The organism is Methanolacinia paynteri (assembly GCF_000784355.1).
Taxonomy (GTDB): Archaea; Halobacteriota; Methanomicrobia; order Methanomicrobiales; family Methanomicrobiaceae; genus Methanolacinia; species Methanolacinia paynteri.
In genome coordinates this window covers 38,496-94,548 of record NZ_KN360925.1, presented here as the reverse complement: position 1 = coordinate 94,548, position 56,053 = coordinate 38,496, and the positions used below count along the sequence as shown (strand labels likewise).

The window sequence follows — 56,053 nt, the reverse complement described above, 5'->3', positions numbered from 1 at the left end:
CAATCGAATTTATGTCGATGATGCGTTTCTTCGAATCGAGAACGATTATCCCCTCCGAAAGGCTCGAAAAAATCGTCTGTTTCGGGAGAGGAACGATATCGAAGAAGCTGTATTTGAAGAGCCCGATCATTATGCAGAGCCCGCTTATTGGGAAAATTATTGCGGTCAGGTCAAGGTACGGGTAGAGCGAAACCCCCACCTGGTAGAGGATTTCAACAAAAAGCGATGCGTATAGTGCACCTACAAGGACAGCCGACTGGATCTTCTGGATACCCTGCGAAGAGAGGTAGATATGAAAACTGATTACAGCGGACAGGAAGTACAGTATCCCGCAGTAGATCCATAACAGGCTATAAACCGGTCCTGCCTCAAAACCCCTGACGATAATATAGTCTGCAGCGACCATGTACTCGATATTAAAAAACAGGCTGTGATAATCGTCTGTCAGCAGGAGTATCAGGGAAGCAAGCGGTACGATCAGCAGCAGCCCGATGTATTTAAAGTTCAGGAACCTGTAGTATCCCCCGTATTCAAGTATAAAGTAAAGCAGCACCACCGGAATGAAGGGAATTGCGAAGTATTGCAGCCTCAGGAATAACTTCATGTATTCGAAGTTGGTTGAGGATATCTCGAACATATAGAAGAATTCCCATATGAAGACAAGGAGCATAAGAAGGGAAAAAGCTGTGGCTCCCCTCGTACGCCTCCTCCGGAATGAGTATAATGCGATAAAACCCGATAACGCCGTAGCCAAAATGACCGGAATCAGGTACGGGTGGTACTGGAACATCCGAAATTAGTTTATGACTTATGCGGATAATTTGCTTTTGGTGAAAAGAGGTTCATTCTTTCCCTTTATTCCTGATCACCATATATGAGGCGAACGTTCCGACAGCACACAGTATGACGAATATCGTGAATGCCGAATTTATCGATAAAAGGAGCGATTCTGAATCTACAACCGATATAGGGGTGTTTCCTATAGTGAGCGAGAATGCGAGCATCGAGATGCCCATAGATGTCATCATTCCGCACATCCTTGTAGTCCCGAGCACTCCTGAAGCGACACCGTAGAGTTTCAGGGGAACACTGTTCATCACCGCATGGGTGTTGGGCGATGCAAACAGGGCAAAACCGAATCCAAGTAAAGCGAGATCCACGACTATAACCAGGATACTCGTCTCCGGGGAAAGGACGGTGAAGAGCATCAGCCCGGCCGTAATCAGTGCCATGCCGCCTGTTGCAAGTACTGACGGGTTTATCCTGTCGGAGAGTTTTCCTGTCGCGGGAGAAAATATCGCCTGCATCACCGGCTGGGCGATCAGGAAGAGACCCGCCTCTTCCGGGCCGAAACCTCTTATCAGCTGGAGATAGTAGCTTAAAAGGTAGCTGATGGCAAATGTCGAACTGTAGTTGATGAAGGCTGCAAAGTTTGCAAGTGCAAACACCCTGTTTTCGGTAAACAGACTGATCCTTATGACGGGATGCGGCGTACTCTTCTCCCGGAAGAAGAAAGCCGCCGCGAATACCGCACCGAGGGCGAAGAGGATGTAACCTGTAGTATCGGGGAGCTCCTGGAAACCGAGCATTATGAAGAGGATCATCGCCCCGTAGAGAACCGATCCCGGAAGATCGAATGCAGTCTGATCGTCTTTCGTCTCTTTGATCCTGAGGTATTTCATTCCCAGCAGTATGATCAGTATGCCGACCGCCGCATTCAGGTAGAATATGCTCCTCCAGCCGAATGCTTCGGTAAGGGCTCCGCCTATAACAGGTCCGACCGAAAGCCCGGTATACGTGAAGGCTACGTTGATCCCCAGAGCACCTCCTCTCTCCGCCGGGGGAAATATGCCGGAGATAATGGCAATCGATGTCCCGAAGATCATAGCCCCGCCGCATCCCTGTATTACCCTGAACACGATGAGCATGTCAATCGAGGATGTCATCGTCGAAAGGAGCGATCCGGCGGTGTAGATCGCGATGCCGGTGAGAAAGATCCGGGTCTTTCCCTTCATATCGGCGAGACGCCCCATCGGGACGATGAGGATGGAGGCTGCGAGCAGGTAGGATGTGGCGACCCAGGAGAGGAGTATTGCGTCGCTGAAGAATTCCATCCCGATCTCGGGAATCGCCACATTTATGGAAGAGCCCATGAACGGTGTCAGAAAGGAGCCGAGCGATGTTATGAAGAGGATTATCCAAAGCTGCCTCTTGTCTTTCATCTCTTCCATCACCGTATTATTTGCCCCCGGCTGGTATTAAATCACTGAACGTTACGAAAAAACCGGCATCTTTTTTTCGTTTTGACCTTGATGATCTATTATGGAAAAACGGGCGATTTTTTTTGGATTTCTGATAGTGCTGCTGGTTGCGGCTTTTTCCGCCGGGTGCACTTTGGGCGGGGAAGCGAACGGCACTGCCCATGGTAATACTGCACCGCCTGAAACAACCAGAGATAAAGGAGTTATGCCCGGTGAACCGGTCCGGCTCTCCGGCAATATTACAGTCGGTGAACTGATGTCTTTTGTATCAGGTGCGGCTGGTTATGCAAAGTCCGCAGGGATGACCGGTGCATTGAGGGAGTTCGGAGATCCGGACGGGGAGTTCTCATCCGGCGATGTGTACATCTATGCCTACGGTTTCAACGGAACTCTCCTTGCCCACCCATATCAGCCGGATCTTGTCGGGACCGACAGGTCGAACTGGACCGATGCACGTGGATTCCCGTTCTACAAGGCGTCCGCGTACACGGCTGAAAACGGTGGCGGATTCGTTGCATATCTCTACCCTAAGCCCGATGACGGAGTAATCAACGAATCGGCAAAAGGAGACTATGCCCCCAAGATCGGCTGTGTCATGCCGGTCGATGACGAATGGTGGATAGGTTCGGGACTTTATCTCTCGGATCTGGTCGACTTGGATACGTGTACCACCCCGGCGACAACCAGGGAGATGATCTCCCTTGTCGAATCAGGTGTTGCATATGCACTTGAAAACGGCAATGAAGCGGCCTTCGAGGCAATCTCAGATAAAAACGGTGCATTTGTCGATGAATCCGGGCATTATCTCTATGCCTACGACTACAACGGAACTCTTCTTGCACATCCCTACCTGACAGACAGGATCGGGCAGGACCTCATAGATCACGAGGGTGCATTCGGGGAGAAGGACATCCGGATGCTTGTCGGGGCTGCACAGGAAGGCGGCGGGTACGTTGTCTTCTCCTGGCCGAATCCGGACAATGGGGACAAACCCGAGATAAAGATCGGCTATGTGCTTCCCGTCGATGACGAGTGGTGGCTCGGCTCCGGCGTCTACCTGAGCGAGATTACCGGGGACGACGAGGCCATCCCCGAATAAATCTTTTTCAATTCGAAAATCCCGCAAACTTCAAAACTCTTAATATCCCGGAACCAGAAAAAGAATAATCACAAGTGGACTCGTGGTCTAGCTGGTTATGACGTCGCCTTCACACGGCGGAGGTCTCGAGTTCGAATCTCGACGAGTCCATCTATTTTGAAAAAGAAAGAAATATTTATTGATATTTTCCGAACCATTCCTTCCTCTGGGCTTCGTATTCATCAGGACTTGTGTCCTGCTCCGGGTCGTTGAACCATGTCTTCGTTCTGGCCCTTGAGTCCGGCCTGATAAGAAGTCCGAGCGCCTTTTTCTCTTCCCCGCTTCCGGGTTTAATCACCCTGCCGTGGTATTCTGCATATTCCGGGGTGTCCTTTTCATCCAGCACCGAGATAAAAACCCAGCCGTCGTGATCCGAATACTTCTCCATCCTTTCTGCAAGGTTTTTCATCTTCGTATCGTACATCCCCGAGTCAAGAGGCCTCTGCTTCTCGAACTCTTCGAGCTGATCTCCGGTGAGAAGAACCTTCTTCTTGTCGGATGCCCTTGTCCTGACGAAGATATCCGCACTACAGGACGGGCACTGTATCCTTCTTACCGGAAAGCTGTCGAGGTCCTTTCCGCACGATGGGCAGACGGCCTCTTCAATTCCCACCGGGGTGTAGTTCCTGTAGCCTGCATCGGATATGAGCCCGTTAATCAGTTCAGCATAATTCGCGGCTTTTGCGGATTTCGATACCTTCTGTGAAGGGAGTTTTTCGGCCCGGGCTTTTTCCGCCGCTTTTCCCGGTGTTTCTCCGGCTGCGGAAGTTTTCTCCTTTTCTTCAGTCTTCGGGGCAAAAATATCTTTTAACGTCTGAAATATTTTCATACGGATTTCTAATATATTCTTAACAGGCCATAATTGTTTTCTCCAAATCTTTGGTTCCTGCACCCTGTCTTCATTAAAACCGATCCCACTGCGAAGATGTTAAATCTTCAGGGAGGGATTATCCGTGTACAAACAAATTTGACATCGTGGTGGTGTTTATGATTGAAAAAATATTATGTTATGGGGTTTTCGTTATATTTCTTCTATCTGCAATTTCATGCGGTTGCCTGGGAGAGTCCCCTCCCGGGCCTGCGGCCCCTGCAGAAGATTCCGGGCTCAGGATAATCACTGAAGATTTCCCGCCATACAATTATATCGACGAGGAAGGGAATATCACCGGGCAGTCAACGGATGTTGTGAACGGAATCCTTGAAAAGCTGAACATGAAGGCCGATATCGAACTTATGCCCTGGGGGGACGGCTATAATATCGTGCTCAATGAACCCGCAACGGCGCTCTATTCAACCGGCAGGACCACTGAAAGGGAACCGCTTTTCAAATGGGCCGGGCCCATCGCCTCCTACGAGACCGTGCTGTATGCAAAAGCCGGCTCTGGGATCGAAATCGACAGCCTCGAGGCTGCAAAAAAGGCGGGAAGCATTGTTGTCGTCAGGGACGATTCGCGCCAGCAGTTCCTGACGGAAAACGGATTTGAAAACCTCATCCTCTGTGAAGATGATACCGAATGCATCAGGAAACTTATGGACGGCGAAGCGGTTCTTTGGTTTGGCAGCAGTGCAAATGCAGAGGAGATCGCATTTAACGCCGGTTATGATCCAGCTGCATTGTCAGCCGTATATCCGGTAAGAACCGTCGGGCTGTACATCGCATTCAATCCTGCGGTGCCTGATGAGACCGTGTCGGAATGGCAAACGTGAGTTCGTCGGCCGGAACGCAGGGCCTTGCTTAGGGATCGAACATGCCCAGGACGGCCCTCGGGTTTTCGCTCTGCTGTTGATAATTCCGGTGGAACAGGAGCAATATTATAAGGGGATATTCCATAAATTCAAAAAGGGAAAGAGAAGAGGAGGACGAAGATCTACTATTTTACCGGAACGGGAAACTCCCTTGCAGCGGCGAGGCGGATCGGTGAATCGCTTGGCGAATGTGAGCATATACCGATAGCATCGATTAAAGAGGCGGAAGGAAAGATAGAACCCGGTGTCGAACGTGTCGGGATAGTATGCCCGGTATACGATGCCGGAGTCCCGCTGATGATCAGGGACTTTGCCGGAAGGATCGATTTAAGCAGTGCGGAGTACTGTTTCGCCGTCGTTACGATGGCCGGAATGGGGGCGTCCGCTCTTCATGTCCTTGATAAAACCCTCAGGGACAACTGCGGAAGGGGGCTTGATTCCGGATTTGCCGTAAGGATGCCCGGAAACTTCCCTCCGCTCTCCAAACCGCCGCAGGGAGAGAAGAGAGACAAAATCCTCAGGGAGGCGGATGTCAAACTGGATGAGATCGCCGGAAAGATCGGGGAGGGAAGGAAAGATTACCCTGCATTCGCACCAGTATCTTCTCTCCTGAAGATCCTGACCTACGGAAAATTCATTAAAGGAGTCCGGAGCTACGACAGCGAATTTATCGTCAAAGACAACTGCATCTCATGCCATGTATGCAGCGACGTCTGCCCGACTGGAAACATAAAACTTACAGGAGGATGGCCGAAATGGAATCATAACTGCGAGTTGTGCTTTGCATGCCTCCATTTCTGCCCGGTTGAGGCAATCCAGTGGGGAAAGCGGACCGAAGGACGCGGGAGATACAGGCACCCGGATATAAGGATTCTTGATATGAAGGTCCAGAAGGGAGATAACGAACGAGCAGGCAGTGAATTAATTCAGGATACAACATAATTTCAAAAAAAACTGAAATATCTATATAGCCGCACTGTCAATTAACATGTTAAGTTAACATAAACGGAGTGGTAAATATGAAAAAGGTACTGGCCATTTTATTAATTATTGCGTTATTATTTGCGTTTCCTGTCTCTGCTGCAAAGAATAACGACGATACGGGCAGCGGGGGAAACACCGGAGTCCAGGCTTCGGCCGCCTACAATAAAACAGCGGCAGCCGGAAATGGTAATTCACCAGGAACTGCCACGTCGACAGGTAGCCAGGGGGGTTTGGCAACTGCGCAGGAGAATATGAATCAATCGACAGGCCAGGGGATTGGAGTTTCCGAAAACCTGACCGCTCTCCGGAACCAGGAAGAGATCAAGGCACAGATAAGGCTGATAGAGAATGAATCTGCAAACTTTTCCGGTTCTGAGACTAACAACATGCTGAAGAACCGGAACACAGTCCGTACTGCCGTTCAGGCGCTTATTGCGGCAGGAAACCTCTCCGGCGTAACAGGTGAGCAGATCTCCGCTATCGCACAGGAGTTCAACAACTCTCTCACTCTCCAGTACAGTGCGGAAGAGAGGATACAGGACAGAAATGCAGTTTCAAGATTCTTCTTCGGCGGCGACAGCGATGCGGCCGGGGAGATCCGGGATCAAATCGAGGCTAACCGGGAGAGGATTGAAAACCTGAACACCCTTATGAACGATTGCAACTGCGACGACGAACTAAGAACCATGATCCAGGCGCAGATACAGGTACTGGAAGAGGAGCAGAACAGGCTGCAGGAGCTTTCACAGGCGGAGCTTAACGACAAGGGCCTCCTCGGCGGACTTTTCGGATAAGTCGGCTTTATTCTTTTTTAAAAAAGGATTGAAAATCCCGCCTGTGACACGGTCAGGCGCTTTCCGCAACTGAATAGATCCACCCGGTAAGAGGTGATTTCCTGAATACAGCATTCCAGTTTTTGCCTTGGGACTCGTATTCGACCGATCCCTCGCCGGTAAAGAGCATATATTCCACTGCACGGCCGAATGAAGTGTTTCCGTCGTTAATCATTACTTCCTGTGAAATCAGCCCGGTATCCGAATTCAGCGCGAATTTTCCTTCTTTGTCGACTGCATTGAACACAGTGCCCGGGAGTTCGTCCTTCAGGGCTTCGGTAATTCCCTCGAGATAAACTGAGGCGCCAAGCACGCCCGTGACATCGTCTCCGTCCTTCACTGGCACAGCCACAATTGCCGTACTTTTGCCGGTTGAATAGCTTACAACTACCGTTCCGACAGATTCCTGTCCCGAAAGGATGATCGGGAAGTACGAACGGTTCATCAGGTTCGCACTTGCAAGGCCGTCGACGACAGTATAATAGGTCCCGTTGGTATAGGAATACCACATTCTTGCATCCGGTTCATTGTCTTCGATCCCGGCAAGGACCGGTCTTATCTCCTGCCAATCCCCCGATGCCGCCTCAGATGTGACGGCTGCAGCTTCAAGCCCCCTCTGTACAGAGGCCATTCTTCCGTCGCAGTAGGACATCAGTGCAAAAAGGGCGGTTTCAGGGCCGTATTCGACCGCATATCCTGGTTCGGTCAGACCGTATCTTGCGAGTATGGTGTCATATGTTCCGTCGGCCTTCATGGAGTCGAGAGCATCTTGCAGTTCCGGTGAAGATGTTTGAGAAGATGATATCGTATATGGAAGAGAGTTTCCTGACAACTCCCGCCTGGGATAAGGTGAAGAGAAAAATTGCAAGGGAAATGAAGACAAAATCCTGATACTCACGATTTTCCTTCTTCTTCATCCTCTTTCTTTTTATCTCCTGTAAGGTATTTAATCACGCATCCGCCGCTTAAAAGCAGCAGGACTACATATATGAAAAGCCCGACTATCCCTAAGGAGAACGGCAGGGTGACGTTGCTGAATGAGAACATCGAGACATCGCCGTATGGCCCGCATGTCACGCGGGAATCGATGTATATCACGGGCATCACCGGGACCGAAGGTATGACATATTCTCCTTCAAACGAGACGGTTCCCGAATAGTCGCTGTCCTGCTTCGACTCCATCATTTCCTTGCCTGACACGACCCACCCGGATTTCTCACCGAGATCTGTCATGTCGATAACGGCTGCAACCTTTCCGTCATAATTCCGGTAGAATCTTCCTTCGGTTCTTACACGGGCGATATCTCCCGCGATGCACGAGACCGAACTGTCAGTCCATGCGTCCGTAAAGTCGACATAAGGTGTCTCGGCATTGTAATAGGCCGGAAATTCAGGGTAAATCCTGTACATCCTGTAGCCTGCGGTGAGATTATCTCTTCCCGGCAGAACTGTCGAATTTTCAGCCATAAGTTCGGGAGTGAGATCGTATTCGGTCGTATTCCCGTAGTAAAATACGATCTCGTGGACGTAATCTCCGCAGTCGATGAAGATTGCTTTGCAGGCGCCGAAGTTCATCCTGCCGGCAGTCCCCGTGGTGTTTCTGATATTGTCGAACATGTAATCGGTGGCATATTCGGCCTGCGCTTCGGAAAGATCACCGTAAATGTTCTTTTCCAGCGGCCAGAAAGGCCACTGCAGGTTGTTTTTCCCGTATATGTCGGAGAAATGGATCTCTTCCGGGCTGTCACTGCCGGTGGCAGTAAATGCGATAACGACTGCCGCAAGCAGGCATATTATAAGAAAAGCAAAAATGACCGCTGCAGCTCCAAGGAGAATCTTATCTTCAGTCTTCATCTTTCCCCCGTTCATAGTAGAAGTAACCGCCTGATCTAAAATTAATCTTTCAGGTCGTCCTTCGGATCACTCCATCATCTCTTCGGCGATGATGATATCGCTGCCCACTTCAAAGACCTTCGATGCCGTAACGACCTTAGTTCCGTATCTCTCCCTTGCAACTTCGAGCTTTGCCTCTATTTTGTGCAGGCCGGGCATCCTCCCGGCAAGGCTTATGTCGAACGTTCCGGTCTCAGAGATGTATTCCACCCTCTCCCCGTCTATCATGACTGTGCACACATGCCCTTTTGCGGGCCCGCCCGTATCGATCGAGATCTTCGCCTTTGCGTCTTCGTCGTCCGGATCGATCGAGGGGGGAACCTCAATCTCAAGGACAGGGTTTATGATGTGACGCCTGAAATCGTAGCCGATCAGGGCAATCAGAGCAATCAGGATGAAAACCGGGGAGATGTAGATTATAATATTGTTCACCCCCGGGGCCATGTCGTTCTGGTTGTCGATCCCGTCGTCGTCCACATCGCCGGCAAGCCGGAATGCGATCTGCGCCCATGAAAGAGCTCCTTCATCATCGCCGTCGTTGTAGGCTTCCTTCGCCTTCTCTATGGCGGTTTGTGCTCCGGCCGGGCCGTACTCGCTGTTCTCCGCTATCACCGCTTCGGCCTCCGCTATCGCCTCGGCGATCATCGGCACAAGTTCGAAGACGTAGTCTCCTCCCTCGTAACTGACATTGATCGATGTAGTCAGGTCGGCATAACCGAATTTCGTGATCACAAGCTCGTGCTTCCCCTGCCCGGCCTGAAATTCGAGCGGCGTGGTGCCCAAGTCTTCTCCGTCATATACAACCGAGGCGCCTTCGGGAACCGTATTGATGGTAACCGGCGCTTTGGCCGCCGTGAGTTCGGCAGAGACATCCGAGATCTTTCCGGCTTCGACCACAACCACACCGTCCCAGTCCTCATAGCCGGTCTTTTTCACGGTAATGCTGTATGTGCCGGGTTCGACCTCCTCGAGGGTAAGCATTGACCTTCCCATGTATTCGCCGTTCATATAGACATCGGCATTTGACGGTACAGACTCTACTACCACCGTACCTGTGGTGGGCATCGGTTCGAATACGTGAGTAAGCGACTGCGACATTCCCTCCTGGATATAGACAATTCTCCTGTAGTCCTGGTACCCGTCGAGGACGAGGGTGATTTCATGCTGTCCCGTGGGAAGATTGTTTAGGACCTTGTCGGAATAACCCTTGAATTCATCGTCAAAATAGATCTCAGCACCATCAGGTTCGGTATTTATGGAGTATGCCTCACCGACTGATGCGTCAAGGTTATAGGATATGTAGGTGGTCTCTCCCTCTTTTATATCGAATATCTTTTCCCATGGTTCATAGCCTGTCATCTCGAGCCTGACGTAATATATGCCGGGATAAAGAGCATTCACCGTAAGTGGTGTATTCCCTATGAATTCGTCGTTGAGGTAGACATCCGCCCCCGAAGGATTCGAACTGACATCAAGCGATCCTTTCGTCGTATCTTCGGCCGAGACGCAGGAGACCATGAGTACTGCTGCAAGCACTATTGCAGCAGAAAATATGAACAGGGTTCTATTCCGCCCGGCACTCATGAACAAACTTCCCGGAGTAATCACCAGTCACACGGAGGGCGGATAATCATGCCCCGCCGGTCGTATTCGTATCCGTAATATTCTCTTCCGGTCCGGTTTTTGCAGTAAATATCCTGTAGATCCCAGATTCGGGTATGACGACCATCGCACCGGCCTCCGAGTATTCCGATGTCCCGGTCACGTAATCCCATGAATAGCCGGAAGTATTGAACTCCATGAGGTAGTAGGATAAGAGCGGGTCATAAATCCCGGTAAGTTCGATCAATACTGTCTGTGGGGAGTCGGTCGTTATATTGTAGGTACCGCTTACACCCCTAAGCCCTTCGGGGATATTGCCGGGGCTCGCGTTCAGCCTTTCGATGGTGATATTTCCCTCCGGCTGGGCGATCGTCTCCGACGGCGTGATATATGGAGTTGACGTTGGGGTTGCGGAAGTCTGGACCGGGAAGCCGGGCAGGAACCCTGTGAGTCCCGCGGGTTTTACGATTACGAAGATCGCTGCTGCGGCAAGAATGAAGATTACGAACACTGCAGCGATTATCTTTATTCTCTTCTTCTTCCTCGTCTCCATCAGCTGCTCGTAATCGTCCATCAGTTTCATGCGGTCGTATTCCGAGACCTCCCATTTACCGTAGTCGTCCTCGGACGGGGTCCGCCCGTTCCTCTTTCCGGTGGAAGGCTCCCCCTGCACCGATAAGGCTCCTGTGACTCCGTCTTTGTCGCAGGGGAACTTCTCGATTTCCTCGGAATCGATAAAAGATTCCAGGTACGAACTCCTTCCTGCTGCCCTGGCATTCTTCTTCAGGTCCGAGAGGAGCCTTTCTGCGATCTGTCTTCTGCTCCTTCTTTCGGCCGCCCAGTGCGCCATTCCCGGCTTCTGCGGGAGGACACCCGCGGTACGGTAGATGTCCGTCCACTTCGTATCCTCTATCGTCTCGGTATCCAGCCGGATATCCGCCTTTGCCGCCGTCTTTTCGGTGACAAGAATGTCCGCTCCCCTGAAACTTCTCTTCGAGACGACGATTGTGAATCCTGCGTAGAGGAACGGGAAGAGCTTCTCCGCTATCGCTACAACAAAGTCGACCGATTTCGAGAGGTCGTCGGATACGCACACGACCTCTTTGCAGAGAAGAGTCTTCCCGAGTGCGTACTCGACCACGCCGGTCCCGGAGAGGCCGGAGACGAATCTGCCCCGGCGCTCTCCTATGAATGCGGTATCGGAGGCGAGATCGCGTATCCCGTAGTCGATCGAAGAGAGCCTTTCGGCAACCCTTTCGAAGAATTCGTGTATGTAAGAGAGGTCGATCCTCGGCGGAAGCGACCCGTACCAGGATGTTTTTTCGATATAAATGAAGGTGTCCGGTCGTCTTCCCTTCTTCTGGACGTTGACAGCGGTTCCGAGCCAGACAAATGTTCCTGATGTTTTTATAAAAAGCGACGCCGTGCTCTCGTCCAGCCTCTCCGCGAGTCCCGTAATCGACTCGTCCTGGAGGTTTCCTGCGAGCCTCTGGCCGTCTGTTGTAAATAGTCCGTAATTTTCTTCCATTATTCTTCGTCCTTTTAGTCCGGTCTAAAGGCCGAATTTTATTATCTCGGTAAACCTCCACGGCGCAAGGCCCTTCGGGGCGATCTCGTCCTCGAAGCCCTCTTCGGTCGGGAAAGGCTCGGCTGTCGCGTCCACCGAGACCGCGACGAAGTACATCGAGATATCGTTCATCATATTGACGAGATTTCTGAATACCGTATTTGCGGAGAGTATCGAGAATATCTTCTTCTCGATCTCGCTGGCGTTCCTCGAGTGGTCGTCTATGCCCGAGAGCTTCTCCGCACCCATCGAGAGTATCTGGTTCCTTATCTCCTTGTTTTTCCAGAAGAGGAGGTCGGTCTTGGTAACAGCGAGGGCGTACTTCTTGTTGGGGTTGAAGAATCTCATATTCCGCCGGTTTTCAAGATCGATAAGTGTCTTCATGTAACCGCCGAACTCCCTTGCAAGCTGGGCCTGGCCCTTCCTGCTTCCGGTTATCTTTTCGCCGTCGATGAGGAAGATCACCTTGCCTGCTCTCAGGAAGTTCCCGTACATCGTGATCAGTATGACGCTCTTCGTGAACTCCGGGTCGACGAGCATGTCCCTGAAGTTCAATTTTATGTACTTCACGAAGTCTATCGTCCCGGCACGCCTCCTGATATCGTTGGGGTGCATCCCGAGTGCAGGTGCGATCTGGTTTATGGCCCTGGTGTAGTTCACCTCGTTCAGCTCGTCGTAATATTCTCCCGCATAGTCGACGACCGTCCATTTTACAGGAATTATGCCGAACTTCTTTCCGGTGAGCTGGTACATCACCATCTGGTACCTGTATGTCCTCGACAATATCTGGCCGTCGAGCACGTTTGCATAGAGGTTCGATATCCTTAGGTCCTCACCGTCGTCATTGGGATCGCCCGTGAGGACGACACCCTCGTTCGAGTGACCTTTGTCGAAGTGTTCGGAGATGTAGCCCCAGAGGCCGAGCACGAAGTAGGTCTTTCCAGAGGACCTCGGCCCGAATATGAATATCTCCGAGGCACGGACCCCTATCGTGATCCTGATGGCGAGCCAGTATAAGACCAGCGATATGACGATGCCCGTTCCGAATACGAATACGTTCTGCAGAATCAGGTACTCAGATACCGATGCATCGGCGGAGAAGGATGAGGCATAGAGTTCGTACGCCAGGAACCCGATGATTATCGCGAAGAATATCGTGAACAGGAGTTTTGCGATCTTCGCAAGGCTGTCATACCTGTTCGAGAGAACCGACCTGATCACGGCAACTGCGCCCACTCCCGCTCCTGACCCGAAAGCGAGCAGGAGAAGCGTTACATTCGCCCAGGGGCTGACATTGACATAGAATACGGGGATTGCAGCAAATATTCCGCAGTATATGATCCCGTTGATCCTTGAGTCCTCGTTGAAGATCATCCCTATCGCGATTGCAAAGAACAGGCCGCAGAGAAACTCCATGAATACCGTCAGTGACGCGGGGGTCGGGTGGTTCTTGAAGTATGGCGCGATACTGACAAATATGTATGCAACTATTATCGCAAGGGGAAGGCCGGCGAGAAGATAGATCTTTCGCCTTTTGTTGTTGATTATCATTCCCCGGCAGCCTCTTTGATATCCTTCACCTCGTAAAGATCAAGAACCCTCTCCTTTGCCTCGTCCCTAGACTTCTTGTTGCCGTCTTCAAGGCCTGCGATCTCTGCCGCATCGGCGAGCAGGAGGGTGCGTTTGCGTGTCACATACTTCCCCTGCTGGAGGTAGAGGGCGTGATGCAGGATGTTGTTCTTAGATCTCTCGTATTTCTCCCAATACCCGCCGCCGGTCGTAAGGGGCGAGATATTGTCGAGGAAGCTTGCCGCGGCAAAGAACGTGAGCGAGACCTCCCAGGGCTTCGTGTAGTTGTGCGAGTTGACCTTGGCTGAGTCCACACCCTTGAGGTCGAGGGCCTTTACAAGATACCGCCTGAAGTCTCCCGCATTGTTGTCGGTCATCTGCGACAGCCACCTGGAGGGCGACGATGCGACGAGTGCTGATTTCTCGAAGCTCCATCTCTCCGTTCCTCCGGGTCCGTGGCCGACGGAGAGGTTGTTCACGCCGAGCTTGTGCGCATCTATGAGATCCTTGTACTTCCACCTGACGATATTGTAGAGCTTCTCGATCTCCTTCTTCCCGTCGTTGTCGTAGTCGAGCGAAGAGAGGTCCGAGTCGTCGTTTAGCAGGGACAGTATGGCGGGATTGATCTCCCCGAACCATGTCCTGTACATGCCTTCGATGGTCTTCGAGCCGCCGCGTCTTCTCTCCTCGATATCCCTGAGGCCGGAGTCGTAGCTGTCGAGTGCGGCTTTGAGCTTCTTCCTTGCCTCAAACGAAGAAGAGATGAGCTCGTCGAGCCTGGTGAAGAACTCGATCTCCTGCTGCATCTCTTTTTTGGACTGGATAAGGTCGTCGATCTCGCCGTTGATACTGTCGATTCTCGATTCGTATCCTTCGCGGCTGTTGATGATCCCTGTAAGCCGTTCCCTGAGGCCAGAGAGTATCCGTCCGCTGTCTCCGCCTGAAAACGAGGATATAAGCGCCTTTTTCTCCTCGGATTCGAGATTGAACTGGGAGACGAGCGGCTCGATTACGGCCTCGCGGAGGGAGACCATCTTCGAGTCGAACTCTCCCGTGATGAACCTGTCCTGGACATATATCTCGAAGGGTTCGCGGATGAAGATCCTTCCGGGATGCATCCTCGCGATCTTGTTGATGCGTTCCTCCTTTGTGGCCTTTTCGCTCCTGAACATCTCGAAGTTGAGCTTCTTCCCGAGGAGCGTGTCCCCGAATCCCTGCTTTTTGGCTACTCTCATCATATAATCGTTGAAGTAGTAGAGCGAGACGGATTCGGCGAGGTCGTTCAGGTATGCAAGATCGGTTCCGGTAATCTTTTCCAGCCTGTCGATATCGGTCTGCATCTCGCCGAGCGGGAGAGAGCCCATCCAGGCATCGCGCCTGATCGGCTTCAGCTTCTTCTTGCCAGAGGTTTCATTGATCCTCTCGATGAGGAGCGACATCAGCCATGCGAATTTATCGATATACTCTCTTTCAAGATCCTCAAGCGACCTGCCGCTTTCGTCTCCCCCGTGGCCCAGCGCGATATAATCGTCGACAGGTTTTGCGAGGGCGTTGATCTCTGATTTGACAAGGCCGACATCCCTGTCCCTGAGCTTTACGATCTCGTCGAGCTCGGATCTCTTCTTCGAAACTTTGGTATCTGCCTCGCTCACTTCCGCCCTGAGCTTTCCGGTCTCGGAGGAGATATCCCCTGAAATCTTTCCGAAGTTCTCTTCGCCCCTGATCAGGTTTACAAGGGCGAGACGGGCCGAGTTGTCCCTGACCGCGAGCGTCTTATTCTGGAGTTCGGCCATCTGCCCGAGGAGGTTGAGATTCTTTTTGACAAGTTCGTAGAGTTCCTGGTCCTTCGCGTTCTCGTGCGGTTTACTCTCGTTTTCAAGGGACTTTTTGAGCCTTGTGACATATTCGGCGAGCTTGTCGAATTCGTTAATCCTGTCGAGCTCCTTCAGCTCTACCGGCATGTTGTTGCTTATTGCGGATTCGATGATATTCTGCGTCTGGAAGTTGAGAAGAGACGTGATCTCGTTCTCCCAGACATTCCTGATCTTCTCGATCTCCTTCTTGAATTTGGTTACGTCGGAATGCGTAATCTCTGTGTCCGTCTTTGAGAACTCGGCCGGGTAGAGGTTCTCGTTCGTGGCGAAGAAGGTCGAGATCTCTTTTAAGAGGCGTGTTCTTTCGTTCGAGATCTCCGAGTAGGACGCGATCACATCCTCGAATCCTTTTTTCAGGGTCCGTAGGTTCTCGACAGGATACTCGATCACATGCGAGTCCGCGAATATGAATCCCGAATAGTCTCTCTTTGCATCGACTATCGCCGAAATATCGGCCGTCGGGAGGTAAAATGCGTTGATGAACATGTACGGGAAGGACGAATCGAACTCGACTACCTCCCTCTTCCGGTCTCCGCCGTCTACGTAGCCGGTCGGGCTTAAGGAAGAGAGGACGATGTAGTTGAAGAGCTTGTCGTCCTTCATGTTCAGGTATTCTATCTCTGAGAGTGCGATTGCAGCGTTGAGCTGTTCCTTCTCCCCTTCTCCTGCCGCAGGAAGGACGCAGAAGAGCCAAATCTTTGCCTCTTGTCCGCGTTTCTCCTTGATGTAGCGGGCGAGATCGATGAACATCCCCGAGCCGGTTCCTCCGCCGAGTCCGACGATGATCGCCACCGGCCCGTGTCCCTGGAATGACGGGAACTGCTCGCCGCCCTGCGTTATGGCTTTGTAGAATACGGCCTTGGAGATCGCACGGCGCCTGTGCACTCCCCCGCCGAAGTCATCGACGATGTTCGGGTCTACCTTCTTCAACTCCTGGTAGTCGAAGCCGTAATCCGGATCGTTCATCCACCAGACGTCCACGAGCGGCGGCTCCCTCCGGTTCTTTACCTGCTCGATTATATCCTTTGAAGTCAGGGACGAGACGCGGTCGACATTCGCGAGATCGGGGATGTGATAGTGGAATGCCTTGACGCTTCCGCCTGTGAGGTTTTCGGTCTTTTGGATCTCGGAGAGTTTCTTCTCGACACCCGCGACCCTCCGGAGGTCTTCTTTCCTCTGGTTGGTATCGGTGTCGAGTGTGTAGAGGGTAAGTCTCTTGGCGTCGGAAAGGTAGTGCTTCAGGAACCAGTCGTGCTCGTAGATCTGCGAGATCAGCTTTTTTCCGCATCCGCCTACCGCGACGACTGTGAGTTCGTCGGGCATCTGGAAGGGTCTTCCCTCGATTATGCCGTCATTTGGCAATCTCATCTCCCCCTGTAGTCATCCTCGAAGTCCTGCATGTTTCTTGCCCTGATCTGGCCGAAGATGACACCCACGACTAGCCCTATGATCATGAGGACTATCGCGGCGATGGCGGTCATCGTAAGAGAGACCGTCGACTCCTTCGGCGCTTCCCAGTAATCGAGCAGGTCTCCTGCCTCGTCAGTCAGGCCCTTTGAGTAGAGATCGTCGATGATTGCCCTCATGTCGGTGTCGGAGACGGCATTCAGCCTTTCCTTGAACACGTCCTCTCCGGGTATGGTTATCGAAAAGGTCTCGGTTGCAGCCGTCCCGAGAAGATCGTTGTTTTCATCCAGCGCACGCACGTGATAATAGATGTAGCCGGTGCTCTGCTCCACCCTCTTTGTAATGACAACGCCGTCGACAGTCTCGACCGAGGTCAGCGAAGGCACCCTGCCGGAGCATGTGACCGTTATGCCCTGGTCGGGATACTCGAGGATTTTGAGCGTGATCTTCTGGTCGTTCAGTGAATCTTCTCCGCCTTCGATCTCGACATAGGTCGTATCGGGCACGGTCCAGAGCGTAGAGTCTGAAACTGGAATAAGATCGGTGCTGATCTCAAGATATTCCGCTTGTACCGGTAGTCCTGTAATAACTATGGTATATGTTATTGTAGCGGCTTCATCCTGTGAGTCGGGGAGGGTTCCGTCGGTTACCTCGATATTCATGGCTGCACAGGGTGTGCATACCGCCAGGAATAACAACCCCAGGGCCGCCAGGGTCATGCATAACAATGCACTCTTCCTTTGTAGCATAGAGAGATGATTAATTTTAAACAAATAAATAATTTTCAGCAGATACGGGAAAATTTCATAATTGAACCTTCCGCCCGTTGTTTATCGCGATTATCAGCATCATTATCACAAGTGCTGCAGCCATGCCTGTTGCAAATGTGTAAAAAAAAGCCTCTGGTGTCGGGGTCTGCCATGATACGCCGTCTACTACTGTTTTTACCGAGAATGTCGCGAGGAAGATGCCGGTTATTATCGGCCCGATCATGCCGCCGATGTTCGTGTATGAATTCAGGAGCCCGGTTGCACCCGCGGTCCTGTCCGGCGGAACGGTGCCGATCATCAGAATGAGATAGGCCGTTGAGATCATTCCCATGCCCGCACAGAATATGGTGTAGACCGCCGCGAGCGTTATTACGGACAGAGGCAGCAGGAAATATACGAGCGGTGCGATTATTATCAGTACCCCGCCCAAGTAAAATACCGGTTTATGGCCTTTCCTTCGCACCCAGACGCCCGCTGATGTACTCATGATCATGTCTGCGATGGAGCCGGGAACCATTATACAGCCGACGAAAAGTTCGCCGAGCATAAGGCCTGCTGGGGACTGGATTATGAACGGGAATACCTGAACGTAGAGGAAGGTAGTCATGTTCAAAAGCAGCGCCATCGCCGCGATTATGGCAACCTTCCTTTTTTTAAGCATTCTGAGGTCTATCGAAGGGAATGCAGATCTCTTTTCGCAGTATACGAACAATACGCCCACTATCACTGAAAGTGCCACCGAAACAGCGACCGGCAAGGACTCAAACTCTCCTCCGTAGCAGAGAGTTACGGCCGTCATAAGGAAGAAAATCGCGACCAGCAGGAGGAAAGCGCCTGCCCAGTCCGATTTTCTCCCGGGGGTTCCGGGCGACGAGGGGATTTTGAGATTTACCAGTACAAGATGCAGGATGACAACCGGGATCAGGATATAGTAGGTCCATCTCCACCCGAGGATACCGGTCACGATCGACCCGAAGAAAATACCTAGGAGTGTCCCCGCCCCGTAGCATCCGGCGAGAATTCCGATCCCTGTAGAGACTCTTTCGGGAGGGAAATGCTCGGATACTATTGCAAATGCGATTGGGGATGCGGCTATGCCTATGCCCTGCATCGCCCTGAAGAGGAGAAGCGACCAGATATCCCACGAGAACCCGGAGAGCAAAACTCCGGCGACATAGAAGGCAAGGCCTATGGAGAGAACCTTCTTTCTTCCGAGGTTGTCGCCGAGTGTCCCGAGGAACGGGCATAAACTCGCTCCAAGGAGAAGAACTACCGGAAGGATCCATGCCCCTATTATTCCCTGGGTCGAGAACTCAAGTTCTATTCCCGGAAGTGCGGCAACAAGCATCGACTCCGATATCATCGGCAGGAGAATGCAGGCCGAAAGGAGAATGATTGTGGTGCCGTGGCTGAATTTGTCCCGGGAACCCGATGTTCTTTCAGCGTGAAATATGCCGTGCTTCAATATCCTCTACTATAGGCTCTGAAAAGATTTAATCCTGAACCGTGTGTTCCGGGATAAAAAAAAGTTGGGTTTATTTTACTACAACCGTTGCCGACCAGGTCGTGTCATCGGTCGATGTCTCTTCCCATGAACGCTTGTATATGCCTTCTATGTTGAATATGCCGGTGTTCTCTGCCTTGTATGTGAATACATGGACTCCACCGGCACCGACGAGACCCTCGCTGTTTGCATCGGGCACATACTCGTCAGAGACATATGTCAGCCCCGGTGCTGTGAGCTCCCATGTGTACCCGGTTGTCGGGTTTTCCGTAAGTTCGATCATGATCTCGCAGTCCTTTGAAACATCAACGGTCTTTCCGTTGTCATCATCATACAGCATTGTTGTACATGTTCCGGTGCATCCTGCAAAGAGAAGGCATGCCGCCAGAAGAAGCACTGCTGCGAACGAATATGCCATTTTCATTCTCAATTCCTCCTGTACAGCTCCTATGTAGGTCCTTTTTTGATATATATTCTTTTATGACTTCGAATTTACCGGAAGCCAATGCCTGATCGGTTAGTTTTATTATCTGCGCCTTTTCCAGAACGGTTTTTTGAGGAGATCGATTTCTTCTTCGGTATAGTCGATCCATTCAAGTGTCTTTTTGTTGAATTCGTCCTGTCCTGCAGAAAGGTCGTCGATTTTTTTGTCAAAATAGTCTACCCATTCCCCTGTGGCATCAGTGTTTTCGGTTATTTCTGCAATAATCCTGAGATATTCCTTCCTCTCCTCGTTACGTTCGGCCCGTTCCGCAAGGAGCTGTTTTTCAAGCTGCTCCACCCTGTTTGTCAGCCTGTTAAGTTTCAGTTCTATGAAGGCTGTTTCATCCTCTTTTCCCCGGGACGGTCTTGAGGCTGGTGTTTTGCCCGAAGGGGTATTGTTTCCGGCAGGAGCGCTCTGTTTTTTCCTGATCTTCTCTCCTGTCTTTTCCTTTGTACTTTTTGCAGCGGCTTTGCCTCCGAGCTCCCTGATTATATCCGCCGTCGTCTTCCCTGCGGCCTCCATCGAGGAGATCTTTTCGACTATTCCCGCGGCTTTCTGTTCATAGAGTTTTACCCGCCCAAAAACCCTTGACGGGATAACCACTTTGTACTCTTCGGCTATCCTCTTCATCTCGCCGGCAGAAACTCCGGCTATCTCTGCAATATCAGGGGCTTTAAGTGGTTTGTCCGTCATCTCTACTCCGCATCCCGTTCACAGGATAACCTTCCTTTCAAAAGCTGTTAAAATTTTTCAATTTCAGTTGCACCTGAAAAGGGCCCCCTGCATTCGGAATGTAGATATTCGATCAGGACCCAAAAAACTTTCAATGTCATTTACATCCCGCGATATGCCCGGCATCGGAACCAAATACGAACTTGATACTGAAAAGGGTGACCGGGTATCGATTATCTACATGGAGGGTGAAGGTGTCCAGCTTTACGTGAGGTCCGGCAACGGAGACTATTGTTCGGCCGATCTTACACCTCCAGAAGCAAGAAGGATCGGCAACGTGCTCACTGGTGCAATTCTCGAGACCGATGAGGAGGAGATCTGCATGGTGTTCTCCTCGTTTGCCGATTTGAAAGTAAAGATGCACACGTTTAAGCTTGGCGACAGGACATCGGGAAAGACTATAGGGGACCTGAATATCCGCAGCAGCACCGGGGTAACGGTAGTTGCCGTGAGCCGGAAGGGCCAGAGCATCTTCAACCCGTCACCCTCGTTCCGTTTTGAAACGAACGATTCGGTTCTTGTGATCGGAAATGCCGAACAGATGAAGCGTTTTGAGGAGGAATTCGTTCGTTAATGTTTGAAGGAATTGCATTAGCCCTCCTCGTCTGCCTTATCCTTGCATGGGTATCGAAGAAGGTGAGATTCCCTCCCATCCCCGCGTACATGTTCGCAGGTCTGCTGCTCGGGGCGGGAGGTCTCGGAATAGTCGGGGAGAGCGATGTCTCCGACTTCCTGGCCGAGGCCGGGCTGCTGTTCCTCCTATTTACGATGGGCCTTGAGCTGAAGCCCGGGGAGATATACGGCCAGGGCCGTTCATTTCTTCTTTCGGGAACGGTCGATCTCGCGATAAACATCCTCACTGGGTATGCGGTAGCAATCGTCGTGGGATTTGATGTAATGGATGCGGTCGTCATCGCCTGCGCCTTTTACATAAGCAGTTCGGCTATGGCCGTCGCCTCACTCATTGAGAACAGGAAGCTTGCGGCTCCGGAATCGGAGACGATCCTCTGGATAATGGTCTTTGAGGATATTATGCTTCTTCTGATCATTGTGGCATTGTCTTCGGGAAGCAAATCCCCGGCAGCCGTAATAGCAACCGCTGCGGTGCTGATAGCCGGATTTTTTGCCCTTTGCTACTTATTCAGGAAGACTGTCAGGGCATTTCTTGAGAGGTACGAGGATCTCGGGCTGCTGTTCACATTCTCCATTGTGCTGGCTGCAGGCGGAGTAGCCATTGCCCTCGATATCCCTTCAACCCTGGTTGCAATAGCCCTCGGCTCAGCGATGTCGGTTACAAAGCCCGAGATACTCGAAAAGCATGCAAGACCTTTCAGGGATATATTCCTTGTAATATTCTTCGTCTTCTTCGGAATCTCCGTTGACCTGTCATCCGGATTTCCGGTGGTCTCCGTGATCCTCCTTTCGCTTGCGGCGGTCACGACAAAGCTGATTTCATCGCTTGTCATTGGAAAGGCGACGCACGGAAACTACCTCTCCGGAATAGAGATCTGGTCGGAGACTACGGCAAGGGGAGAATTTTCTCTTGCCATTGCGACATACGGATCACCCCTGGTTCTGGGAACAATAGCTGTTATGGTTCTTATTACATCGACCATAGGGGGCCTGACGGGTAAATATTCAGATAAAATAAAAAGATATGTGAGAAAAAAGAGCGTTAAAGGCCGTCTACCTGGCTGAAGCCAGAAGATCCTGGAGGAGCTGGCTGATATCCAGCCAGATTATCAGCCTTTTCTGTCTTCCCTTCTCCGTATCCATGTTCTCGGTGTCCTTGTCCTCGATTTTGATTATTCCCTTTACATAGGCCTCGCTCGAGAGGCCGCCGCTGACCTTTTCAATATTCTTCTCAGGGATCTGGAGGACCGAATGAACCGCATCGACGATGATTCCGACGATCGATCCTTCGGCGGCTTCAGGAACAAGAACGATTATCTTATGCTCCTCTATATCCTCAGCACTTTTTTCAGGCAGGCCCAGGATATTGTTGAGATTGATGATGTTTGTAATCTCACCGCGGAGATTGATTATCCCTGCGATGTACGGTGGCGCCCTAGGTACCGGGGTTATCGGTATCATCTCAACGATCTCTCTTGTAAGGCCGATATCGAGTGCATAACGCTCGTTGTTGATCTCGAACTCAACGATATCAATGACTGTCATTGATCTCTCTCCTGTGGAATATTATCAGACCTTTAACTGACTTATTGTTTCCTTTATTTGTTTTGCAAGACCTGTAACCTCGTCCACAGCGCTGGCAATCTCCTGCACGGAGGCGCTTGTCTCCTCGGAGAGTGCTGCAAGCTCGTCGATCTCGTTCTGGACATCCCCGGCAAGCACCGTGCTCTTGTCGGTCTGGCCGACGATCTTGTTGGCGATATTGGCCTGGTCCTCGATTGCCCGTGCAATCTCGCCCATATCCATTGTAACACGCTCGGCGCCTTCTACGATATTGTTTAAAGCCCGGATTGTTGCGTTTACGCTCTCTGCACCTGACGTGACCTCGGTATTGGCCGATTTTATCGATTCGACCGTTCCGAGGCTTGCCTTCTGGATCTTCTCTATAACGCTGTCGATCTGGGCAGTCGCCTCTCTTGCATCGCTTGCAAGATTTTTGACCTCTCCGGCGACGACCGCAAAGCCTCTCCCGTGTTCGCCTGCTCTTGCAGCCTCTATTGCGGCATTGAGTGCGAGCATATTGATCTGGTTCGTGATCTCTGTGATAAGCCTGACGACATTATTGATCTCCTTTAGCTGGTTGTTGAGGCCTTCGATCTCGTCGACGCTTTTATTCGTGATGCCCATTACGACTTCCATCTTGGATGTCGCGTTGCGCCCGAGCTCCTCTGCTTCCCTGCCCATCTCGGAGACCCTGCCCGACTGGTCCAAAACCTCCTGCGATGTGCTTGCAATCTCTTCGTTGGATGCTGACATGTCCGAGATCTCCTTGTTGATCTCCTCCATTGCGCGCAACAGGTTGCGTGTGAGCTCGGCGGCTTTCTGTCCATTTATTGCAACCTGTTCGGACGCCTTTGCGACCTCTCCGGTACTGTGGTTCGCGTCGCTCATATACGACTCGACCTCTATCATCGCCTTAATCGCATCTCCGAAGATGGTTCTGCTCTCGTTTATCGCTTTGTTGTAATTGTCTTTGAGCTGTTTGAGCAGGTCGTTCTCCCTGTGTTTCACGGTAACGGTGAAATCACCGTCGCTCATCGCCTTCAGGCCCTTTTCTATATCGTTTGTGCTCAGTTCGAGGGATTCAGCCTTTTCTTTCTGTTCTTCCATCAGCCTGAGAACTTCGGCTTCCTTCTCCCTGATCGCGGTTATATCGTTATATACTATCAGGAGGTTTGAAATATCTCCGTCTGCGTTGAATATCGGAATTCCGTACTGCTCCAGGGTCTTTACTCCTGTGGGGAATTCTACTCTGACCTCCCCGAAACATCTCCTTCTTGTCTCGAAGACATTCTTTATCCCTTCGCCCTTCTGCTCCAGGACCTTAAAATCCCTGAGCGACATTTTTATGAGTCTGCTTATTGGTATGCCTGAGAGATCGGAATATGCCGGGTTTACAACTCTGATATTCATCTCTTTGTCGCAGAGAAGGATAGGCATCGGGTTCTGCTGGACGATCGTCTCGGAACGCTCCTGGAGAGCTTCGATCTTTTTCAGGTCCTTTGCGATCTCTCTCTCTTCTTCGCGTTCCCTTGTGATGTCGAGGAACACGAACATTCCGATGTTTACGTTATTGCTCTCATCGACGAGCGGAACCCCCTTCTGCACGACGTATTTGACAGTACCCGATCTCAGGGTCATCTCAAGTTCGCATTCTGTCTTCTTCCTCATGGAGAACAGTTCGCCTGCTCCTTCCCCCCTCAATGTTTTCGCTTTATACAGATTTTTATCGCCTGAAAGAGCCTCAGGAAGTGTAACTCCGAGAAGGTCTGCATACGATTTGTTCACATCCACGATATTGAAACTGCTGTCTACGATGACAATTGGGATGGGATTTTGCGCGATCATCATCTGGACGCTGTCGGTCGTATTTTTACAGTCCACAAGAAATTCTATGGCCGTGTTGATCGTATCGGAAAGCTCTTTTAATTCGGGATCTTTGCAGGCATCCGAATCGATCCGGACCGAATGGTCGCCTTCGATTGCAAGTTTCAATACTTTAATGATATCTTTTAGCTCCATAAGCCACCTCAGGGAAAATTGATGAAAATTAATTTTGACTAGATACTATTGGATCTATTTTTTCTATATATTTATAAATGCTGAATGATCTTTTTTTTGCCTGTTGTTAACGCATTTCAAATAACCCGGGGAGTTCTAATCATTTAATTAAAGTCATATTTTGATTAGAAAAGCCTGTAAATTAAATAATCGCCATGAGTACTTTCTTTCTGGTCGTAATCTGCGAGTATGTTTGCCCTGTTCCCGAGTGATAACATCTTCTCGGCGAGGATCTCGATGCCGCATGTCTTCTCGAACAGGGTTTCGAGACCGGCGTTAATCTTCCTGATATCGTCATGCGAGAGCTTTTCGAGGGCGTCTGCGGGGTAGCACCCTATATCGAAATAGTTGAAGACGGATTCAAGTGCTATTACCCAGAGCCTGTTCATTATCGCCCTCCTGGCGGCAACATTGGCTTCGATCTCCGTAAGCACCAGGTATGCCCTGTTAGGGCCGTAGTAGAACGCCCTGAATGAATATAATGTCCCCTTTGATGGCGTGATCTTGTCCGGGTTCACCCTGAGGTAGTCTGCAAGGGCCTTGATCTTCTTTTCCATCTCCCGGTTTGAAGCCATATATCCGTTCAGTACTCCCTGTAATTATTGCCGTTATTGGGGAGGGATCAAGTTCTGTACTGATTCCGTGCCGCAAACAACAGTATACTGGTTAAATATAAGATGCAGGGCATTATAAAAATTGATTTGATTTGCCGGGAATTCCTGGGCGTGTGTGCCGGCTTAGATATCGGCTGCAACAAGCGATTCGTAAACTATTCGCCTATAGTGTTCGGTTGACGTATTATAGAACTCCGAAGCCTTCATGGAGTCGTCCGTGCTGCCGAACCTCTCCAGCCGGTCAAGCGTCTGTTCGGCCGCATCGTCGATCCACGTGAGATAGGTGTCCTTATCGATCCGGGTAATTGTTTCTACCCTGACTGTGACAAAGATCGATCCGTCCGGAGTCTCCCTGATTCCCGGTTTTCCTACGACTGCAGCGAAGTCGCCCTGGTTGATCTTCGCCATCTGCTGCATGGCTTCCTGCTGGTAGCTGCCGGCGTTCAGGAAGAAAAGCCCTGCCGGGTCGCGGAGTCTTGCGGTATAAAACGTGTTCTGGTCGCCCCGCTTCTCCTTCTGGGTTACTTCCCCGCAGATGAATATCCTGTTGCATCTCTCTCCCGTTGGGAGAAGAATGAAGCTCGGGCTTTTTTCATCCTCTCCGTCCCTGAACTGTAGTCTTGATTCCCTCAGTTCGGTTGAGAATACCCTGATCGCAGGTTCGCGGACAAAACTTCCTGCAGGTCTTGAAAATCCTCCTTTGCTCATTACTGCTCACCTCCTTCAGGCAGTACCGAAGCCCTGTTGATCAGATCCGCATGGCGGGTTGAGTCGTACTTCACAAGGGAGCAGCTCTTAACAAGCAGAGTTCCGTCTATATCGCTCCCTTTGCACTCGACATACCTGCCTAAAAGAGCTTCCTGCATCTTCATTATTACATCGTCGAATCCGAGCGGGTTGTTCTCGGCCGTCTCGATAGCCGCTTCAAGGGAGATCCCGGTGAGTTTCTCGGCTTCCTGCCTCTGGACAAGGACATTGGTTGCCTTCTGTCCGTTGTCGACGACACCGGTTATCCTGAGATCATAGCGGAAGTCGTTCTGGATCTCGTGCACCGGGCAGTAATTCTGCCTGGATAAGGCCCTGTTGCACCCTTCAACCTTGCAGCGCTTGATAAGGCCCGTACCCCCCCCCATATGCACGAAAGCACCCGAGATCTTCGTATCGCCGGAAGCAACCTCGATATCGGCTCCTTCGTCTTCCAGGATCATAGCCCCCGTCAGGTTCATGGAGAGCCTTCCCTGGAATTCGTCGACACCGGCATAATAGATATTGTAGACCTTTCCTGCTTCGAGGCGGACATTGGTATCGTCTTTCCAGGTTACGAATCTTACAGTGCCCGATTCGTCGCCGAGCAGTCCCGACTGGAACATCCTCTCGTGACGCGGCTCCCAGTCCTGCATCACCTTTGCTCTTATAGTCGATACACCGGGTTTCAGCGCTGAGATCGGAACAGGCGAAGGCATGAATGTCTTCTCCATCTCGATGGGTGTAATCGTCGTTCCGGAGTGGATCTTCATGCTGGGTGCACCCCTGTACTCGTCCACAGTTGCCGATTCGAACCTGTACCACTTGCGCTCTTCAAGCAGCGGTGCATTGGATTTGGCCCAGACGATAAACCTGATAGCTCCTGATTCATCGGAGAGGATTCCGCTCTGTGCGATTACCTCGGACTGTGGAGAGGAGAGTGAGACTATCTTTCCTTCGACGGTCACCCAGTCGCCGGGCGAAACACCAGCGATCGGTACAGCCTGCTGCTGGGCGGAAGGTGACTGCTGCGAGGGGCCGTTAAGTCCGTATTCACGCAGGAGTTCGCTCGTCACCATCTTTTCGGCCTCTTCAGGTGCTATGCCGAAGTCGGCGGTCAGGAGTTTCAGCTTCGATTCGATCTTGTCGTTCTCAAGGAGAACGCCTTTTTCCTTGAATATAAGGGAGATTCTTTCTGTAATCTGCGGATCTATGTCCATAATAAAACATCTCCAGTTAATAATCGGTACTTTGGTGATATTTAATCTCCGGCTCTGCACTGCGAAAGTGTGAGACGTGCATATGCCGGTTGTGCAATATTAGTATTTATTAAAAACAATGAGCGGCATAAAATAGGTAATGGCACTAACAGCAGATAGTCCTTTAACCGAACTTTTGCAGGAAAATCCGAAAGCTGCAGAAATTCTGATGCGTTTTGGAATGGGGTGCGTCGGATGCGCACTTGCCAGCGGCGAAACGATCCGCCAAGCAGCAGAAGGACACGGTATTCCACTGCCCGAACTTCTCGAGGCACTTGGAATCGAAGAGTAGTCGGATAAAAATCAACAGTTATTCGGGATGAATCCGGGATCTTCTTATTCCCTGATTTTCAGCCCGTAATCTTTTGCAGTATCTTTTAAATCTTCCAGGCCTGCCTCCGGGTTTTTCTTCAGGTATTTTGCAACCTTCGGATGATGGATCAGCAGGCATCTGGTGCATGCCCATACCTTTTTTCCCGAGGCAGAATCGATCCAGTCACCCAATTGTTCATCGTGGCACGGGTAAAACGGGCAGTAGCAGAAATCGCAGGCCTGCCCCTTAAAATGACACGGGTAGTATTCGCATGAGTCCGGAGACCATTCCATCCAGTGGGCACCGCCGATCGTGCTGTATATGAAAAAAGACGGCTTCTTCCTGACGACCTTCGATTCATTCCTGAGAATTGCCTCCTTCACACCCATCCTGACGCACTCATACGCTTTCATTCCGGGTTCTGTAAATGTGCCGCAGTACATCCCCGCCGATTCGGCTGCGTCCCTGTCGTATGCGACGATTACGGCATCGGTCGTTGTCCCGGTGAATTTGTAGCCCATGTCGAAAAGAGCGGCTGTTTTTGCCTCGGTGACCGTCTTTACCATCTCGAGCATAGCACTGTCGGGCATGCTCTTTGCGGAGTGTATTATGATATTTATCGTCCCCGGGCCCTGGGGATTGGGGTTGGTTACTCCGGCGGTGATGAACGCCGTAATATATCCGCATGAAAATATGCAGAGATCCTTCATATTTACAGCAGTCAGGAGCCCGAAAAATCCGTCATTTTCGTAGCCTTTCCCTGTTATAATATCGTGTATATATCCTGCCGGATCTTCGCATTCGAAGTCTTTGGGAACGCTGCTGTTTGTTATCGTATTGATATCGGAAATGCCGCCTGCAACTCCGGTGCTTGCCGCCCTGAAATTACCACGGATAAAAAGAGTATTTTTTGTATAAAAGAATCTCATGCAACCGTATAGCGTGATCTGTCCTTGAGTTCCTGCTGTTTGCCCTGGTTCCACCCTGCAACGTCGGCGAGATAGCCGGTTACGCGGGAGACCTGCGAGACGTCGTGGGAACCGCACTCAGGGCAGATCGGCTGGCCGCAGAGAGGGCAGTACTCGATCTTTTCAATAATATCGTGCGAACAGCCACAGTGATCGAGAGGGCACATGATCTCGAGGTGCGTCTCCCCGCAGTTGGGGCATGGACTCTCCTCGACAACCATATGGCATGTGTGGCATTTGTACCTGCGTTCTTCTTCGGGGATATCTTCAAGGGTCTTGTATTTCTTTGCAAGTTCAAGCTGTTCTTCAGTCCATATCATGTATTAAGAATTTGATGGATAGTTAATAACTTTTTTGGATGCGGTTCGAAAATTAAGCCTGGTATAGAGTCCGGATTATCGGAAATGTTTATTAATGTCAATGATTCCTGTGTATACATTCGCGCCGGCCCCCTGCATGCCATTCACAAAATTTCGGGACTGTCCTGCAAACGAATAAATATCCTGCGGGGCAAGGAACTTTTGTCAGGAATATGGAAGGAGACGTTTTTTCAGGGAAAAATTCCGTTGTGCTGGAGATTGACGGGAAGAAGATCGCGATCGAAGGCCTGGACAGCTTATTTTATTCGATCTACAGGGGCGGAGTCTCAAGCGATGAACTCCTGCTGGAAAGAGTGAAAGAAGAGCTTGAAAAGACCGGCAGTGTTCCTGCAGACCTGCTTGACGATGCGGCAGCCCGCCTGATTACAATCTACAGGGAAAACATGGAGCGGGCCGGGGGCATAAATTTCGGTTAAAATAAAATTGTTCCCGTTTTCGCCTCAGGCGACTCATAGGGCTCGTCATCTGCTATTCGCATCGGAACGGGTCATCTCATCATCGGCGTACGAAGGAATACTCTTCTGCGGCCTTTGCCGGGTCTTCGGCATTGTATATCGAGCGGCCGACGATCATTCCGTCGATAAGCGGCGCAATCTCTTTTGCATCTCCTCCCTGTGCTCCAACGCCGGGTGAGAGGATCTTTTTGCTGCCGATTATCTCCCTGAGAGCCTTTACCCTCTCGGGCCGTGTTGCAGGGGCTATGATCCCGTCTGCACCGCACTCCACCCCCATCCTTGCGATCCTGGCTGCATTCTCTCCCGAGAGGAATTCAAGAGCACCGGGGTGGCTCATCTCCGACACCACGTAGCAGCTGCCGCCATAGTCGTGCGCCGTCTCCACGCAGGCCTCTACGGAATCGCTTCCGGTAAATCCCTGTGCAATAATGGCCGAGAACCCTGCCTGGAATGCATGCTCTGTGATGAGTTTATTCGTGTTCGGGATATCGGCGACCTTGAAGTCCGCGATAAGCGGCAGGCCGAGTCCTGCAATCTCATGAACAATTTTCATTCCCGCACCGAGTACAAGGGGGTAGCCGATCTTGATGGCATCAAGATAAGGTGCCGTCTTATCTGCAATATATACCGCCTCCTCTCTTGTCAGCACGTCAAGTGCAAGTATAAGCTCCGTCATCTTCGCATCTCCAGTCTTTCAAGTGTCGCCGCAACGATCAGCGGCAGGTTGATCGTCGCATCGCCGTAAACCGTCTGTGCTGTAGCCTCACCGGTGAGTTTTCCCCAGGATTTCGCCTCGTCGAGGGTTGCACCTGAAAGGCCGCCGAGGTCCGGCCTGTCACCGGTAAGCTGTACTGCATAGTCGAAACCGTTAGGAGTCATAAGCATCGACTGGAAGATATAATTTTTCGGGACTCCCCCGCCAACCAGCATCGCCCCGCTCTTTTTTGCGCCGAAGCATATATCCATGAGCGACGGCATATCGGCGAAAGCGTCTATCGTGACCTTATTCATCTGTGAAAAGAGCCAGTACTGCAGTCCTATCATCGAATCCTGTATTGCGGGACAGTACACCGGGACCTCTTTCTTTGCGGCCGCAGCAAGAATTCCCGAGTCAAGGTTTCTGCCTATTGTCCTGGTGAGATCGGCTATGCCGTATTTTTTGTCTGTTTCAAGGCCCGAGAATACTCCCTGCAGGAACTCCTCGAATTTGATGAACGCGTCGTTCGGGAGGAATATATCATATATCCTGTTGATCTCCTCGTCGCGAAGCTCCACGTCGTTGCAGATCTCAGTCCCGTGGTAGTGCCTGCACCCGATCGCCTCTATAACGTCGTGCGTCAGGTTTGCCCCCGTCGAAACGAGAACATCGATGTGCCCCTGAAGTATCAGGTCCTCGACTATGCCTCCCATTCCTCCCGGCACCATGGCACCTGCAAGACCGAAGAATTTCACGACCTCCGGGTCGGAGAGCATCTTTTCATAGATATTTACCGCATGCCAGAGAGATCCGGCGTTATAAGCCCGCGATTTACCAAACTGCTCAACAAGTTCCCCGGCGGTCATACCCGCCTTTACCCTTGCCTGGATGACAGGCGTTTTGCACAGGTCATTATCTTTCATTGCCCTAAAACAAGCCTCACTTAGGTTTCAGTATAATATCTATGTTTTTGTAGAGGATAAGTTTGGGGTTCGGGGATATACGGGTTGAATATAAATAGAAATGAATGCACTGTATCTATTTGCCGCGGGGGGAAATCTGTCCCTGTTGCGGAGGGACGAAACAGGATGGATCTGCACCATATTTTAAGAGAGCTAAAGACTTTCGGACTGAGAAAAACTCTCTTTCTGCTCCTGCTTGTTCTCGTTCCTGTGGCTCTTTATCTCTTTCAGTCTGCGGTTTTCGGGGGGAATTTTACCGGTGATTTCATTTTGCGGAATTTCGTTCTGCAATATTCTGACCCGACCGCCCTGTCGATGTTCTTTGCAAATTATACCCACAATCCAACCGTTCCCGATCATCTCTATGTAAATATCGTGTCTTTTCTCGTATTCGGTTTTCTTGTCTGGTTCCTCTATTATCACATCATCCCTGTGCCGGGTTCCTTCATGCCGGAAAATTTTCTTGCGATTAACCTTGCCCTGATCTTTTTTGTGTTCCCTTTCGCCATATCCGGAGTTGCACTATTTTTCTACAGGCTCGGCAGCCTCCCGGCATATGTTATGTTCGGTGTCGGTTTTTCAGGAATTGTTTGGGCCTTTACCGGTCTCCTGCTTTTCCTGCTGTTCTTCATACTGATGATCGAGCTTTTCGCTGCCAACGATTTGTCGGGCCCCGGCGGCCTGCAGGAGCTCAGGATGAAGATAGCGGTAGTCCTTTTTTCCGTTTCTGTCGGAATGATGTCCCTGTTCTTTTTGATCCTGACAGACGTGGGCACGGAGAGCAACCCTTTTGCCCATTTTGCAGGTTTCGCCCTCGGTTTTGTTATACCCGGTCTTGTCGCTCTTTTCCTTGATTCGGAGAAGCCATTGCAAAGGTCATCCTATGTTGTTGTTATATCTGCAGTGCTCGTTCTGGCCTCTGTTGCATGGTTTTTCCTGTGATGGCAAGAACTATATACCGCAAAACCGATTCTGATTTCGTATGACCATAAACTCCGAAAGCCGCACTCCGATGGAACGTCTTGAGAAGGAAAGAGAGAGGAGGCAGAAGGAGAATTTTGAGATACTTATCGCCCAGCTGGATCACCGGCATATCACCTACAGGGTTAAGGCGGCCGAATCTCTCGGGAATACCGGAGACGGACGTGCGGTTCCGCATCTTATCGGATCGATGAATCCCGACGGGGAGCCTGAATACCTGTATGTGGCGATGCTTTCCCTTGGAAAACTCGGCAGTGCCGAGTCGGTACCTGTTCTTATACCATACCTCGAAAGTGATGACAAGTGGGTTCGTCTCGGGGCCGTGAAGGCTCTTGGAATGCTCAGGGACGACAGTGCCACCCTGCCCATGCTTCGCCTTTTAAATGATAAAAAATGGGATGTCAGAGCATCGGCCGCTGAATCTTTCTCCCTGATGGGATGCACTGAAGCAATAGAATTTATCGTTCCCATGCTCTCTGACGAGGATTATCGTGTGCGGGAATCTGCCAGAAAGGCCTTAAATATTCTTGAAAGGCTTGAGAAAGTTTGAAAAATTAAAGAAGAGGTCAGAGAGGGCAGACAGCCTTCCCGTAGACCTCGTTGATGACCTGTGCAAGCCCGCCGTAGACCGCGGACAGCCCGCAGATGATTCCTTCATATCCGGCGATAGTGCCTATAAGAGCACTCCCGGTGAACTCTGCTGCCGATAGAAGGAAAAACAGCAACGCAAGCGATCCGAAAACGAACTGGAGCGTCCTGTTGATCCTGAGTGTCGCTATGAACATTACGGCCGTGAAAAGACCCCACATGAAGAGGTACCATCCCATTGCAGCTCCTTCGGGGGCAGAAGCGAGGCCGAGAGCCGGAATTATAAGGAGTGCGGCAAAGCTCATCCAGAACAGGCCGTAAGATGTGAAGGCCGTTGTGCCGAATGTGTTCTTCTTCTTCCACTCCATTATTCCTGCGATGATCTGGGCGAGCCCGCCGTAGAATATTCCCATTGCGAGGATCATGCTTCCGAGAGCGAAGTAACCCGCGTTGTGCAGATTCAGGAGCACAGTGGTCATTCCGAACCCCAAAAGCCCCAGGGGGCCGGGGTTGGCCGTACCGTCCATTATAAAGATGTTGTTCCTGTCTTTTTCGTCTATCATTACCACCATCCGGGTTTTGATTAATTATAATGATTAATCGTTATAATTAACTTTCGGTGCACTGCTGAAGAGCCCTTAATGCTTCAGACACCGGATTTAGTTGTTAGGGGCTTGTAATCATATGGATGGGGCCATACCCGGGGCCTTCTCCATGCAGTTATTTTTATGTAAAAAGAGCGCACCGGATTAAAATTGCCTGAAATGAAAAATCGCCGTTTTGCCTGGTTTTCCAAAATTGTTCTCCTGAAAAGCGATATATTGTTGATGCCTGACCGATCAGTGCAACGAATTCCAGGGGTTTGTAAATTTTTATTTATCTTTGAAATCCTGGTCCTGTTATGTAAACCGGGCCCGGGGTGATGTCCTGTCTCTTTACATGTGTACCTGTGTCTCCTGTATTAATTATAATTGGTTAACAAGAAAGTATTTACACCTAAAAACAGAAGCTTTGATCTATGACAAAGAATCAACGTGCGGATGTAAAAAATCCCAACAATCCCTCAAACAAAGCGGCAGCCGACAACAAGTCGAATCAAATGAATCTTAATAACAAGGCACCAAAGCAGGCCAGAAAGTAAGGGTCTGAAAAACCCCTGCTTTTTATCCCTCACAGACTCTCAATTTTATATTTCAATAATTTGTTTTAAATCCGAAACAGGAATCTTTTGCCTTGCCATCAGTTCTTTATGCTTTTCCGGGAGATTTGCATGCACTTTTTACCCTGGGGGCAGAAGTAGTGCAAAGGATGTAATACGGGAATATTGACCAGAACAGTGAGAACTTGACAATGGGCCTGATGCGATTCGAACGCATGACCGCCCGGTTATGAGCCGGGCGCTCCACCACTAAGCTACAGGCCCCTTAAAGTGGAAAGGAGCTAAATTTTCTCTATAATGTAACGTAGGATTGCCCTTATCATTGTTTCAGCTGCAATGGGGGGCACTTATGCAGTCTGCAAAAACGGTTTGATAAAGACAACCCTGCACTAATACGTATCCCTGATAGTGATATATAATTTTGTGTTGTTGTCAACTTTCGGCTACTGATCTCGGTGCTCTTCAGCGTCATTTTTGGCTTTTTCCTCTGCCGGGTGCGCATACCTGTCCAGATCCGGATTTCCTGCAAGAAGCTGACTTAAATCAAGCTTACTCATCTTTCTCAGGTAGAAATTTCCGAGGGCCGCTACGATAATCGCGCCGAACATGACGAAGATCATATCAAGCATCGTGTCCGTATTGCCGTGCTGCATCGGGTTGCCGTACAGGAAGAAAGTATCCATCGTAAATTCGATTATTTCCCAGATCGCGCCGAAGGCCATGGTTAGCATGAATATCATAAAGATGATAAGGGGCCTGTTGAAGTTGTTCTCCGTATACCTGTCGATGAGCAGAACTGCCGTGAATCCGAGGAGGCCTACCGTAATTCCGGATATCGTGTGGGCAAATTTGTCATAGTACGGGTAGAAGAGCATATACCATGAGTAATATTCACCCGCGAGGTGGATGTAGAGCGAGAGGACAATCAGGAATGTAAGCCACCAGGGTATTACCAGGCAGAATTCCTTTTCGACTATATAAGGCACTATTGTCAGGAAGAATGCAAAAACTCCCCCGATTGCAAAGAAATAATCTCCTGTGTAAAAACTGGCGACGATTATCAGGACTATTAATATCTGAAGTATGAGGGTGATTATCTTCCCTGGCTTAATCTTCATCCTTTTATCTCTCCGGCATATAATGCATTTATACCTTTATTTAACTGAAATTACTATGTAATTGTTTCTGCCTGTTTCCGGGGTGATGCCGGGAAATTATTTTTCCGCCGCAGGCGTAATCTAAGTTATGAAGGAGCTTTCTGCGATAAAATACGAGGTCAGAAAGTCAAGGTTCTTCGCTCATCTTTACCTGATTGAATCGGAGGAAGACGTAGCGGCGATTAACAGAATTCAAAGGGAATTGTATAAAAAAGCCGCTCATCACTGTTATGCCGCCCGTTATTCGTCAGGAAATTCCGTGAGCACCGCTTTCGGAAACGACGGGGAGGTTGGCCGTCCCGGGAGAGTCCTTCTTGATATTCTCGTTCAAAAGAATCTCGACAGCCATTGCCTGGCTGTATCGAGAGTATTCGGGGGGATAAAACTCGGGCCGGCAGGTGTGTCGCGTGCCTTTCGTGATGCCGGCAATGCTGCCGTGGAGCATTATCTGGAGTCCGGAAGCGTCAGCGGCGACTCTTCCTGAAAACTGCGTTTATTTCGGCTCTTGCATGATCCGTTCCCCTGACCCTCATATTCCATCGTATTGTTTTTACTGATATTTCGTCAAGCCCCGGAAAGAGCCGTCTGACCTCCTCTTCCGTAAAATAGTGTGTCAGTATACCGTTGCCCCTGAGGAACGAGTTCTGTTCGGTTTCAACTCCGTTTCCGGCCCTCATGTCTTCGACCGAGAACCCGGTGAAATAAAGGAGTCCTCCGTCCTTCAGTACCCGTGTGCATTCGCCTGCTGATTTCTTCCTGCCCGTTTCATCAAGATGTCCGGTCACGTGCCTGTAAAAGGCAGTATCGAAGGCAGAGTCCCTGAAGGGAAGGTCTGTGCAGTCGGCAGTCAGAAGGTCCGCCCTCCTCCCTGTATTGCAGCATGAGATATCTTTTTTGCATGTATCAACTGCTTTTTCTGAAAAATCGAACGCACAAATTTTGATGTTGTCTTTAAGAAGCTCTTTCAGAAATTTTCCGTTTCCGCATCCGGCTTCCAGCACTACAGATCCTTCCGGAATAACGGGTCGATCGGGGACCGTTCCCGCCCAGGGCTGCCGGTGCTTTCTGTAATGTTTCTCCCACCCGCTGAAAGATCCTGTCACGTAAAAAAGGTGGGGCCTGATCTTATATCTTGTATCCGGGAAAGAGAAAAATCAAGAGATTGTTCAGACCGCAACCCAGGGTGTGATGGTCGACTGGATCGTCGGGCTGTTGCAGGAATGAATTCCGCTCTCCGGGGCATGCATAGCGGATATCTTCGTGTAACGAATGTATCCTCCGAGCATGTTCTCCACCCCGCCTTTCGCGATCATGTACCTGTGTCCGGGAAAGATCTCAAGGATAAGACCTTTCTTTGAGAAGGAGAGGGATACGGATCCTGCTGTCTCACCAAGATGTTTTCCGAAATGCTGGGATATGTGCCTGACCTGGCATCTCCTGCCGTAGAGGAGGAGCTTTGAGAGCTCGCTGGCTTCTACTGCATATCTGCCGCTGTCGATCGATATCTCGATTATCCTGCACTTTCTTCCCGAAGGATCATATGCAGGTGCGTTTGAGACCTGCATATATCCTGATTTCTGCATCATGGCTTCTCTCCTTTTTATGTCTGAAGATACCCCTGTTGCCTATATAACGGGAGCCCGTGCGGAGAGTGAAAGTGAAAATACCTTTTCTTCTAAAGATCAATAACCTGAAATGAATGGCTGGATCCGTTTTTACAGCGTAAACAAACTGAATTATATTATATAGTACCCTGTCTTAACTATCATCATGAGCGGCTGCGGCGATGTAAAAATGAATATGAGAACCATGACCGATGAGATAAGCCGCCGCATCGAGGAGATATCTGACGATGAGATCAGTTCTTTTACATCCGCAATACTCACGGCCCGCAGGATCTATGTTGCGGGTGCGGGAAGATCCGGCCTCATTGCCAGGGCGTTTGCCATGCGGCTTATGCATATCGGCCTTGAGAGTTACGTAGTGGGAGAGACTGTCACTCCGGCCATGGAGCCCGGGGATGCGGTGGTGGTATTTTCGGGCACGGGCGAGACGAACTCGATGGTCGACATAGCCGAATCCACGAAGGCTCTCGGCGGAACTCTCTGCGTGATTACATCGCACAGTGGTTCAAGAATTGGAAAACTTGCCGATTATACCGTTGAAATCCCTGCCGAGCCTCCTGAGGATCATGAATGGCCCAACACATTTGAAGTGAGGCAGCTTACCGGGGGCTACAAATCACTCTCTCATCCGCTGGCTGCAATCGGCACTTTCTTCGAGACCGCAGCGATGATATTTTCAGACGCTTTAATCGCCGATATAATGGATATAAGAAAGTGCGGCATCGAAGAAGTAATGAAAAGGCTCTCGAATATCCAGTAGTCATGTCGATCATCAGTTGTCCTGTCTGCGGCGGCGACTGCGTAAAGGATGCCGAAACGCTCATCCGGGAGGCGGAAGATCTTTTTTTACCATGCAGCGACTGCATCGCCGTCCCGCTTGACAAAAGACTTCCCCCTGCGGGTCTCCCTCCTTCCGAATCCTGCCCGTCATGCGGTAAGAGATTCATAGACGACGTCTTCTCGCATTGCCATGCGATAATGGCGGAGGAGGGCGTAATAAAGGCCGATACCCCTTTGGGAGGAATCGGGATCCCTCTGATATCGCCGGGAATCGATCTGTCGTCGCCTCCTTTTTTACCCCGAAGATCTCTTGTTCTCCTGACCTGCCATGCCGACAAAAAAACAGCTGAAAGGCTTGTCGCTGAAGTCCCGGAGATAAAAGGAGTTATCAAAGACATGGAGGTCGTTCCGGGAATATCCGGGGACGACCTTTCGTCTTCGTCCGAAAACGAACTTCTTGCCGGGTGCGATGTTCGTGCCGATATATTCAGGAGTTCAGGGGGAGCTTTTGCGGTCTATAAACAGCAGTCTCTCCTTCATATAGAATTCCCGAGAGGAACAGGTCTGAAGATAAGAACTGTTGAAAAGATGATCGATGAGAACGGGCCGGATGTATTCATCGACGCCTGCTGCGGTGCCGGAACTCTCGGAATTGCAGCACTTCTTGCCGGTGTGCCTTCGGTCGTATTCAATGACGCCTGGTACCCTGCGGCATTCTGGTCGGCTGTAAATATTCATGCGAACCGTTGCCTTACCGGGACCGGCGAAATCGCGTTCGCCGGGTCATGCCGTCCGGGTGATCGACGAATCTCAGCGGAAACGGTGGAGATCGCCGAGTCAGAGGGCGTGGAGAGGAAAACAGTCATTTTATGGGGAGATTATATGAATGCCGGCGATTTCATCCCCGAAGGACGAAGGCTTGCCGCAATCGATGTATTCGGCAAGGATAACCGGGAAAAGACGAAGCGGATCGTCTCCCGGTGGAAGGCCGCTTTTGGCGGTGATGCTTTTATTCCTTAAGATTAAAATATATTGGGAACTAGCCCGGGTGGTTAGGCGTCACCTGTAACCCGAAACCGCCATTATGCGGGGGGCGAATGACCGGGACGGCTTTGGCGATCTTGTCATAGCCTGATAATTCCAACTGAGAAGCCTTGTCCTGTGAGACTAGCGGAGGAGGATCGATATTCCGGAGGGAATGGAGACTTTTTGCCGTGGGGACCGGTTCAGGCCCGGAAGGGAGCAGACTTACCATGGACGTCTGGTGCCCACAGGGTTGCAGGGTGGAGGAGGAGTTCCAGGTGCCGGCAGGACACGTAATTCCAACCCGGCTCGCGTTCCCGTTTTTCCGGTGTTAATCATGCTTAAAGTAACCGTTATCGGTGCGTCAGGCAAAGTGGGCCAGTCCGCCGCCTACGCGATCTCGAGAATTCCTTCCATAACGGAGCTCGTCCTTTTTGGCAGGGAAGGAAACGAAGAGTCGCTTGAGGGCCTGAAATGGGACTTCGCCGATGCATTTGCTGCTGTCGGGAGACGTATCAAAGTCGTATCAGGCGTTGATCCGTCGCTCATGCAGGACTCCGATATGGTGATCGTAACATCCGGAGCGCCCAGGCACACGGGTCAGGACAGGATCGACCTCGCGAAGGGCAACGCAAAAATCATTGCAAATTACGCAAAGATGGTGGCCAGATATGCCCCGGATACCGTATTCTTCATAGTTACAAATCCGGTCGACATCATGACTGCCGTAGCCCTGAAATATTCGGGCTTCCCGCCATCGAGAGTATTCGGGCTTGGAACACATCTTGATTCGATGCGTCTCAAATCATTTATCGCACAGCATTTCAAGGTTCACGTAAGCGAAGTGCATACCCGTATCATCGGCGAGCACGGGGATACCATGGTCCCTCTCTGGTCGGCAACGACTATCGGAGGCATCCAGCTCAAGAACCTGCCGGAGTTCAGGACGTTCACCGGCGAGGAGATGATCGACTGGGTGAAGGCTGCCGGTCATTACATAATCGAGAGAAGCGGAGCGACCATCTACGGTCCCGGTGAGGCAATCGCAACCCTTGCAAGAACAGTACTCGGAAACGAGAACAGGATTCTCTCTGTAACCGCGTACATCCGCTGTGAAGTGCACGACATAGGCGACGTCTGCATAGGGGTCCCTGCAATGCTTAACAGGAAGGGCGTATTTCCGATACCGATCAGGATAAGCCCTGAAGAGGTGGACGATTTCCAGGCATCCGTCGAAAAGATCAGGAGAGTCACGGACGAAGTCTTCGATTATCTGGAAGATGAAGGGTTTTAGGATAATTTAATCAGCTTCCGCCCGCCCGTAAAGATCAGCTTTTTTCTGTTTCAGACCTGCTCCCGTAATCGGAGATCTCTTTTCCCGCTATATCCATAACCTCTCTTAGTGAGAGGCCCGTATTCAGCGCAATTTTCTTCAGGTCGTCATACTCCGGTTTTAGGCTGATGAGCCTTCCGCCGACCGTCGATCTCTTCAGGCTGACAGGATATTGTTTGTTGCCAACTTCGATGTTTATCGATTCCCTCGTCCTGTCTGCAACTAGCCTCGGTACATCGTAAATCCTGACGCCAAGTGTCCCGGTCTCCTTCATGAGCGTCTCAGTGAGCCTGAGATGGTTATGACGGTTTGTAATAACCGATATGATGTTTACGGGCCTGTTCTTCTTCCCGATTGCTCCGGTGACGAATACGTCTGATGCACCCTCGGCAAAGAGCCTCTCGATCGTATAGCCGATAATCTCGCCGGGGATGTCGTCAAGATTGGTCTCAAGCATTACTATAGAATCGTTGACTTCCGCAGATGTCTCTCCCGCGACTACCCTCAGGACATTGGACGGGTTGCCGTTGTTCCTTCTTGTCCCTGTCCCGTACCCGGTGGCTTCCGGTGTTATCGGGGGATATATCGGAGATACCGTATTTGCAACGTTTGCAAGGATCGCCGCACCCGTGGGTGTCGTGAACTCCATATCCACATCCCTTCCGGAAAAAGGGATCTTCTTCCGGGCGAAGATCTCCAGGACGGCGGGGGCCGGGCCGGGGACCTGTCCTCCCCTGACACTGATACTCCCCGCACCCACGACAGGAGTGATTGCATGAATGATCCCGTCGAAGAAACCGGCAGAATCAAGCAGGGCGATGCTCCCGATTACGTCGAACAGAGTATCGGCAGAGGCGATCTCATGCCCGTTGAAGCCGGTGCGGTGCAGCCTCTTCTCTGCATAGAGAAGGTCGTCGAATACAGCTTCAGCCTTCTTTCGTGCCGTCGGGCTGATCCCGATCGCGTCCATTACAAGAGACGCCGCTTCGAGCAGCCCGTCCTTTCCGTCGACTCCTCCCTCTTCGATCTCAATGCTGAGTTTTTTTGCGGGAAAGAAGCTGTCATCTGATTCCTCTACAGAAAAAGTGAAACTCCTGCAGCTCTCAAGACCTGATATGGCTTCGGCGGTCCTGCGGAGCGGCTCCTCATCTCCCGTGAGACCCACAAGCGCAGAGATGAGCATATCTCCTGCTATGCCTGCCAGCCGGGCGTCAATTACAAGGCATTTCATATTATGTCTCTGTCTCTTACGGGAACGGTTCGTTTATCCTGTCGTAGATCTGTTTTGCAACCGCAACGACCTCCATCGCCTTCTCTTTTCCGCCGGGGATAGCGCTCGTGAGATATGCACCTTTCTGGGAGTCCTTTGCAACATTCTTCGGGTCTCCGCCGAGCAGTGCTCCCGTTGCGGCGGGGATGGTGATGTTCAATATCGTGTGGCCGACATACTGGAGCTCCTGCGAAAGGACGGAGCCCGCGAAGATAACCGTTCCCATATCGGGATCGTCTCTTCCCTTGCCGTCGACGACGTATTCGGGGATCACCTTTGCGGCGAAGTTGTCGATCTTGTAGTCCTTACCGTTGACCGTCGCCTCGAAGCAGATGTTCGCGTCGAACGCCCAGAACTTCTTCGTGAAGTTGTCGGTTCTCCTTCCCTGGGGCGTTATGGATGTGAAGCGAACCTTTATGTCCTTGCCAGTGAATCCCGAGAGAACCTGCGATCCTCTCTCTTCGACATATGCCTTCCTTTCGTCGTCGAGCTGCCGTGCAACCTCTTCGACCGTCTTTCCGGCTTTCAGCATCTCGTAGGATTTTACGGCCCGCCTGTAGACCGCCCTCTGCTTAACGTCCTCGCTTGCAAGCAGGCATGCAGTCGATACGCTTCCCCTTGTGACATCCTCGGCTTTTCTCGCGATTGTGTTCAGCGAGCAGAGTGCATATTCGGGATCGATGAACGAGTTCATCTTGTACTCCCTGATGTCGTCGGCTGTCTTGTAGACGTCACCCTTGTATTTTATCAGCATCCGTATCGCGGGCATACAGTCGCCGAGGACATGGCCCAGCGGTGCGTTCACCGGCCCTCCGGAGAAGCCCGCACCCATAGTCGCGGCTTCCTGGAACCCGGCAAACACCTCGTCGAGCGCCATCGAGCCCACGACCGAAGGGCCGCCGATATCCTTTAGGATAAGGCCGAAGTCGCCTATCACGCGTGCGGTGTCGTACTCTTCGTTCGTTCCCCTGACATGGATCTTGGCTGGGATACCGGCTGCATCCATCGCACCTTTACCTGCCATGTACGCGGAATCGGTCCCGGTGAACGTTCCGTATTCTTCTCCGAGGGCGGCGTCCGAATGGATCATTTCGAGAGTGATTGCCGAACCGATAAAAGCGGGCCATAGCGGGTATGCATAGATCCCCGCCCCGTGCATGCTCTTAATCATCGCCTCGGTTCCGACCTTCGCCGCATTGTAGGCAAGTTCGGGGAAGTTGTAGTCCTCGCCGAGGGCGCTGTGGCCGTACATCGCACCGCCGGATACGAAGGGCGGAAGCACTGATCCGTCCACCCGTGTCAGTTTCTTATCCACGAGCTCCTCGTAGATTGCCATGTATGCGGGGAATGCTGGAATCTTATGCGTGAATTTGCCTGTAATCAGCGAGATCGCACTTGTTCTCGGCACTCCTGCGTGAATCCTCGCAATGGCACCGAGCTTCCTGTTCCCGAGCGGGACGCCCGATCTCGCACAAGATCCTGTAAAGTAGGCGAACGCAGCAGCAAGCAGTGCGGCATTTTCCGGTGTTGCTCCGGCGAGCTTTGCACTGTTTATCGCCTTCTCCATCACCATATCCAGCGGAAGGGTAGCAACAGAAGCGTCGACGAGAGTCATCCTATCGAGAAGCTCCATATCCGGAGCACCGTACGGGCAGAATATATCCTCCGCTATCGAATTAGATATAGCATAGGCGGAAATTACAAGCGAACCGTGCCCTTTTACAGCCGCTTCGAGTTTGTCGTTCGTCATATAGGCCGGCTTGAATGAAACCGCCTGGCTTACTGAATTGAGGACTCTTTCTCTCTCCAGATCTGTCATTTTAGATTACCTCCATTATTGCACCAAGGTTTTTAACCCTGAACAAGGGCTTGTTCTTAAAACAGATATAGATATTGCAACTGGCAGCATGTTAGGTTAAATTAAGGCCGTATATTCGCCGATGGTAATTAAATCAGGTTTACCGGCCGGTTATGTCCCGGCAATAAATCAAAAAAAGTATTTTAGTTAAGTGTAAGTGAGACAATCTCGGCGCTCTGAACACCCTCGATTGAAGCGAGTGCTGCCTCAGCTTCGTCGGCAGCTCCTGCAGTTCCATCGGGAATGACGATTGCGACTTTGATTGCTACAAGACCGAATCCGATAGGATCTTCGACGATATCCTGTGTTCCCGGATACTTCACCTTTATTGCCTTCTTGAGTCCCTCAAGATCGACATCGGGAGATTCGGGCATCACTTTGAGGATTACCGCTACATCACCCATTGCTTATGGCCCCTGGAATCCGCATTTGCATTCGTATGGTACGCTCTGGTGCCTGCATTTGTGGCAGCGGTAGATAACCTCGCGGCACTTTGGGCACTCGAATTTTGTCCAGCCCGGCTCTGAAAGAGGGGCCTTGCATGATGTGCATTTTTCTGTTGGCATAAAATATCACCTGAAAATTATCTTATTATTTCAACCCGGGGAGTCTTAAACACTTCTGATGACGACCGTTCCCCCGACCTCTTCGCCGTTGAAGAATCGTTCTGCGGTAATCCCGTCGTTTGCGTTTATAACCGTCGTATGAATCCTGTTCTCCAGGACATACGGTACAAGGCACGGGTCGCATTCAGGGTAGCTTCCGGGGGAAGAGACGATATCCAGCGTTCTCCCGCCGGCGGACAGACCTTCGGTGGATTTGAGCAGTATCAGCGGGCATCCCAGTCTTCCCGCGGCCCATGCCGCAATCGTATCGGATGTAACATTCCACGAGTGCGGAAGCGGGTCCTCCTCTCTCAGGCAGGAATACGGGAGCAGGACGCAGACCCCGGTCCTGCGGACGAGTTCATCCTGCACGGCCAGGCCGAGGGAATGGAGGTAGCAGCCGTACTGCTCCATCGCGAGTATAGCCATCCAGTGAGAGGATTCATCATCGAGTTCCATCTCTCTGACTGAATCCGCGAAACAGCCGCCGCCGGGAACTATCGTTATGTTCCTCTTTGATTGTACGAGGATATCGATGAGTCGCGGGGCGTGCTCCATCAGGCTTCCGCCGAGTTTCACGACAAAATGATCGCTTTCCGGTATCCTGACCATCCGGATAAAGGTTTCATTGTGCTGCATCTTATCGTTTTGCAGAGATGGGATATTCTGAATTTATTTGATACATTTTTTTATGCCGGCATGGGTAAATCAAGTGACTATGAATAGATATCCCTCAGTAACATCGTCGGCAACCCCTCGCCACGGGCCGCTAAGCAGGCCCGTGGATCGGCCCCGACCTCGGGGCCTCTTCATGCGATAGACTGCTCAGGGGATAGGCGAGTATCCCCTGAGCATAAAGATGCAGTAAACTCCTGACACGTTCTGAACGGTTTTCTCTGGAAAAAACTCTATAATAATGCTCGGAGTAGATGTATGCGGAATGTGGATATCTGTCAAACGTTCATGAAACAAAGGTTTCTAAAAGGTTTCGACCGGATCTCCAAGCAAAAATAAATTAACAGCTCTGGGGACCCTTGCCGGTCCCCTGGGCGTGCCGTAGGGAGATTATCTTAGGGCAAGGCCCCCTGGGAGGGGCCGTCCGGCGGCCTGGCCGCCGGTGCCGGGGTTGCCGGAGAAAAACATGAGACAGCAAAGAGCTAAAAAGTTTATTGGAATTTGGGTAGGGGATCTAAAAGGTCCAGACCTTGATTTTTCACCAAAATTTTTTCGTTACCTGTAAATAATGAAAGGCGAAAAGATCTCATTTATGGGTATAAGGGGGGCTGTTTTTGCAATTATCCTGTTTGTATTTTTCTGCACCGTATCCGTTTCCGCCGGATTCGTAGTCTCCGAGTTTTGTCCCGACACATGGCTCTCAGGCGAGGGAGACGAATACTTCGTTATCAGCGGATCAGGGGATCTCACCGGTTATTATGTCACCGACAATGAGGGGAGCGCCAGGTTTCCTGACAACACGGTATCCCGCGGCAGCGTGATTGTGGCGCAGAAGGCTGTGGATTATGAATCCGTTCAAGGGGAGAAACCGGACTTCGAGATATATAACTCCGACCCGCAGGTCCCCGACATGGTAAGGACCGGAACACTGAAGATGGCGAACAGCGGCGACGAACTTATCCTCAAAAGAGGGGTTGCGGTAATACAGGAGGTCGCATGGCCCGGAGATGTTGTCTCCGGAGAGGGCAGGGTTCATGTATATTCGGACGGGGTATGGGACGAGAGGCCGTATTATATCGGGCAGTCCCGGTTCGAACCTGAGACGTTCTATGATGTTTCCGTAACCGTATTCGCCGCCCCCGACTGTTCCTACGCGAAGCTGAAGGATTTCATAGAGAACTCGAAGTCGTCCCTTGATATAAACGTGTACGAGTTCACCGGTACCTCGATCGCAGGTCTTCTCGCCGAAGCATCCGGGAGGGGCGTAGATGTCGATGTACTTGTGGAAGGCTCGCCTGTCGGCGGAGTGTCGGATGAAGAGAAGAATGTCTGTTCGATTCTCGGTTCCGCAGGAATCCCTGTTCTATCGATGGCGACTGAGAACGGGGTGTTTCATGCCCCTTACAGGTACGATCATGCGAAATACGTTATATCCGACGATTCACTTGTCCTTGTAGCGAGTGAAAACTTCGGCGAGACCGGGTATCCCTCATCCGGTACGGGGGGAAACCGCGGGTGGGGTGTGGTAGCAGAAAGTCCTGCTCTTGCCTCATATTTCGAAGATGTATTCGACCGGGATTCCAACGGGGGCTGGATCACGGAGATGACGGGGACAAACGGAGTGGGATCATATTCAGTCGCCGAAGCTGGAACGGGAAAGTTCCTGCCTGAATCATTTGAAGGTGCGACTGTTACTCCGGTGATATCTCCTGATACAAGCTATCTCGTAGGCGACCTGATCTCTTCGGCTGAGGAGTCAGTCTGCATCGAGCAGGCCTATATCAAAAACTGGTCTTCGGGCGAAAACCCGTGGCTTGAGGATGCGATCGATGCCGCCCGGCGAGGTGCGGATGTACGTATTATCCTCGATTCGTACTATTACAATATCGAAGATGACGACGATAACGACGAGATGGCTCAATACATAAACGCAGTTGCTTCCTCCGAATCGCTTCCTCTCGAAGCGAGGCTTATCAGCCTTGAATCCGGTTACCTCGATAAGGTTCACAATAAAGGCGTGATAGTCGACGGAAGGCTGGTCCTCGTAAGCTCAATAAACTGGAACGAAAACTCCCCGTCATACAACCGGGAGGCCGGCCTGATAATCGATCATGCAGGTGCGGCCGGCTACTTTACAGAGGTTTTCGACGCGGACTGGGATTCATCCGCTCCGGTTGACCCGTCTACAGGGCATATTGGTGACGTCTCCGGCTCGTCCCAAACGGATGAGCTCAGGAACTATATCGCGGCCGGGGTAATCATCCTCTTTGCAGTGCTGTATTTTGTTAGAAAAAAAGAGTCCTGAATGGTGATTGTCTGGTTGAAGATTGGTTCCCGGGAATTCCCGGGATTTCCTGAGAAAGATATCATATTGTTATTGTTGTCAAAGTGCTTATGATGGCAATTCGTTTAGGTACTTTTCTTCCACCCCCGGGCACAGGAACACTAATGGGGGAATTAACGGCTGTTCCGGGGACAATTATCCTGTTTGATCGTCCTCTTATAAAACCTGACGAGGGGTAGGTCATTGTCCGCCATTAGATCAATATAATGTACGTACTCTTATGGTTCGGATAATCCGTTCAGTAATAATGCGACTGGATTTCGACGATTTCAGCTGAATTTGCTGCCCTGCTGTAATCTTCGAGAGGCTCGGCATTCACTTCCAGGAACCTGAGTCCCCACCCGAATTTGGCCAGGATGTCATGTGCCTGCTGTTTTTCGCCCATAATATAAAGTGCAGCGGCTAAAGCTTCGACCGAGTTCAGCATGAACGGTCTCCCGAAATGGCCCGGATTCGCGGCGACAAGGAAAGGAAGCGCCCTTTTTCGTGTAATCTCCCCGACATCAACCTTTTCAAGAGTCTCCCACGTGCAGTCCAGAACGGTCAGGGACGGTGCGATCCTGTCGGCAGGCGAGAGTGCCTGGGGTGACCTCGGATCCAGGAGAAGGGTGCTCTTCGGGATCTTGTCGATCTTCGCCGCCACCCGGATCATTCCTGCTCTTTCAAGTTTTTTTACCGAGCAGATCCTGGGGTCGCAGGAGTTGTCCCTCCATGCAAAAAGCGGCATCATCATAATGTTTTGGTCCCCTAAATGCTATCAATGTATGTACTTATGTGCCCGTGCATAACCGACCCTGCACTCAGGGCGAAAGGAATTACACGGGACGACGATATCTTTTGTTTCAACAGGTGCATAGAACGCTGTGAAAGGTTTGGTATAGAGATCGTACGGATGCCGTGTCCGGAGACGATCTTTCTCGGAAAGGACCGGGAACCGACTAATTTTGCTGAAAGTCTCGCAAACGATGAATTCTACGAACTCCTCGACGAACTTGAGGCCGGTGCAAGGAAGGTTATCGAAGAAAAGGGAGAGCCTCTCTGCATAATAGGGGTCGATTCCTCTCCTTCGTGCGGGGTCAACATGACCTACGCTACCGAAGAGAAGACTCCCGGCAGGGGTGCATTTCTTTCGAGATTCCCGGATATAAAAGCAGTCGACGTTACGGATTTCTGTCGCTACAAGATATATCTCGCAGGACCGCTGTTCACCGAGGCCGAGACCGACTTCAACCTGAAAATCCACGACTTTCTTGAAGAACACCTTCTTGATGTCTATCTCCCGCAGGAGGTGGGCGACACTTCTGTCACACGCCATAAGGAGGAGCACGCAAGGATATTCGGGATGCACCTAGCGGCTCTTGAGGACTGCGACTATATCGTCTCGGTCGTAGACGGGGCGGATGCAGATTCCGGAACATCATGGGAGATGGGCTACGGATATGCAAAGGGAAAGACCGTGATCTCGCTGAGAACCGACTTCCGGTGCGTGGGATGCCACGAGCTCGTCAACCTGATGCTCGAGGAATCTTCCGTTGTAGTCAGGAAAAAAGAGGACATCCTGAAGGAACTCGGGGTCCCGCTCCTGTAGTGCTGGCGGTCAGGCACTATTATCTGTTATTCCGGCCAAACTGAAATCAGAGGGGATTGTGGTGAAAGATGTGGGCTCCGATGATTATCTCCAGTACACCCACTGGATCGCGATAGTTGCGTTGTTCACCGCACTTGCCGCCGGGGTGAACCTGTTCACTCTCACGTTTGATCCGCCCTATCCTGCATTAAGCCTCTTCATGATCCCGGTCGTAATCGCGACCTTCTTCTTCAGGAGACAGGGACTTTTGGCCTCCCTTCTGATCCTCGCACTGTTTTCCGTCGTAATATGGCTGTATTCGCCGGATAAATTCGCGGAACTTCGTGTTCTTGAAAATGTCACCGTCGTCTTCGGGGTGGCCCTTATAGTCACCCTTCTCTCGACTGCCCTTCACAGGAGCGAAAACAGCTACAGGCTCCTCTTCGAAACGTCTCCTGCACCAATCATCGTCCTGAAGCCCGACGGTTCGATAGTCGACGTTAATTCCAGGTTCTTCTCTGTTTTCGGCTACGGTAGTATCTTTGTGGAGGGAAAGAAGATCCAGCAGCTCCCGATAATAGCGGAGGAGAGCCTGATCGAGATCGGGGAGCGGCTGATGAATCCCGGACCCGACGGGGACAACCAGGAGCCGTTTGTCATAAAGGTGACGGACGCTTCGGGAGATACCCATATCTGCAATGTCTTCTCTAGTTTTCTCTATGATGAAACCGGCATTCCGGAATCATGCATGATGGTGCTGGTCGATATCACTGAAAACGTAAAGGCCGAGGAGGAGATCAAGAGATCGCTTGAAGAGAAGGAGACCCTGCTGAAAGAGATCCACCACAGGGTAAAGAACAATCTCCAGGAGGTAGTAAGCATCCTGAAACTCCAGAGGAACAGGACGACCGACGAGGATGTCCAGTGGTCGCTTAAGGAGTGCCAGAACCGGGTCTACACGATGGCGATGGTCCATGAAAACATATACCGCGCTGACAGTCTTTCATCGATCGGAATAAAAGCGTACCTGGAAAAGCTTGCAAGGGATCTCCTGATCGAGTACATGTCCCCCGGACAGAACATATCGTTTGAAATCGAGTGCAGCGAAGATATAGAATTCGATATCGACGGCATTATCCCCGTGGCCCTGATCACCAACGAACTGATCTCCAATTCGATGAAGTATGCATTCCCGGACGGCAGGAAGGGTAAGATCAGGATAGCAGTTGAGAAAATTCCCGGGAATAGTTACAGGTATACATACTCTGATGACGGTATCGGGTTTCCCCCTGGGCTAAGGGTCGATAAAACGAAGACTCTCGGTTTAAGGATTGTCCGCGCCTTTGTCCGCCAGCTCGACGGCAGTCTTGAGTTTATACCCGGCAACGGAACCAAAATTATCATAACTTTCCCGATAAAAGAATAATAATTGCATTCGTACATCTGTAATGAAACAGAATTCGAAAATTAGTGTTGAAAATTATGAAAAAGATCCTTATTGTCGAAGATTCAGCACTTGTGGCTCTTGAAATATCGGAGACCCTGAAGAATCTCGGCTACAATGTTGTCGGCGAGGCGGCCAGCGGGCTTGAAGCTATAGAGATGGCCCGGGATCTCAGGCCTGATCTCGTTCTCATGGATATTATCCTGAAAGGAGATATGGACGGGATAGAGGCCGCCGACAGGATCTATTCGAATTATGACATTCCGGTAATATACCTGACTGCACATTCCGATGAGGCGACGCTGGAAAGGGCGCTTAAGACCAACGCGTTCGGTTACCTGATAAAGCCCTTCAACGACAGGGAGCTTTATTCCAATATCGAGATAACGCTTCACAAGCACAGGATCATGAAGAAGGTGGACCTGGGTCCAAAGGAGGCTGTTGACTCCACCTTAAACGTGCTATCGGATCCTGTTGTTGCGGTCGACGAATCCGGGATTATTACAAGGATCAATCCGGCGGCTGAGAACTTCACAGGTCAGACGAAATGGGAGGCTGTAGGCAGTGATTTCTTCAGGATCTTCTCATTGGATCGCGAAAAAGTTCAGCCTGCAATGGATTCGCTTAAGAATGATGTTTTTGAGAAGAGGACACTGCTCTCGTGGGTCGATGGCCTTTCTCTTGTGACGAAGAAGGGCGAAACAAAACAGGTCTCGATGAATATAGGGTACGTGAGGGCGGGCCGGCAGAATAATGCCGAATATTTCTTTGTCCTGATCCCTGACGAAGGACCTGCAACAAAGACCGCGGATGACACGGCGAACCATTACAGGATCATACTAGATGCTGTGGAGAACCCGATCTTCATGGTCGACGGGAATATCCGGATTATCCTCTTCAACCGGGCTTTCCAGGAGACCTGCGGGAAGGCAGGGATCTCTCTTAGCGGTGTCGAAGATGAACCTGCATATACTATTCTTCCCCATTCCGTATTCGGTGACGAATATGATTTCAGGGATGCCTTTGAAGCCGGAACCAGCTATATACGCGAGAGATTATGGAAGACTGACGGCGAAGTAAGCACATACAGGATCGAGACAATCCCTATATTCGAAAACGATCGCCCTATATATGCTGCAATAATTATGTCCGATATCTCGGAAGTCGTCGAGTTCGAGGAGAGGAACGGGAAGTTGTCGGTCAGTCTCCGTGCCTATACAAGGAACGTAGAGGAGATAGGCGACCTCTGCGCTGGACTGAAGGAGCCCCTGAACAATATCAGGAAGCATGCAGCTAAGGTAAGCCCTCCGTTCGAGTCAATGCAGATTGGTGCCGCTCTTGCCGAACTCTCCGAACTCATATACAGTATCGACATGAAATGGCTTGAGTACGAGAAGGTGAAGAAGATGGTCGAGTCCGCAGGAGGATTTGATCTGGTACCTGCCGTGAAAAGCATTGCCGAAGAGGGAGAGGGCGGGGGAGAAGGAGCCCACTGAATACAGGTTTTTTATATCGTATCTGTTGTCCGCATGATCTTGCGGGCGGGCGGTTTTTACTATATAAAAATTCGGTTAAATCCCGCCCTGATTCCTGTGCAACAGTGATGATCCGTGCGCGCCACAGTTATTCGCAAAGTAACCCGAATTTGAAATAAACCGGTTAGAAGGTTTATTTCAGCACATTAACTCAATCTCATTCTTTGTGTTTTACAACTCCAAAATTTTTATTTAAATATATCGCATTTTTCCAAATATCCTGTCTACGGGACGGAATTTGAAAAATGTCCCGTGTAATCTTTTGTTTCCCGTTGAAACGGATTTTCCCGACGTTGTTTTGACCAACAGATATTTATACGGTTCCAATAAATCTTTGATTTGGAGAAATGTTTCATTTAGGGTTTAACGAGATTTCCGGCTACCTGAAACCGATGAATTACAGCGATCTGTACGAGCATGATGAGTGCTGGGACGGGAGCGGTTACAGTACATCTTCGCTCAATTACAGATCGTGCATAAGGTCCGGGGACATGATCACGCTGGTTTCGGAAAGAGACGAAGCCGACTGAATAAAAAAGCAAAATTCAGGAGAAACGCACACCGCTTGAGAGATGGATCCCTCTCAGGGCATCCTCCTTTTTTTGAGAATTCCGTATACTTCCCTATATAAACTTATATACGGTTTATAGCTCAGCCAAGTTCAAATGTTGTTACGCCGAATATTCTTTCGACCGGGAGGTCCGGGAGATTTCCGGTATACATTCTTGCAGTTCCGAATACCTCGCTCATATCTCTTCTTTTCGCCATTTTAACGGCTTCCTGGTTTATCTCCGGCGTATCAAAATAGAAGGTCTCTCCTCTGATGGAAAACGTCAGGCCTTCGAGAATCCTGTCTGCTATCTCCGGCGAATCTGCAAACAGGGGCCCAATCTTGTGCCCTTCAAGGCATTTCCTGATAACTCCATATCCTGCGATCCCACCGTCCGGGCCCGCATATGCAAGTGCGGTCGAGTCCGGCATATTCAGCCATTTTTTAAGGAAACTCTCTCTTCGTGCAGGGAAGTGGAGCGAATCGTAATTTGCCGTTTCTTTGAATGGAATGCTATTAATGTCGATCAGGTCCTCCTGCAGGCTTCCGCAGGCGGTTCCTTCCCACCGGATGTTCCTGTATGCGAACCTGAATCCCGATTGCCTGGAGTAGTTGTCCTGCATCTCGTAGACCCCGTCGATCCCGAGGTTCCTGTCGCCCACGTGGGATGATGCAGTGCTCCAGAGCTCCCAACCTGCCCCTTTATGCCGGAATTCCTCCTTTACGATAAAAAATCCGCCGAACGAAAAATAGTCGTTATAATTTGTCAGGGCGATGGTCCCGATAATCGCATCTTCCGATACTGCAACGAACCACCCGTCCGGGTCGACAGCGTAGTGGCATTCACTGTCGTGAATTCCTGGATTCCAGCCTTCTTTTCCTGCCCATTCGATGAAAATGGGGATTTCCTTAGGGAGTGCCTTTCTTATAAGTATCTCTTCCATAAACTGCCCGTGGGTTTATATTGGCATTCGGCTGTTTTCAGTTAATCTTGTTGATGATATTTGCCACGTTCGCACCGAACTTGCTGATGACCGCAAGACCTTCCGAATCCTCTTCAACTTCACCCGGAGCCTTCCCGAACGCCATATTCCAGTAGTCCGAGCCTGCGACTATCATATCGTTGATGAAGTAGAACATGAGGAGCTCCTGTATCGTTGCAGTATGGCCTCCCCGTCTCGCCACTGCTATAGGCCCTCCGACCATCCCCGAGAGGAACCTGTCGCCGCCGTATGAGACCATCGAGATCCTCTGTATAGCCGACATCATATCTCCTCTTGCGGTTCCGAAGTAGACCGGCGACGCCACGATCAGGCCTTTCGCATCCTTTATCTTATCGATTATCTCGTTGAGGCCGTCGTCCTTTATGGCGCACTCGCCCTTCTTCTCCTTGCACGTATTGCAGGCGATACACGACTTAAATGACTTTCCCCGAAAAGAGATTATCTCCGCCTCGCACCCGTTCTTCTCTATTGCTTCGGCACATGTCCGGCAGAGAATATCCGTATTTCCGTTCGCACGCGGGCTTGCATTGAGTATTATCACTTTCTTCATGGCTGTCACTATTATAATTGGATCTTTTTACTTCTTTTTCATATCCCCCCGGTTCCGGGACTGCCTGTGTGAGGCTGCCTGAACCTACGTGATTACTACCTTATCGACAACTCTCCAGGCTATTGCGAATATAACTCCTGCAAAAAGCGTCAGGTATCCCAGTGAGATCAGCATGTCCGTCGTAGTATAGACGAAATGCATCCCGATTGCAGTGAAATCGCCGCCGATGGCAAAGTACCTGATTCCGGCCGTAAGGTGGGTCAGCGGGTTGACCTCCGCTATCTGCTGGAGCACCACGGGAAGTCCGGTCGCCGGGTACAGAGCGTTCGAGACGAAGAAGAGCGGCATCGTAAGAAGAGTCGAGATCCCCTGGAAACCTTCGGGGGAGTCCATCTTCAATGCAATAATCGCCGACAGAGATATGAATGCAATCGAGAACAATGCTATGAAAAGCAGTATTCCCGCAAGCGAGAATATTATCCCGAACGGTCCTTTGCCCGTGAAGAAGGCCACCCCGAGGATCAGGCCGAATACTATGACTATAATCGCCTGTATCCATGACTTCGTAATCCCGGACATCGCGATCCCTATGATTATATCCTTCCTCGACATCGGGCTCGCCAGGATCTCCCTGAAAATTCCCCAGTTCTTATCGAATAAAAGAATGAACCCGCCGAATATATTCGTAAACAGGATCGTCGCGGCAATAACTCCCGCACACATGAACGTCAGGTAATCGACGCTCATAACGCCTGCGACGGCTTCCCCGGTACCCCCGAGAATCCGGTCGAAGTTGCCCGCCATCGCCATCCCGAAGAACCCGAGCCATAACGCAGGCTGGAGAAGGGACGAGAAGAGCTGGTGCTTGAACCTGAAGAACCTTGTCATGTCCCTTTTGTAGATATTCAGAAATCCGAATTTCATCCCTTTCACCTCACTCCCTCAGTGCACTCCCCGTATAGTGCATGAATACGTCGTCCATCGACGGTTTCTTCAGGTTCACCGCTGTTATTTTGATCCCGTCAGTGTTGAGCCCGGCGATCAGTTCCGGCAGAATATGTGCACCGTCCTTCTCGGTCATTATCACGAGCCCGTCTTCACTCTCGGATATCGACTTAATATCGCCATTGACCCGGATCGCTTCCTCCGCCCGTTTGCGTTCCGGAGTTTCGAGGCAGATTATGTCCTCGCCGAGACTGTTTTTCAGCTCTTCCGGGGTTCCAGACGCGATGATCCTGCCGTGATCGATTATCGATATCCTGTCCGAGAGCAGGTCCGCTTCGTCCATATAATGAGTAGTAAGAAAGATCGTGGTTCCTTCCTCGTTGACCGCCCTGAGATATTCCCATGTCTTTCTCCGGGTCTGGGGATCGAGGCCGATCGTCGGTTCGTCCAGGAACAAAACACCGGGACGTGTCATGAGCCCTCTCGCGATCTCAAGGCGCCTTTTCATTCCGCCGGAGAGATTCTTTGTCAGAACATCCTTTTTGTCATGGAGTTCGACGAGGGTGAGGAGCTCTTCGATTCTCGAATCGATCTCCTTCTTTTCCATCGAATATAGATTCCCGTGGAATTCAAGAGTCTCGTTTACGGTCATATCCCGGTCGAGGGTGATCTCCTGGAATACGATGCCGATCGAGTTCCTTACCGCCTTGGGTTCGCTGCCGAGGTCGTGGCCTGCAATTGTGATCTTTCCTTTCTGCAGGGGAAGAAGAGTTATGAGGACGTTTATTGCAGTACTCTTTCCCGCCCCGTTAGGACCGAGGAAAGAAAAGATCTCGCCCGACTTCACACTGAAGCTTATATTGTCCACCGCCCTGAGATCGCCGTAGCTGTGTGATAGTCCTTCCACGTCAATGATAACTGAATCTTCCATCGGCATTTACTCCTGCCGATAATGTTTGTCACGGCCTGATTTATACTGCTCTACAGCTGCCGTTTATGAAAGCCGGAGACCTCCTCCTGCAAAAGAGTATACTTTCACATCTTATCAGAGGAAATCTTCGTCTCTTTCATCGGAAAAATAACCCATTTCCGCCAGATCATCATCTTCATCGGTATACCTGATCTCCAGGACGACCGATCCGTCCTCAAGAATATCCCCGATCTCGATATAGCTGTCTTCGGGTAGATCCAACTCCTTTTCAGTTCCGTCAGGTTTGCGTACGAGTACCCACATATACAAAAACTCCCTGGTGAAATCTGTCGATATTCTTACAGGGATTTTCAGATAATATAATCTTTTGCGAACCAGCAATCTTTGGACGGGTTTTCCTTTCCGATCCTTATCCTGCCTGAATTTTTTATTCTTTTTATTTCCGTTTCTGAAGTTCATCTCCGTTATTTTAAAAAGAGTAAAGAACAAGAAGAAAAAGAGATCAGGAGTGATTATGCTTAGGAAAATACTTGTTGCGTGCGATGGTTCGCTCCAGTCCGAAAAGGCCCTTATTGCGGCAATCGAAGACTGTATGGCCGAGGACTCCGAGTTGCATGTAGTTCATATAATGAATATAAAAAAATTCAGTGCAATCGAATCCGAATCGTCATACGACGGAGTCGAATCCCCGCACGACATCAGCAGGAAGTTCCTTGAAAAGAACAGGGATGAGACCGTGAATATGATCGACCGGGTATGCAGGGAGAGAGATATGATCTATACCCTCCACGTAAAGGGCGGAGATCCCAGGCACGAGATAATCGATCTCGCAGCAGAGACCGGCGCCGACCTGATCGTCATGGGCTCTACGGGAAAAGGATTGGGGAGCAGGATTCTGCTCGGAAGCGTCTCTGCGTATGTCTCCGTTCACAGCCCGGTCTCAGCACTAATAGTCAAATAGACAGCAGGACCGGCGGCGGCATTCCCGGTCCATGCCCGATCTGTAAATATTATGCTGTCGGTGAGACCATTTTACATAGGTAAATAATTCACATCAAAGGTTTTCGATATGACAATCAGGGTTCTTGTAGTCGACGACGAGGAAGGAATGCTCAGGAG

The 56,053-nt window shown here is 50.8% G+C and carries 57 protein-coding genes, 2 tRNA genes and 1 other RNA gene (1 of these 60 running past the window's edge); 22 read left to right on the top strand and 38 right to left on the bottom strand.

Annotation, left to right across the window (positions count from 1 at the left end; all coding sequences use genetic code 11):
• Together METPAY_RS14015 and METPAY_RS02285 are read right to left on the bottom strand one after the other, a co-directional pair.
• Positions 1–790 carry the start of a histidine kinase N-terminal 7TM domain-containing protein gene (locus tag METPAY_RS14015; protein WP_084600655.1) on the bottom strand. Its footprint begins 947 nt before the window's first position, so only the first 790 of its 1,737 coding nucleotides appear in the window; it begins with the start codon at positions 788–790; the stop codon falls past the left edge of the window.
• Between the two features lie 52 nt (positions 791–842).
• On the bottom strand, positions 843–2,231 hold the full coding sequence (locus METPAY_RS02285; RefSeq protein ID WP_048148746.1) for an MFS transporter: 1,389 nt from the start codon (positions 2,229–2,231) through the stop codon (positions 843–845).
• A 91-nt stretch (positions 2,232–2,322) separates the two neighbouring features.
• Here METPAY_RS02285 and METPAY_RS02280 point away from each other — a divergent pair, with 91 nt between their 5' ends.
• Both METPAY_RS02280 and METPAY_RS02275 read left to right on the top strand, forming a co-directional pair.
• Positions 2,323–3,360, top strand: a complete 1,038-nt coding sequence (locus METPAY_RS02280; RefSeq protein ID WP_048148744.1) for a cache domain-containing protein — start codon at positions 2,323–2,325, stop codon at positions 3,358–3,360.
• Positions 3,361–3,436: 76 nt separating this feature from the next.
• Positions 3,437–3,510 (top strand) — tRNA-Val (locus tag METPAY_RS02275).
• 25 nt (positions 3,511–3,535) lie between these two features.
• On the opposite strand, the gene METPAY_RS02270 is transcribed toward METPAY_RS02275, so the two are convergent.
• Positions 3,536–4,228, bottom strand: a complete 693-nt coding sequence (locus METPAY_RS02270; RefSeq protein WP_048148742.1) for a hypothetical protein — start codon at positions 4,226–4,228, stop codon at positions 3,536–3,538.
• A gap of 158 nt (positions 4,229–4,386) precedes the next feature.
• Here METPAY_RS02270 and METPAY_RS02265 point away from each other — a divergent pair, with 158 nt between their 5' ends.
• The 3 genes from METPAY_RS02265 (at position 4,387) to METPAY_RS14010 (ending at position 6,923) form a co-directional block, all read left to right on the top strand.
• Complete coding sequence (locus METPAY_RS02265) at positions 4,387–5,106, top strand: substrate-binding periplasmic protein (RefSeq protein ID WP_245611501.1); 720 nt, start codon at positions 4,387–4,389, stop codon at positions 5,104–5,106.
• 126 nt (positions 5,107–5,232) lie between these two features.
• Complete coding sequence (locus METPAY_RS02260) at positions 5,233–6,087, top strand: EFR1 family ferrodoxin (protein WP_048148741.1); 855 nt, start codon at positions 5,233–5,235, stop codon at positions 6,085–6,087.
• A 77-nt stretch (positions 6,088–6,164) separates the two neighbouring features.
• On the top strand, positions 6,165–6,923 hold the full coding sequence (locus METPAY_RS14010; RefSeq protein ID WP_052418619.1) for a hypothetical protein: 759 nt from the start codon (positions 6,165–6,167) through the stop codon (positions 6,921–6,923).
• Between the two features lie 52 nt (positions 6,924–6,975).
• Here METPAY_RS14010 and METPAY_RS02250 read toward each other — a convergent pair whose 3' ends face one another.
• The 10 genes from METPAY_RS02250 to METPAY_RS02205 all read right to left on the bottom strand — a co-directional run bounded on the left by METPAY_RS02250 (position 6,976) and on the right by METPAY_RS02205 (position 20,325).
• Complete coding sequence (locus tag METPAY_RS02250) at positions 6,976–7,794, bottom strand: PDC sensor domain-containing protein (RefSeq protein WP_245611500.1); 819 nt, start codon at positions 7,792–7,794, stop codon at positions 6,976–6,978.
• Positions 7,795–7,856: 62 nt separating this feature from the next.
• Entirely contained in the window at positions 7,857–8,831 is a 975-nt protein-coding gene (locus tag METPAY_RS02245) for a hypothetical protein (RefSeq protein WP_048148739.1), read from the bottom strand.
• Between the two features lie 51 nt (positions 8,832–8,882).
• Positions 8,883–10,439, bottom strand: coding sequence for a PEGA domain-containing protein (locus METPAY_RS02240; RefSeq protein ID WP_084600654.1), 1,557 nt, complete (start codon positions 10,437–10,439; stop codon positions 8,883–8,885).
• Between the two features lie 46 nt (positions 10,440–10,485).
• Positions 10,486–11,985 carry a hypothetical protein gene (locus tag METPAY_RS02235; protein ID WP_048148736.1) on the bottom strand — a complete coding sequence of 500 codons (1,500 nt, stop codon included), beginning with the start codon at positions 11,983–11,985 and terminating at the stop codon, positions 10,486–10,488.
• A gap of 24 nt (positions 11,986–12,009) precedes the next feature.
• The gene (locus METPAY_RS02230) at positions 12,010–13,575 is read right to left on the bottom strand and encodes a hypothetical protein (protein ID WP_048148734.1); all 1,566 of its coding nucleotides are present in this window, start codon (positions 13,573–13,575) and stop codon (positions 12,010–12,012) included.
• Entirely contained in the window at positions 13,572–16,835 is a 3,264-nt protein-coding gene (locus METPAY_RS02225; protein WP_048148732.1) for a tubulin-like doman-containing protein, read from the bottom strand. The genes METPAY_RS02230 and METPAY_RS02225 overlap by 4 nt, the downstream gene beginning before the upstream one ends.
• Positions 16,832–17,623, bottom strand: a complete 792-nt coding sequence (locus METPAY_RS02220; protein ID WP_048148731.1) for a hypothetical protein — start codon at positions 17,621–17,623, stop codon at positions 16,832–16,834. The genes METPAY_RS02225 and METPAY_RS02220 overlap by 4 nt, the downstream gene beginning before the upstream one ends.
• Before the next feature lie 55 nt (positions 17,624–17,678).
• Positions 17,679–19,109: an MFS transporter gene (locus METPAY_RS02215; RefSeq protein WP_048148729.1), complete on the bottom strand. Its 1,431-nt coding sequence runs from the start codon at positions 19,107–19,109 to the stop codon at positions 17,679–17,681.
• A 70-nt stretch (positions 19,110–19,179) separates the two neighbouring features.
• Positions 19,180–19,572 carry a protease inhibitor I42 family protein gene (locus METPAY_RS02210; RefSeq protein WP_048148728.1) on the bottom strand — a complete coding sequence of 131 codons (393 nt, stop codon included), beginning with the start codon at positions 19,570–19,572 and terminating at the stop codon, positions 19,180–19,182.
• Positions 19,573–19,674: 102 nt separating this feature from the next.
• Positions 19,675–20,325: a hypothetical protein gene (locus METPAY_RS02205; RefSeq protein WP_048148725.1), complete on the bottom strand. Its 651-nt coding sequence runs from the start codon at positions 20,323–20,325 to the stop codon at positions 19,675–19,677.
• A gap of 133 nt (positions 20,326–20,458) precedes the next feature.
• Between METPAY_RS02205 and METPAY_RS02200 the strand changes: the two genes are divergently transcribed.
• Both METPAY_RS02200 and METPAY_RS02195 read left to right on the top strand, forming a co-directional pair.
• Complete coding sequence (locus METPAY_RS02200; RefSeq protein ID WP_048148723.1) at positions 20,459–20,938, top strand: TrkA C-terminal domain-containing protein; 480 nt, start codon at positions 20,459–20,461, stop codon at positions 20,936–20,938.
• Positions 20,938–22,062, top strand: coding sequence for a cation:proton antiporter (locus METPAY_RS02195; protein ID WP_048148721.1), 1,125 nt, complete (start codon positions 20,938–20,940; stop codon positions 22,060–22,062). Before METPAY_RS02200 ends, METPAY_RS02195 begins: the two co-directional genes overlap by 1 nt.
• On the opposite strand, the gene METPAY_RS02190 is transcribed toward METPAY_RS02195, so the two are convergent.
• From METPAY_RS02190 to METPAY_RS02170, 5 genes are all read right to left on the bottom strand, one after another.
• A complete protein-coding gene (locus tag METPAY_RS02190) occupies positions 22,051–22,542 on the bottom strand; it encodes a chemotaxis protein CheW (RefSeq protein WP_048148719.1) in 492 nt (163 codons plus the stop codon). The genes METPAY_RS02195 and METPAY_RS02190 overlap by 12 nt on opposite strands.
• A 24-nt stretch (positions 22,543–22,566) precedes the next feature.
• Positions 22,567–24,579 carry a methyl-accepting chemotaxis protein gene (locus METPAY_RS02185; RefSeq protein ID WP_048148718.1) on the bottom strand — a complete coding sequence of 671 codons (2,013 nt, stop codon included), beginning with the start codon at positions 24,577–24,579 and terminating at the stop codon, positions 22,567–22,569.
• 164 nt (positions 24,580–24,743) lie between these two features.
• Complete coding sequence (locus METPAY_RS02180; protein WP_048148716.1) at positions 24,744–25,193, bottom strand: hypothetical protein; 450 nt, start codon at positions 25,191–25,193, stop codon at positions 24,744–24,746.
• 162 nt (positions 25,194–25,355) lie between these two features.
• Positions 25,356–25,940 (bottom strand): tRNA/helicase-type nucleic acid-binding protein, encoded by a 585-nt coding sequence (locus METPAY_RS02175; RefSeq protein WP_048148714.1) that lies wholly within the window; start codon positions 25,938–25,940, stop codon positions 25,356–25,358.
• Positions 25,940–27,196, bottom strand: a complete 1,257-nt coding sequence (locus tag METPAY_RS02170) for a nucleotide-binding protein (RefSeq protein WP_013328103.1) — start codon at positions 27,194–27,196, stop codon at positions 25,940–25,942. Before METPAY_RS02170 ends, METPAY_RS02175 begins: the two co-directional genes overlap by 1 nt.
• Before the next feature lie 139 nt (positions 27,197–27,335).
• On the opposite strand from METPAY_RS02170, the gene METPAY_RS02165 reads away from it, so the two are divergent.
• Entirely contained in the window at positions 27,336–27,527 is a 192-nt protein-coding gene (locus tag METPAY_RS02165; RefSeq protein WP_013328104.1) for a DUF1858 domain-containing protein, read from the top strand.
• A 44-nt stretch (positions 27,528–27,571) separates the two neighbouring features.
• Here the strand turns inward: METPAY_RS02165 and METPAY_RS02160 are convergent, their stop codons facing one another.
• A complete protein-coding gene (locus METPAY_RS02160) occupies positions 27,572–28,477 on the bottom strand; it encodes an adenosylcobinamide amidohydrolase (RefSeq protein ID WP_048148712.1) in 906 nt (301 codons plus the stop codon).
• Complete coding sequence (gene nrdD / locus METPAY_RS02155; RefSeq protein ID WP_013328106.1) at positions 28,474–28,836, bottom strand: anaerobic ribonucleoside-triphosphate reductase; 363 nt, start codon at positions 28,834–28,836, stop codon at positions 28,474–28,476. Before nrdD ends, METPAY_RS02160 begins: the two co-directional genes overlap by 4 nt.
• A 212-nt stretch (positions 28,837–29,048) precedes the next feature.
• On the opposite strand from nrdD, the gene METPAY_RS02150 reads away from it, so the two are divergent.
• Entirely contained in the window at positions 29,049–29,312 is a 264-nt protein-coding gene (locus METPAY_RS02150) for a hypothetical protein (RefSeq protein WP_013328107.1), read from the top strand.
• 79 nt (positions 29,313–29,391) lie between these two features.
• On the opposite strand, the gene pyrF is transcribed toward METPAY_RS02150, so the two are convergent.
• Entirely contained in the window at positions 29,392–30,027 is a 636-nt protein-coding gene (gene pyrF, locus METPAY_RS02145; RefSeq protein WP_048148710.1) for an orotidine-5'-phosphate decarboxylase, read from the bottom strand.
• The gene (locus METPAY_RS02140; RefSeq protein ID WP_048148708.1) at positions 30,024–30,971 is read right to left on the bottom strand and encodes a deoxyhypusine synthase; all 948 of its coding nucleotides are present in this window, start codon (positions 30,969–30,971) and stop codon (positions 30,024–30,026) included. The genes pyrF and METPAY_RS02140 overlap by 4 nt, the downstream gene beginning before the upstream one ends.
• Before the next feature lie 165 nt (positions 30,972–31,136).
• On the opposite strand from METPAY_RS02140, the gene METPAY_RS02135 reads away from it, so the two are divergent.
• Both METPAY_RS02135 and METPAY_RS02130 read left to right on the top strand, forming a co-directional pair.
• Entirely contained in the window at positions 31,137–31,952 is an 816-nt protein-coding gene (locus METPAY_RS02135) for a hypothetical protein (protein WP_048148706.1), read from the top strand.
• Between the two features lie 40 nt (positions 31,953–31,992).
• Positions 31,993–32,541 carry a HEAT repeat domain-containing protein gene (locus METPAY_RS02130; protein ID WP_052418618.1) on the top strand — a complete coding sequence of 183 codons (549 nt, stop codon included), beginning with the start codon at positions 31,993–31,995 and terminating at the stop codon, positions 32,539–32,541.
• A 16-nt stretch (positions 32,542–32,557) separates the two neighbouring features.
• Here the strand turns inward: METPAY_RS02130 and METPAY_RS02125 are convergent, their stop codons facing one another.
• From METPAY_RS02125 to METPAY_RS02115, 3 genes are all read right to left on the bottom strand, one after another.
• On the bottom strand, positions 32,558–33,142 hold the full coding sequence (locus METPAY_RS02125) for an acetate uptake transporter (protein ID WP_048148704.1): 585 nt from the start codon (positions 33,140–33,142) through the stop codon (positions 32,558–32,560).
• A gap of 788 nt (positions 33,143–33,930) precedes the next feature.
• Positions 33,931–34,002, bottom strand: a tRNA-Ile gene (locus METPAY_RS02120).
• 179 nt (positions 34,003–34,181) lie between these two features.
• The gene (locus tag METPAY_RS02115) at positions 34,182–34,856 is read right to left on the bottom strand and encodes a hypothetical protein (RefSeq protein WP_048148702.1); all 675 of its coding nucleotides are present in this window, start codon (positions 34,854–34,856) and stop codon (positions 34,182–34,184) included.
• Between the two features lie 127 nt (positions 34,857–34,983).
• Here METPAY_RS02115 and METPAY_RS02110 point away from each other — a divergent pair, with 127 nt between their 5' ends.
• Positions 34,984–35,379, top strand: coding sequence for a YigZ family protein (locus METPAY_RS02110; RefSeq protein ID WP_048148700.1), 396 nt, complete (start codon positions 34,984–34,986; stop codon positions 35,377–35,379).
• Here the strand turns inward: METPAY_RS02110 and METPAY_RS02105 are convergent.
• The gene (locus tag METPAY_RS02105; RefSeq protein ID WP_048148699.1) at positions 35,360–35,998 is read right to left on the bottom strand and encodes a class I SAM-dependent methyltransferase; all 639 of its coding nucleotides are present in this window, start codon (positions 35,996–35,998) and stop codon (positions 35,360–35,362) included. The genes METPAY_RS02110 and METPAY_RS02105 overlap by 20 nt on opposite strands.
• Positions 35,999–36,061: 63 nt before the next feature.
• The gene (locus tag METPAY_RS02100; protein WP_048148697.1) at positions 36,062–36,481 is read right to left on the bottom strand and encodes a hypothetical protein; all 420 of its coding nucleotides are present in this window, start codon (positions 36,479–36,481) and stop codon (positions 36,062–36,064) included.
• A 184-nt stretch (positions 36,482–36,665) separates the two neighbouring features.
• On the opposite strand from METPAY_RS02100, the gene hxlB reads away from it, so the two are divergent.
• The 4 genes from hxlB to METPAY_RS02085 all read left to right on the top strand — a co-directional run bounded on the left by hxlB (position 36,666) and on the right by METPAY_RS02085 (position 39,617).
• The gene (hxlB, locus tag METPAY_RS02095) at positions 36,666–37,280 is read left to right on the top strand and encodes a 6-phospho-3-hexuloisomerase (protein ID WP_048148695.1); all 615 of its coding nucleotides are present in this window, start codon (positions 36,666–36,668) and stop codon (positions 37,278–37,280) included.
• A gap of 2 nt (positions 37,281–37,282) precedes the next feature.
• Positions 37,283–38,320, top strand: a complete 1,038-nt coding sequence (locus METPAY_RS02090; protein ID WP_052418617.1) for a hypothetical protein — start codon at positions 37,283–37,285, stop codon at positions 38,318–38,320.
• Positions 38,321–38,332: 12 nt separating this feature from the next.
• Positions 38,333–38,644, top strand: an RNA gene (gene ffs / locus METPAY_RS14555) — signal recognition particle sRNA.
• Positions 38,645–38,660: 16 nt separating this feature from the next.
• The gene (locus METPAY_RS02085; protein WP_048148694.1) at positions 38,661–39,617 is read left to right on the top strand and encodes a malate dehydrogenase; all 957 of its coding nucleotides are present in this window, start codon (positions 38,661–38,663) and stop codon (positions 39,615–39,617) included.
• Positions 39,618–39,651: 34 nt separating this feature from the next.
• On the opposite strand, the gene larC is transcribed toward METPAY_RS02085, so the two are convergent.
• The 5 genes from larC to METPAY_RS02065 all read right to left on the bottom strand — a co-directional run bounded on the left by larC (position 39,652) and on the right by METPAY_RS02065 (position 44,028).
• Entirely contained in the window at positions 39,652–40,887 is a 1,236-nt protein-coding gene (gene larC / locus METPAY_RS02080; RefSeq protein WP_048148692.1) for a nickel pincer cofactor biosynthesis protein LarC, read from the bottom strand.
• A 16-nt stretch (positions 40,888–40,903) separates the two neighbouring features.
• Positions 40,904–42,745 carry a hypothetical protein gene (locus METPAY_RS02075; protein WP_048148690.1) on the bottom strand — a complete coding sequence of 614 codons (1,842 nt, stop codon included), beginning with the start codon at positions 42,743–42,745 and terminating at the stop codon, positions 40,904–40,906.
• A gap of 182 nt (positions 42,746–42,927) precedes the next feature.
• Positions 42,928–43,188: an elongation factor 1-beta gene (locus tag METPAY_RS02070; protein WP_048148688.1), complete on the bottom strand. Its 261-nt coding sequence runs from the start codon at positions 43,186–43,188 to the stop codon at positions 42,928–42,930.
• 3 nt (positions 43,189–43,191) lie between these two features.
• On the bottom strand, positions 43,192–43,350 hold the full coding sequence (locus METPAY_RS14550; RefSeq protein ID WP_013328123.1) for a zinc finger domain-containing protein: 159 nt from the start codon (positions 43,348–43,350) through the stop codon (positions 43,192–43,194).
• Between the two features lie 45 nt (positions 43,351–43,395).
• Positions 43,396–44,028, bottom strand: coding sequence for an amino acid kinase family protein (locus METPAY_RS02065; protein WP_052418616.1), 633 nt, complete (start codon positions 44,026–44,028; stop codon positions 43,396–43,398).
• A gap of 604 nt (positions 44,029–44,632) precedes the next feature.
• On the opposite strand from METPAY_RS02065, the gene METPAY_RS02060 reads away from it, so the two are divergent.
• Positions 44,633–46,369 carry a phospholipase D-like domain-containing protein gene (locus tag METPAY_RS02060; RefSeq protein WP_245611499.1) on the top strand — a complete coding sequence of 579 codons (1,737 nt, stop codon included), beginning with the start codon at positions 44,633–44,635 and terminating at the stop codon, positions 46,367–46,369.
• 277 nt (positions 46,370–46,646) lie between these two features.
• Here the strand turns inward: METPAY_RS02060 and METPAY_RS02055 are convergent, their stop codons facing one another.
• On the bottom strand, positions 46,647–47,138 hold the full coding sequence (locus METPAY_RS02055; protein WP_048148790.1) for a DUF367 family protein: 492 nt from the start codon (positions 47,136–47,138) through the stop codon (positions 46,647–46,649).
• Between the two features lie 21 nt (positions 47,139–47,159).
• Here METPAY_RS02055 and METPAY_RS02050 point away from each other — a divergent pair, with 21 nt between their 5' ends.
• From METPAY_RS02050 to METPAY_RS02035, 4 genes are all read left to right on the top strand, one after another.
• The gene (locus METPAY_RS02050) at positions 47,160–47,996 is read left to right on the top strand and encodes a nucleoside 2-deoxyribosyltransferase domain-containing protein (RefSeq protein WP_084600652.1); all 837 of its coding nucleotides are present in this window, start codon (positions 47,160–47,162) and stop codon (positions 47,994–47,996) included.
• A 61-nt stretch (positions 47,997–48,057) separates the two neighbouring features.
• On the top strand, positions 48,058–49,401 hold the full coding sequence (locus METPAY_RS14005; RefSeq protein WP_157198970.1) for a sensor histidine kinase: 1,344 nt from the start codon (positions 48,058–48,060) through the stop codon (positions 49,399–49,401).
• Between the two features lie 56 nt (positions 49,402–49,457).
• On the top strand, positions 49,458–50,915 hold the full coding sequence (locus METPAY_RS14000) for a response regulator (RefSeq protein WP_052418614.1): 1,458 nt from the start codon (positions 49,458–49,460) through the stop codon (positions 50,913–50,915).
• Positions 50,916–51,301: 386 nt separating this feature from the next.
• Positions 51,302–51,484 (top strand): hypothetical protein, encoded by a 183-nt coding sequence (locus tag METPAY_RS02035; protein WP_013328130.1) that lies wholly within the window; start codon positions 51,302–51,304, stop codon positions 51,482–51,484.
• A 121-nt stretch (positions 51,485–51,605) separates the two neighbouring features.
• Here METPAY_RS02035 and METPAY_RS02030 read toward each other — a convergent pair whose 3' ends face one another.
• From METPAY_RS02030 to METPAY_RS15400, 5 genes are all read right to left on the bottom strand, one after another.
• Positions 51,606–52,448, bottom strand: coding sequence for a GNAT family N-acetyltransferase (locus tag METPAY_RS02030; RefSeq protein ID WP_048148685.1), 843 nt, complete (start codon positions 52,446–52,448; stop codon positions 51,606–51,608).
• 37 nt (positions 52,449–52,485) lie between these two features.
• The gene (locus METPAY_RS02025; RefSeq protein WP_048148684.1) at positions 52,486–53,058 is read right to left on the bottom strand and encodes a flavodoxin family protein; all 573 of its coding nucleotides are present in this window, start codon (positions 53,056–53,058) and stop codon (positions 52,486–52,488) included.
• Positions 53,059–53,142: 84 nt separating this feature from the next.
• Positions 53,143–53,982 (bottom strand): ABC transporter permease, encoded by an 840-nt coding sequence (locus tag METPAY_RS02020; protein WP_048148785.1) that lies wholly within the window; start codon positions 53,980–53,982, stop codon positions 53,143–53,145.
• A 10-nt stretch (positions 53,983–53,992) separates the two neighbouring features.
• Entirely contained in the window at positions 53,993–54,934 is a 942-nt protein-coding gene (locus METPAY_RS02015) for an ATP-binding cassette domain-containing protein (RefSeq protein ID WP_048148783.1), read from the bottom strand.
• A 114-nt stretch (positions 54,935–55,048) separates the two neighbouring features.
• Positions 55,049–55,393, bottom strand: coding sequence for a hypothetical protein (locus tag METPAY_RS15400; RefSeq protein ID WP_245611498.1), 345 nt, complete (start codon positions 55,391–55,393; stop codon positions 55,049–55,051).
• A 55-nt stretch (positions 55,394–55,448) separates the two neighbouring features.
• On the opposite strand from METPAY_RS15400, the gene METPAY_RS02005 reads away from it, so the two are divergent.
• Complete coding sequence (locus tag METPAY_RS02005; protein WP_048148682.1) at positions 55,449–55,895, top strand: universal stress protein; 447 nt, start codon at positions 55,449–55,451, stop codon at positions 55,893–55,895.
• Positions 55,896–56,053 lie beyond the last annotated feature (158 nt).

Excerpts from the sequence above, each read along its gene's own strand:
- METPAY_RS02005 (WP_048148682.1), top strand. The coding sequence starts at position 55,449 with ATGCTTAGGAAAATACTTGTTGCGTGCGATGGTTCGCTCCAGTCCGAA.
- METPAY_RS02035 (WP_013328130.1), top strand. The coding sequence starts at position 51,302 with ATGTTTCATTTAGGGTTTAACGAGATTTCCGGCTACCTGAAACCGATG.
- METPAY_RS02165 (WP_013328104.1), top strand. The coding sequence starts at position 27,336 with ATGGCACTAACAGCAGATAGTCCTTTAACCGAACTTTTGCAGGAAAAT.
- METPAY_RS02280 (WP_048148744.1), top strand. The coding sequence starts at position 2,323 with ATGGAAAAACGGGCGATTTTTTTTGGATTTCTGATAGTGCTGCTGGTT.
- METPAY_RS02245 (WP_048148739.1), bottom strand. The coding sequence starts at position 8,831 with ATGAACGGGGGAAAGATGAAGACTGAAGATAAGATTCTCCTTGGAGCT.
- METPAY_RS15400 (WP_245611498.1), bottom strand. The coding sequence starts at position 55,393 with ATGAACTTCAGAAACGGAAATAAAAAGAATAAAAAATTCAGGCAGGAT.
- METPAY_RS02200 (WP_048148723.1), top strand. The coding sequence starts at position 20,459 with ATGTCATTTACATCCCGCGATATGCCCGGCATCGGAACCAAATACGAA.
- pyrF (WP_048148710.1), bottom strand. The coding sequence starts at position 30,027 with ATGACGGAGCTTATACTTGCACTTGACGTGCTGACAAGAGAGGAGGCG.
- METPAY_RS02225 (WP_048148732.1), bottom strand. The coding sequence starts at position 16,835 with ATGAGATTGCCAAATGACGGCATAATCGAGGGAAGACCCTTCCAGATG.
- METPAY_RS02140 (WP_048148708.1), bottom strand. The coding sequence starts at position 30,971 with ATGAAAGATAATGACCTGTGCAAAACGCCTGTCATCCAGGCAAGGGTA.
- METPAY_RS02025 (WP_048148684.1), bottom strand. The coding sequence starts at position 53,058 with ATGAAGAAAGTGATAATACTCAATGCAAGCCCGCGTGCGAACGGAAAT.
- METPAY_RS02135 (WP_048148706.1), top strand. The coding sequence starts at position 31,137 with ATGGATCTGCACCATATTTTAAGAGAGCTAAAGACTTTCGGACTGAGA.
- METPAY_RS02180 (WP_048148716.1), bottom strand. The coding sequence starts at position 25,193 with ATGGCTTCAAACCGGGAGATGGAAAAGAAGATCAAGGCCCTTGCAGAC.
- METPAY_RS02090 (WP_052418617.1), top strand. The coding sequence starts at position 37,283 with ATGTCGATCATCAGTTGTCCTGTCTGCGGCGGCGACTGCGTAAAGGAT.
- METPAY_RS02220 (WP_048148731.1), bottom strand. The coding sequence starts at position 17,623 with ATGCTACAAAGGAAGAGTGCATTGTTATGCATGACCCTGGCGGCCCTG.
- METPAY_RS02235 (WP_048148736.1), bottom strand. The coding sequence starts at position 11,985 with ATGGAAGAAAATTACGGACTATTTACAACAGACGGCCAGAGGCTCGCA.
- METPAY_RS02110 (WP_048148700.1), top strand. The coding sequence starts at position 34,984 with ATGAAGGAGCTTTCTGCGATAAAATACGAGGTCAGAAAGTCAAGGTTC.
- METPAY_RS02125 (WP_048148704.1), bottom strand. The coding sequence starts at position 33,142 with ATGATAGACGAAAAAGACAGGAACAACATCTTTATAATGGACGGTACG.
- hxlB (WP_048148695.1), top strand. The coding sequence starts at position 36,666 with ATGAGCGGCTGCGGCGATGTAAAAATGAATATGAGAACCATGACCGAT.
- larC (WP_048148692.1), bottom strand. The coding sequence starts at position 40,887 with ATGAAATGCCTTGTAATTGACGCCCGGCTGGCAGGCATAGCAGGAGAT.
- METPAY_RS02060 (WP_245611499.1), top strand. The coding sequence starts at position 44,633 with ATGAAAGGCGAAAAGATCTCATTTATGGGTATAAGGGGGGCTGTTTTT.
- METPAY_RS02055 (WP_048148790.1), bottom strand. The coding sequence starts at position 47,138 with ATGATGCCGCTTTTTGCATGGAGGGACAACTCCTGCGACCCCAGGATC.
- METPAY_RS02175 (WP_048148714.1), bottom strand. The coding sequence starts at position 25,940 with ATGAGCAAAGGAGGATTTTCAAGACCTGCAGGAAGTTTTGTCCGCGAA.
- METPAY_RS02150 (WP_013328107.1), top strand. The coding sequence starts at position 29,049 with ATGGAAGGAGACGTTTTTTCAGGGAAAAATTCCGTTGTGCTGGAGATT.
- METPAY_RS02170 (WP_013328103.1), bottom strand. The coding sequence starts at position 27,196 with ATGGACATAGATCCGCAGATTACAGAAAGAATCTCCCTTATATTCAAG.
- METPAY_RS02230 (WP_048148734.1), bottom strand. The coding sequence starts at position 13,575 with ATGATAATCAACAACAAAAGGCGAAAGATCTATCTTCTCGCCGGCCTT.
- METPAY_RS02085 (WP_048148694.1), top strand. The coding sequence starts at position 38,661 with ATGCTTAAAGTAACCGTTATCGGTGCGTCAGGCAAAGTGGGCCAGTCC.
- METPAY_RS02020 (WP_048148785.1), bottom strand. The coding sequence starts at position 53,982 with ATGAAATTCGGATTTCTGAATATCTACAAAAGGGACATGACAAGGTTC.
- METPAY_RS02050 (WP_084600652.1), top strand. The coding sequence starts at position 47,160 with ATGCTATCAATGTATGTACTTATGTGCCCGTGCATAACCGACCCTGCA.
- METPAY_RS02265 (WP_245611501.1), top strand. The coding sequence starts at position 4,387 with ATGATTGAAAAAATATTATGTTATGGGGTTTTCGTTATATTTCTTCTA.
- METPAY_RS02210 (WP_048148728.1), bottom strand. The coding sequence starts at position 19,572 with ATGAAAATGGCATATTCGTTCGCAGCAGTGCTTCTTCTGGCGGCATGC.
- METPAY_RS14010 (WP_052418619.1), top strand. The coding sequence starts at position 6,165 with ATGAAAAAGGTACTGGCCATTTTATTAATTATTGCGTTATTATTTGCG.
- METPAY_RS02065 (WP_052418616.1), bottom strand. The coding sequence starts at position 44,028 with ATGCAGCACAATGAAACCTTTATCCGGATGGTCAGGATACCGGAAAGC.
- METPAY_RS02285 (WP_048148746.1), bottom strand. The coding sequence starts at position 2,231 with ATGGAAGAGATGAAAGACAAGAGGCAGCTTTGGATAATCCTCTTCATA.
- METPAY_RS02115 (WP_048148702.1), bottom strand. The coding sequence starts at position 34,856 with ATGAAGATTAAGCCAGGGAAGATAATCACCCTCATACTTCAGATATTA.
- METPAY_RS14550 (WP_013328123.1), bottom strand. The coding sequence starts at position 43,350 with ATGCCAACAGAAAAATGCACATCATGCAAGGCCCCTCTTTCAGAGCCG.
- METPAY_RS02030 (WP_048148685.1), bottom strand. The coding sequence starts at position 52,448 with ATGGAAGAGATACTTATAAGAAAGGCACTCCCTAAGGAAATCCCCATT.
- METPAY_RS02185 (WP_048148718.1), bottom strand. The coding sequence starts at position 24,579 with ATGGAGCTAAAAGATATCATTAAAGTATTGAAACTTGCAATCGAAGGC.
- METPAY_RS02205 (WP_048148725.1), bottom strand. The coding sequence starts at position 20,325 with ATGACGGACAAACCACTTAAAGCCCCTGATATTGCAGAGATAGCCGGA.
- METPAY_RS02195 (WP_048148721.1), top strand. The coding sequence starts at position 20,938 with ATGTTTGAAGGAATTGCATTAGCCCTCCTCGTCTGCCTTATCCTTGCA.
- METPAY_RS02270 (WP_048148742.1), bottom strand. The coding sequence starts at position 4,228 with ATGAAAATATTTCAGACGTTAAAAGATATTTTTGCCCCGAAGACTGAA.
- METPAY_RS14000 (WP_052418614.1), top strand. The coding sequence starts at position 49,458 with ATGAAAAAGATCCTTATTGTCGAAGATTCAGCACTTGTGGCTCTTGAA.
- METPAY_RS02070 (WP_048148688.1), bottom strand. The coding sequence starts at position 43,188 with ATGGGTGATGTAGCGGTAATCCTCAAAGTGATGCCCGAATCTCCCGAT.
- METPAY_RS02240 (WP_084600654.1), bottom strand. The coding sequence starts at position 10,439 with ATGAGTGCCGGGCGGAATAGAACCCTGTTCATATTTTCTGCTGCAATA.
- METPAY_RS02160 (WP_048148712.1), bottom strand. The coding sequence starts at position 28,477 with ATGAGATTCTTTTATACAAAAAATACTCTTTTTATCCGTGGTAATTTC.
- nrdD (WP_013328106.1), bottom strand. The coding sequence starts at position 28,836 with ATGATATGGACTGAAGAACAGCTTGAACTTGCAAAGAAATACAAGACC.
- METPAY_RS02100 (WP_048148697.1), bottom strand. The coding sequence starts at position 36,481 with ATGATGCAGAAATCAGGATATATGCAGGTCTCAAACGCACCTGCATAT.
- METPAY_RS02075 (WP_048148690.1), bottom strand. The coding sequence starts at position 42,745 with ATGACAGATCTGGAGAGAGAAAGAGTCCTCAATTCAGTAAGCCAGGCG.
- METPAY_RS02015 (WP_048148783.1), bottom strand. The coding sequence starts at position 54,934 with ATGGAAGATTCAGTTATCATTGACGTGGAAGGACTATCACACAGCTAC.
- METPAY_RS02130 (WP_052418618.1), top strand. The coding sequence starts at position 31,993 with ATGACCATAAACTCCGAAAGCCGCACTCCGATGGAACGTCTTGAGAAG.
- METPAY_RS02190 (WP_048148719.1), bottom strand. The coding sequence starts at position 22,542 with ATGACAGTCATTGATATCGTTGAGTTCGAGATCAACAACGAGCGTTAT.